Below are 57,671 nucleotides of genomic sequence, written 5' to 3' on the forward strand. Positions count from 1 at the left end.
CCGCCGCCGGTACAGCTCCTACAGGGGGCTCGTGGGGAGCACGTTCGAGAACGTCATCGCGAGGGACTTCGGCGCCGAGGGGCCGTGGCAGAAGCTCGGCACCGACGTCACCGAGTTCAAGGTGGCCGGCGCCAAGGCCTACTGGGCCCCGGTGCTCGACTTCTGCACGAAGGAGATCGTGGCGAGCGACATATCGACCTCGCCGGACCTCGCCCAGCAGCACAGGATGCTCGACCGGCTCCTCGAGGCCCTGCCCGGCGGGGCGGCGCCGACCATGCACTCGGACATGGGCTGGCAGTACCAGCACGAGTCCTACGCCTCCAGGCTGGAGGGGGCGGGCATCACCCAGAGCATGTCGCGCAAGGGGAACTGCATCGACAACGCCGCCACCGAGCAGCTCTTCGGCCACGTGAAAGACGAGTTCTACCGCGGCAGGGAGTGGGGCAGCTTCGAGGACTTCAAGCGCGACCTGGAGGAGTACATAGCCCATTGGAACACGCGGCGCAGGCAGGTAAAATTGAAGGGCCTGACGCCGGAGGAGTTCCGGAACCGGGCCCTTGCGGCGTAGTCGCTATTTATTCAGTCCAAGTTTCGGGGCGCAGTTCACAGGCACCTTTGTGGTGGTTTTTCGCTCCGCCGCACCTCCCGCCCAACAAAAAAGGAAACAACCATGAAAGCACTCGTCATCAACGGCCCCAACCTCAACATGCTCGGCATTCGCGAGCCGGGCATCTATGGCAGCGACAACTACGGCCGCCTGGTCCAGATCTGCCAGGAAGCGGGCGCCGCACAGGGCTTCGACGAGGTCGAGGTCTTCCAGTCTAACCACGAGGGCAGCATCGTCGACAAGATCCAGGAGGCCTACGGCAAGGTCGACGGCATCGTCATCAACCCGGCCGCCTACACGCATACGAGCGTGGCCATCCTGGACGCGCTCAAAGCCGTCGCCATCCCTGCCGTCGAGGTTCACATCAGTGCCGTCGAGACGCGCGAGGACTTCCGCCAGGTGAGCTACGCCCGCCTAGCCTGCTTCGCCACCATCACCGGCGAGGGCCTGCAGGGATATGCCCACGCACTGGAGCTGCTGAGGGAGCGTCTCGAAGAGTAGCCTAGCGATCAAATCCATCAGCGCCGATTCACACGCCAATAAAACCAATGCCGGCAGTAGCACCTCGCTGCTGCCGGCAATTTATTACTGGCATATAATCGTTGCAGTCACACAACGTCTGGAGACCCACATGCTGAGCATTCACCTGGGGGATTACCCCGGTTCCATCTACGATACCGAGACCTATTTTAGGAACTCGTACCTGGATTCCTGGTTCGAGGACCCTCTGGCAGCGCAGATGATTAAAGGTGTTGACGGTTCAGAACTCATCGGCCCCCACAACATCATCAGCAAACAGCTCGGTTCGATTACGCCCCTCGAGCTTTCCGGCGGCGTTAAGACGCTTCTGCTGGTGCACAATCTCCCAAACATGGTGTTCAATGCATCCACTTGCGGAGATAACTGCGCCCGGTGGCTGCTAAAAATTGGCAAAGAGCAGGATGTGCTGGTAACCCTTTACCACATCATGAAGTTCCCCTGGAAGCGTTTTGAGATTCGCATCAATAACGATGGCCGCATCGTCAGAAACATGCAGGAGTTTGTCGGCGCCACGAATGACTTTTTGGATGTTGATGAGTAATGAAGGGAACGCATACCGTTGTCGTAGAGCGTGCAAAGGTCAAATACACACTCACGTTTAAGCGCAATATTTCCTTTATACGCGGCAACAGCGGCACGGGCAAAACGACGCTCATCTCGATGATTCGCGACTACAACGACCGAGGACCGGAAAGCGGCGTTGCACTCAGCTGCGACGTACCTTGCGAAACGCTTTCCAGCAGACGCTGGGAGCGCGAGCTGTCGATCATCGAAGATTCAATCGTCTTTCTAGATGAGGGCAACGAGTTTATCTACTCAAAGGACTTCGCCAAAGCCGTAAACGGCTCGTCCAACTATTTTGTTCTGATATCTCGTCGTGATGCCAACGAGCTCCCCTACAGCGTTGATGAAATCCTAAAGCTAGTCAACACGACGAGTAAAACAATCAATGGCCGCAAGAGCGACAGGCGCTTCTACTCGGTAACCAAGCCGCTATATGACCACACGGCAAGCATGCTGTATCAGGATCTAAATGTTGGATTCGAGGTACCCGACGCCGTAGTTGTCGAAGATAGCAAATCTGGCTATCAATTCTACGACGCTCTTTGCAACCGGCTCGGGATCCCCTGCTATACCGCCACCGGCGTAGCAAATCTAAAGCGGACAATTCACGAATGCCCCGAGCAAAACGTTCTTGCCATTGGAGACGGCGCAGCGTTTGGTCCCTACATCGAAAAGGTGCTCGGACAGCGCGTTTACAAGAACGTTCGCTTGTTCCTCCCGGAATCATTCGAGTGGACACTCCTGCGCTCCGGGCTCATACCCAGCAGTGACATTCCCAAGATCCTCAAGGATCCCTCAAGCTATATCGAAAGTCGCGATTATTTAAGCTGGGAACGATTCTTTACGGATGTGCTGATCAAGTACTCGGCAGACACTCGCTATGCCTACAGAAAGGCGCTGCTCAACGAGCAGTACCTAAAGCCACAGGCGATGGATGCAGTTGCAAACGTCTTGCCCGAGTGCCTGAAGGCAGACTAGACAGACTAGATATAGTGGGGAGGGCCAAGTTGGTCCTCCCCGTTTTTGTTACGCCTTCTTGATCACGTACGCCAACCCTATGTCGCACCCGCAGCGCACAATCGACGCAAAGAGCCATGGTACTGGCAGCGTTAAAAGCAACGGCATCGTCTGCCAAGGGATAAACCAGTCAACCGCATGAAAGGCAAAGACGGCAAGGCTTGCCTGTCCGCAGAACGCTCGCACCACCGCTTCGGCCTAAACGTATACCCGGCAAGAATAAAGAACACCGGCATGTGAAAAAGCCCAGACCACCAAGCGGTCCGGGCTTAATAAACGATGGTGCTCCATGGCGGATTCGAACCGTCGACCTTGGGATTAGAAGTCCCCTGCTCTATCCAACTGAGCTAATGGAGCAAATAACCGCACGCCCAGCCAAACAATTCGGCCAAGCGCAAGTAATTATAACCTAGTTGAACTGCTCGCGGTACGCCTTGCAGACCTCATCGACCGGGCCGTCCATGCGAAGGTCACCCTTCTCAATCCAAACGGCACGCTGGCAGATACGCTCAACCTGCTCCATGGAGTGCGAAACGAACAGAACCGTCACGTCACCGCTCTGGATAAAGTGCTGGATGCGGTCCTCGCACTTCTGCTGGAAAAACACGTCACCGACGGACAGCGTCTCGTCAACGATCAGAATATCGGGCTCGGTAATCGTCGCGATTGCAAAGGCGATACGCGCCACCATGCCTGAAGAGAAGTTCTTAAGCGGCATATCGACAAAATTCTGCAGCTCAGCGAACTCAATAATGCCGTCAAAATTGGCGTCGATGAACTCCTTGGTATAGCCGAGCAGCGCGCCGTTCAAATAAATGTTCTCGCGGGCGGTCAGCTCGGGGTCAAAACCGGCGCCAAGCTCAATCAGAGGCGCGATGTTGCCGTGCACCTTAACGCTGCCCTCGCTGGGCTCGAGCACACCGGCGATAATCTTGAGCATCGTGGATTTGCCAGAGCCGTTGGTACCGACCAGGCCCACGACCTCGCCGCGATGAATATCGAACGAGATGTGCTTAAGTGCCCTAAACTCCTCAAAGAACAGCTCGTGCTTGGCAAGCTTGATGAAGTACTCCTTGAGGTTGGTCAGCGACTCGGACGCCATGTTAAAGATCATGGTGACGTCGTCGACCTCGACAGCCAGAGGCTGCTCGCTGTAATCAACAACAGATTCAGTCATCACAGCACTCCTTAGATGTAGAGGATAAATTTGCGCTCGGACTTATGGAACACGGTGTAGCCAATAACAAGCGCAAGGACCGCCCAAGCGACACACATACCAAACGTCATAAGCGAGGGCGTAGTCTGGAACAGGAAGATATCGCGCATAAACTGCAGGTAGTTGTACATGGGGTTCGCATACATCAAGATACGCACGAGATGCGGCATTTGCGCAATATAGTCAGTCGTCCAGAAGATGGGCGTAATGTAAGTCCACGCCGTAATGATGACGCTCCACAGATGCATAACGTCGCGGAAAAAGACCGTAAGGGCAGAGAGCATCATGCCCAGGCCCATGCAGAAGCACATAAGCAGCAGCAGGCAAACCGGCAGCAGAATCAGGTGCCAAGAAGGCATAACGCGGAACCACAGCATAACGATGGCGACGGCAACCAGCGAGAAGGCAAAGTTGACTAGCGAGAAGAGCACCTTCTGCACCGGGAAGACCCAGCGGTGCACCTTAACTTTCTTGAGCAAAGGGGCAGCACCCACGATCGACGTCAGGGCCTGGTTCGTAGACTCGGACATGACGGCAAAGGTAATGTTACCCACGATCAAGTACAGCGGGTACATCTCGGGTGTCATTGAGCCATTGCGGCCCTGGCCAAAAATCGTCGAGAACACGATGGCCATGACGATCATCATCAGCAGCGGATTGAGCACCGACCATGCGACGCCCAGAACACTGCGGCGATACTTGATTTTAAAATCCTTGGTAACCAGCTGGCGAAGGATAAACGCATCCTTCTCAAATTCATTCTTAGCAAACGTCGCAGGCAGACTGCGAGTTTCTTGTTGCTTTGTCTGATCCGACACGGATGCAACTCCCTTACTCGTAATCGTTGACAAACGTACAGTATAGACCCGACAGCAAAGTAAATGATTCGCGCAGCAAAACTGGAGAACTATCCCACATCTTAGGATGTCAGGCGCAAACGGCTATACTTTCAAGGATTGAATGTATAAGGAGCATTGAGTGAATTCTGAATCCATCGCCGTCATCATCCCCTGCTACAACGAAGCGCTCACGATTGGTAAGGTCATCGACGACTTTCACCGCGAGCTTCCGCAGGCGACGGTCTATGTCTATGACAATAACTCGTCGGACGATACCTCACGCATCGCCACCGAGCACGGCGCCACGGTGCGTTTTGAGCCGCGTCAGGGAAAGGGCAACGTGTGCCGTCAGATGTTTCGCGACATCGATGCCGATTGTTACCTGATGGTCGACGGCGACGACACCTACCCTGCCGAAGCGGCCAAAGCCCTCTGCGAGCCCATCCTCAACGGCACGGCCGACATGACCGTGGGCGACCGTCTTTCCAACGGCACCTATGCCGAGGAGAACAAACGTGCCTTCCACGGCTTTGGCAACAACCTGGTACGTGCCATGATCAAGTGGATCTATGGCTACAGCTTCGATGACGTCATGACCGGCTACCGCGCCATGAGCCGCCCGTTCGTTAAAACCTTCCCAGTGCTTTCCGAGGGCTTTCAGATCGAAACCGAGCTCTCGATCCACGCCGTCGACCACCGCTGGCGCATCAAAGATGTGCCCATCGAGTACCGCGACCGTCCCGAGGGTTCCGAGTCCAAACTCAACACAGTGAGCGACGGCATTAAAGTCGTTGCGATGATCGGCACGCTGTTCAAGGACTACCGCCCGCTGAAGTTCTTCAGCCTCGTTGCGCTTCTGTTCGCGGTATTCGGCCTCGCCCTGGGCATGCCCATCGTTGTCGAATATTTCCAGACCGGCCTCGTCCCGCGCTTCCCCACCGCTATGCTCGCCGCCTCGTTTATGTTCCTGTGCGGCCTGAGCCTTGCGACCGGCTTCATCCTAGATTCTGTAGCAAAGGTCGAAAAAAAGCAGTGGGAGGTCAACGTGTACAGCAAATACGCCTACGACGACCAGCCCGGCCACCCTACTTCCAAGCCAAGCGAGAGGTAGATCTTCCGCAAAATACTATTGGCACCACTGCGCAGATAGCCACCAACAAGAAAAGCCGCCGTTAAAGAACGGCGGCTTTTACTCTCGAAAAGTTAATAGCGGCTAGAGCGTCTTGATGTACTCCCCCAGCTCTTCCTCCCAGTCGGGCATGTGGAAGCCGGCAGCCTCGAGCCTGGACAGGTCGAGCGCGGAGTGGACCGGGCGCGGGGCGACGGGGCCCTCGGCGCTCGCGTAGTAGTCGGCGGTCGATACCGGCACGACCCTGTCCCCGTTGCCGTTGGCGGCCTCGAAGACGGCGCGGGCGATATCGGCCCAGCTCTTCACGGCGCCGGAGCCGGTGCAGTCGTAGGTGCCGTAGGGGGCGCGGCTCCCCAGCACGTGGAAGATGGCCCCGGCCATGTCGCGCGTGAAGGTCAGGCGGCCCAGCTGGTCGTCAACGACCGTGACCTGCCCGAGCCCGTCATCGGGGTCGGCGACACGGTCGGACAGGCCCTTCATGGTCTTGACGAAGTTGCGGCCCTCGCCGATGACCCAGCTGGAGCGCATGATGTAGTGGCGCGGGCACCCGGCCACGGCGATGTCGCCGGCGGCCTTGGTCTGGCCGTAGACGGACAGCGGGCTGAGGGGCTCGTCCTCGTCATGCACCTCGGCGGTGCCGTCGAAGACGTAGTCGGAGGAGACGTGCACGAGCGTGATGCCGTGCACGGCGCAGGTGCGGGCGAGCAGGGCCGGCCCGGTCGCGTTGGCCTTCCAGGCGGTCACGCGGCCCTCGGGGGTCTCCGCTTTATCCACGGCCGTGTAGGCGCCGCAGTTGATCACGGTGCCGTAGAGCGACCAGTCGTACTGCGCGTAGGCGTCCGGGTCGGACATGTCGAAGGTGTCGATGTCGCAGAAGTCGAAGTCCTTCGCCACGCCGCGCTCCTCGGCGAGCGCGCGCACCGCGCGGCCCAGCTGGCCGTTGCAGCCGGTGACGAGGGTGCGCTTCGGCGCCATGGGGACGACGTCCTTCAGCATCGGGTGGTTGAGGTCGGCCTCGGAGACGGTGGCCTGATCCAGCGGGATCGGCCACTGGATGGCGAGCTCCGGGTCGGCGAGGTTCACGAAGGTGTAGGTCTTCTTCAATTCAAGGGACCAGTGGGCGTCCACCAGGTAGGTGTAGGCGGTGCCGTCCTCCAGGGCCTGGAAGGAGTTGCCCACGCCGCGCGGGACGTAGATGGCCTTGGACGGGTCGAGCGTGCAGGTGAACACCTTCCCGTAGGTCTCGCTGCCCTCGCGCAGGTCGACCCAGGCGCCGAAGACCGAGCCGCGCGCCACGGAGATGAACTTGTCCCAGGGCTCCGCGTGGATTCCGCGCGTGACGCCGCGGCTGTCGTTGTAGGAGATGTTGTTCTGGACGACGCGGAGGTCGGGGATCCCGAGCGCGCACATCTTGGCGCGCTGCCAGTTCTCCTTGAACCAGCCGCGCGAGTCGCCGTGGACGGCGAGGTCGACGACCTTGAGGCCCTCGATGCCGGTCTCGGCGACGGAGAGGTCCTTCTCGAATGCGATGTCTGCCATGTGGGAAAAGCTCCTATCGAAGAGGTTGTATAACCGGGGGCGCCCGCGCGGGGACGCAGGATCATCCCCATGCCCTGCGGCCCCGCGCGGGCGCCCCGCGGTGCGGTTCGCCGAGGTTCGGCCTACTGCCCCTGCGCGCGGTAGCGCGCCTCGGTGGCCTCCTTGGCCGGGCGCCACCAGGCCTCGTTCTCCACGTACCAGTCGATCGTCTGCTTCAGGCCCTCGGCGAAGTCGGTGTGGGCCGGCCTCCAGCCGAGCTCGCGCTGCAGCTTCGTGCTGTCGATGGCGTAGCGGCGGTCGTGGCCGGGGCGGTCGGCGACCCAGTCGAAGTCCTCGGGGTCCTTCCCCATGGCCTCCAGGATCATGCGCAGCACGGTGATGTTGTTCTTCTCGCCGTCGGCGCCGATGAGGTAGGTCTCCCCCATGCGGCCCTTGGTGAGGACGTCCCAGACGGCCGAGGAGTGGTCCTCGGTGTGGATCCAGTCGCGGACGTTCTCGCCCTTCCCGTAGAGCTTGGGGCGCACGTCGTCGATGATGTTCGTGATCTGCCTGGGGATGAACTTCTCCACGTGCTGGTAGGGGCCGTAGTTGTTGGAGCAGTTGGAGATCGTGGTGCGCAGGCCGTAGGTGCGGGTCCAGGCGCGGACCAGCATGTCAGAGGACGCCTTGGTGCTCGAGTACGGGCTGCTCGGGTGGTACGGCGTCTCCTCGGTAAACTTGGCCGGGTCGTCGAGCGCCAGGTCGCCGTAGACCTCGTCGGTGGAGACGTGGTGGTAGCGGATGCCGTGCTTGCGGACGGCCTCAAGAAGGCGGAAGGTTCCCTCGACGTTCGTGCGCAGGAAGGGATCGGGGTCTGCGATGGAGTTGTCGTTGTGGCTCTCGGCGGCGTAGTGCACGATGGCGTCGTGGCCGGGGACCAGCTCATCGAGCAGGGCGGCGTCGCAGATGTCGCCCACGACGAGCTCCACGCGGTCCGACGGCAGCCCCGCGATGTTCTCGGGGTTGCCGGCGTAGGTCAGCTTGTCCAGGACGGTCACGTGCACCCCGGGGTGGTTGTTGACCACGTAGTGCACGAAGTTGCTGCCGATGAAGCCGCAGCCGCCCGTGACGATGATGTTCTTAGGTTCAAAAATCTCAGACATGAAAATCCAATCTGAAGCATGTACAGCTTCTTTAGTATGCCGCAGGAAGTGATGCCGCGACACTATTCAACAAAACTATCGGACATTTCGGCACGCGATAAGAGCCATAACCTTCGCAGAATTACTTCCCCTACAAAACGCCTCCGGAATGCAGTCTTTGTCGTACCGGAAGACCGAATTCCCAGTTTTATCGCGTAAGTACTTATAGAAGAAGTCCTCCCAGCTTTTAAACTTCTCACTGTCTGCAAACGCTTCCGGCTCTTGCAGAACTGCTTTGGCATCTAGCCCTGAAATTACGCCGGAGCTCAGCAGAAGCCATTCGAACGACTCGGGAAGACAAACCGTAACAGTATCGCGGTGAATGTCTTGCAGCTTAAGGACGCGGTCCGCATAGCACCCAAATGCCGCCCCGTCCGCGACAACAAACACGCGATCGTCGAGATGCTGATCCAACCAGCCCAAAATCGCGCTGTTCGTCATGGCCGAAGTACAGGTAAGCTCACTGTCAGCAAAATGCCGTTTAAAGAACTGGAAACCAGACTTACTGTCCTCGCATAGAAGGATAGAAAAGTCCTGTTTTGGCGCCGACCGGGAAATAGCATAACGATGATTCCCGCGATCTTGATAAACAGGGACGAAAGAATGGTATTTTCCGCTCGTCTTAATCTTGTAAATCTCATCCACGCTATACGGAAGATTGGGGAAATCAGCCCTTGAGATCAGCACGAAATAATTCGAGGAATACAGCACATGATGGGCAAACTCATCAGAATGGATCTCTTTTAAGCCCTCATCGACAAATACAATCGAGTCATGAACGGACGAAAGCTGGTTTCGCCAATCATAATCGGTCAGGGCGACACAGGGACAATCGCATTGCAAGGAAACGCCCGACTGCTCGCCCGTTCGCATGTAGTCTGCGACCATGTCAAACAGCGTCGTCTTACCCGTGCCGCTATCGCCACGCACAATAGTGATGTTCCGCTTGATGGTAAATGTGTACTTGGTTCCCCTACGGCGGGAAATCTTAACAAGATGCGAACCGTTCATAAGCAGCACCTACAGATACGGAATCGACTCGTGAATCAATTCGGCCATGTTATGAACGATTCGGCCGCTGTTCACGACTTTGATTTTAAAATCCTCGCGGCCAAAGTCCATCACATGATAGAGATTCACAACGAGCTTGCGGTCTTTCGCCATGTCGAGAATCCACTTGGCACAGTTGTCACCACAGGTAGAAGCGTTAAAAATATGCTTACGATCAAATCTCATAAGCAGCAGCGTTTTCACGCCACCAGAAAGCTGGAGTGGGGAGATGGATCCAAGCACAGGGCTTTCGATGACGTTTTCGGAGACAACAACCGATCGATCGACATCTTTAATTATCGAGACTGCATAGGGATCCGTAATCCAAGAAGACCGGTAAGAGTTTTTGAAATATGTCGCTGTGTTGTAAATCGCTTCTGGCATATCGCCAAAGTAGACGCTTAACACATCCACTCCCAATCATATTGTCTTTATGGTCAACGTAATCATAACGAAAGGGGCCACCAGATAAACGGTGACCCCTGAAAGAAAACAAGCTTGCGCTAGTACTCGCGCGGGCTGTTGACGATCTCGCCGGCGGCGACCTTCTTCAGGTGCTGCCCGTAGACCGACTTGCCGTAGGCCTTCGCGGCCTCCTCCAGCTCTGCGGTCGTGATCCAGCCGTTCTCCCAGGCGATCTCCTCGGGTACCGAGACCGGCAGGTCCTGGGAGTGCCCGACGGCGCGGACGAACTCGGCGGCCTCGTGCAGGCTCTCCATGGTGCCGGTGTCCAGCCACGCGTAGCCACGGCCCAGCGTCACCACGGACAGCGTCCCCTCCTCCAGGTACATCTGGTTGAGCGTGGTGATCTCGAGCTCGCCTCGGGCCGAGGGCTCGACCCTGTGCGCCTTGGCGGCCACGTCGCCCGGGTAGAAGTACAGGCCGGTGACGGCGTAGCTCGACTTGGGCTCGGCGGGCTTCTCCTCGATGGAGACGGCCCTCCCCTCGCGGTCGAACTCCACGACGCCGAAGCGCTCGGGGTCGTCCACGTGGTAGCCGAAGACCGTGGCGCGGCCCGACTCTGCGTTCTGCACGGCGCGCGTCAGGTGGCGCGACAGGCCGTTGCCGTAGAAGATGTTGTCGCCCAGCACGAGCGCGCACGGCTCGCCGGCGATGAACTCCTCGCCGATGGTGAACGCCTGCGCCAGGCCGTCCGGCGAGGGCTGCTCGGCGTAGGACAGGTTCACGCCGTAGCGCGAGCCGTCCCCGAGCAGGCGCTCGAAGTTGGGCAGGTCGGTCGGGGTGGAGATGACCAGGATGTCCCGGATGCCCGCCAGCATGAGGGTGGACAGCGGGTAGTAGATCATGGGCTTGTCGTAGACCGGCAGCAGCTGCTTGGAGGTCACGAGCGTGAGCGGGTACAGGCGCGTGCCGGACCCGCCGGCGAGGATGATGCCTTTCATAAAAATCCTCTCGATTGACAATCGTTGAGCAAAAGCCGCTGATTACAGATGCATAGTTAATTAAATTATACGCACCGGCAGCAACCTCCCCGTCTTCTTATTTAAATCGGACAGCAGAAACACGCAACTCTTTCTGCATTTCTAGCGAGGCAACAAATGAAAAAGTACAATGGGCAGTGTCCAACAAACGAAAGGCAGACAATGCGAGTCGAAACAACCGGAGTATGCAGAGGAAACTGGAAAATCTACCAGCAGCTTAAGATTGAAGGCATCCATAAAGGCTCCAGCGTAACAGCCCAGGCGGCTACAGACGATAACCGCCGCTCACCTTTATCCCTCCTAAAATTCCGGGACAATAGTTGTGACTCGAACTCATACGTCCTTGTACTCCCCGATCCCGATGCTCGCACCATCAAAATTGAGTTTAGCGAAATCGGCCAAGACGGTCGCACCCTGAGCAGCGACTCCCTTTCGCTCAATTGCAAGAACATCAAATGGGAGTCGCGCCTTAACTACAAAATTAAACCTGACATGTGCAGCAAACTCCGAAACTACGATGACGTTTCAGAGTTTGACATGGCAACGATTGATTTCTGGCAGTGCATCGAAGATTCAAGCGACTATATCCTTAGGTGCACGGTGAGAACTCCTTATCGTAGCGACTCGCAAATCAAACTTCGTTGTTTCGATCGAACCCTTAATGAAGTTAATTTGAGCATCGTCAATTTCGGTTCGAATGTAACAAGCGTTGGATTTACGTCTGAGAAAAAGCAACTTGAAACGCAGCTCTCGGTTCGTATGCCAAAGGCGTTCGATCGTTATTATTTTGTTATTGACGATCAAAATCACCCATCATTCAGTGCATTCGACTGCTTAACGCCCGATAAATTAGGCATGCTTCTTGAGGAGACCAACTTTCTCTTTACCCATGCGCAGTTTGACCCTGAATACCCCGAATGGTTCACGGAACATAAGGCAACCATCGGCGCTCTGGAGAAACAGAGAAAAATCGCCTTCAACAGCGCTCCGAAGTTCAGCATCATTGTCCCTCTTTACAACACGCCCATTTCGTTCTTTAACGATATGGCCGAATCCGTAAAAACCCAGTCTTATGCAAACTGGGAGCTCATCCTAGTTAATGCAAGTCCTGACAATCAGGAACTAAAGGCTCGCGTTGAGCAGGAGACGGCCCACGACAACAGAATTAAATCAATTAACCTTACCGAGAATAAGGGCATTTCCGAAAATACAAACGCCGGCGTTGCCATCGCTACGGGTGATTTCGTTAGTTTCTTTGACCATGACGATATTCTTGAACCGGACCTGTTGTTCTCATATGCCGAGGCAATTGAAAACAATGATGCCGTCGATCTTCTTTATTGCGACGAAGACAAACTCATGCCCGATGGAAAGCTAGCGCAGCCGTTCTTTAAGCCGGATTTCAATATCGATCTGCTCAGAAACAATAACTATATCTGCCATATGCTTACCATCCGTAAGTCGCTGCTTGATGTTCTAGAACCGAACACGAAAGAGTTCGATGGAGCACAGGATCATAATCTGACTCTCCGCGCCGTGGAAAAGGCAAGGAAAGTTCATCATGTTGCAAAGGTTCTATATCACTGGCGCCTAAGCGGGACCTCCACCGCAGCAAATGCCGATAGCAAGCCGTATGCCACTATCGCAGGTATCAAAGCGGTCCAGAGTCATTTGGACAGGCTTGGGCTCAATGCGAAGGTCGAACAAGCGCGTCGTCCCTTTACATATAAAGTAACCTACGCTGTGCCAGATTCCCATCCACTCGTGTCAATTATCATCCCGACTAAAGACCACGCCGACATTCTGGACAACTGCATTAAGTCAATTGTTGAGAAATCAACGTACAACAATTACGAGCTTGTCATAATCGAAAACAACAGCACAGAAAAGGCGACGTTCGATTACTACGATAAGTTGCAAGCAAAATATCCAGATATCGTTCGTCTTGTAACTTGGGAGCACGAATTCAATTTCTCCAAGCTCATGAACTTTGGCGTTGCTCACGCCAAAGGTAACTATCTCTTGCTGTTGAATAACGATACTGAGGTAATTACGCCCAATTGGATTGAGATAATGCTTGGCATCTGCGCACGTGAGGATGTTGGCGCAGTTGGTGCAAAACTCTACTATCCCGACAACACCATTCAGCATGCGGGCTTATGTGTCACTGGTGGCGTGGCGGGGCATCTTTGCCAAAGCATGCCAAAGGATAACTGGGGCTACTTTGCACTCAACGATGCACAACAAGACTTCAGCGCCGTCACTGCAGCTTGCATAATGACCAAGCGTAGCGAATATGAGAAAGTCGGAGGTTTCAGTGAAGAGCTTCAAGTTGCATTTAATGATGTTGACTTTTGCTTAAAGCTACGCGAGATCAACGACCTGATCGTATACACACCTGAAGTCGAGCTCTATCACTACGAGTCGATTTCTAGAGGCGTTGAAAACAATACGGAGAAGCAGATCCGCTTCCACAAAGAGGTCGCGTACATGAATTATCGATGGGCTAAGTATTACGTCGAAGGCGATCCTTATATGAATCCAAACTTCACCGTCGGGGAACCCGCGAATCGTTATTATCATTTATAAGAAGTTTGCATTTCTTTTCATATTCAATCTAGGCAAATTAGCATGTGTCTAGGCTAGATAGGGGAATCGAGGATTAACCCTCGATTCCCCTATTGTGATAAGTTGTCCTTCACTCGACAGTCAGAGAGTATCTTATTCCAAAGGCGTATTTAAAACCCAGCCCCACTGAGGCGTAGCGGTAGTGTGGTAGTAGTTCAGCCACCAGGCCAGTGATGTCGTCCTGATGTAGCCGATGTTATCCATAACCATACCGTTACCGACGTAAATAGCAATGTGTCCCCAGCGAGCCCCCGCATTTGTATGCGTATGAGTAGGGACCGCAACTATCATTCCAACCTTAAGCTGCGATATATCTCGACTGTGACACCAATTCCAAAACATGTCGCATGCGTCACCGTTGGGATAAGACCCTAGCACGGGATAAAAAACCTCGCTAACCCACTCCGAGCACAACCCCACTCCAGGAGAAGGAACGTTGTAGCAGCGACCAACAATTTGAGACTGAGAGGAAGTGTGGGCAGAACGTTCGGGCTCTACCCAAGCACCAGCTGCATTAAAGAAATACTCGCCATTATCGATACTGTTCCAGCCGGTTGCCATTTGACCTGACGACATAAGGTAATACCATAGCCTGTCAGCATCGCGGAACCAGCCTGTATTCATAACGCCAGATTCGTTGTCGAGGTGATACCACCTCTCGCCAATTAATTGCCAACCGTGCTGCAGCACCCCGTCTGAATCTGTGTAAAACCACGTCTGAGCAGCGGAAGACCAATACCAGCCTAATATAGGCTTTCCTTCAGCGTCGTTGAGCTTAATCGCGCCCACGCTGTCCTTGACACCCGTTAACACAATTGCTCCACTGCCGCACGCATAATATGCGCTTCCATCTTGCGAGAAAATCCAGGCGTTGCACTCTAATGCACCACCGCTATCGGGATCCAAATAATAAATAGAGCCATTCACAGTTTGAAAACCTAGGAGCATGGCACCATTATTGTTAGGATCAAGCCAATACCAGTTAGAGCCATAGTAAAACCATCCAGCGCGAATCGCTCCAGTGGCATTGGCACAATACCATGTCCCATCGTCAACAAACCAACCAGTGCTCATGGATCCAGATTGAGAAAAATGATACAACGCACCGTTAACAAGTTTAAAGCCCGTAGCCATTAATCCAGAAGGTTCAAGCCAATACCAAGTATTGTCAAGGAACAGCCAGCCAGTCTGCATAGCGCCCGAAAGGTCCAAATAGTACCAGTTATGATTGACTAAAACCCAGCCGGTCTTCATTAAACCTGATGTTTCGTCAAGGTAGAACCAATGACTACCGCTGGCAGCCCATCCCTTCAAATGCGCACAGGACCCAGAGAATAAGTGCCATCCATCACTCAGATATCTCCAGCCAGTAGCTGCGTAGCCTTCGGAATCAAAATAATATTCCGCTCCCCCAATAGTCAGAAAAAAGTTTGACGGCCAGCCACCGTCCTCATATCTCCACCACCATTTACCATTTTGGTAGGCCCAAGAACCAGGAAGAGCGATGCTATTATCGGAGGAACGAACAATTCGAAATGACAACTGGGCTGAAATACCGGAGTAATCCCCTAGCCCATTCACACTTATAGCGGCACAGCCAGGGGCAACATTATTTGAATACAAGACTTCGTAATTGATACCGTTTACTAGCACAGACCCATCGACGGCAAAAACAGAAACCTCAGGAGTAATCGCGGCGCCGGTATATTCATATGTCGAAAAATCAATAGACGCTTTTAAATTAACGGAATCCGAAGTCAAGCGGTCGCCGCCCAGTGTCCCAAATGCCTCCTGGCCCGCTTGAACCAAAGATCCATCAGCGCCTTCAACTGCATAATCATAAGATAATGAAAATGCGGTCGTAGGCCATATAAGAGGGGTGAAACAAATTGATACAAGACAAATCGCGCTGAATAAACTCAAATGCCGATTTCTCATCATTTCACTCTTCCTATGTAATCAGATAAACCTTTGAATATCCAGGCACAATCGACCTAGAGCCACAGTTCCCAAAATAAACAGCATGCCCAAAAAATCGTTTAACATGTCGCATCAGATAAAACGACACATCACTCATCAGCATATGGATTGTATATCTATTAGGCAATTATGGAGCAGCAGACGAGAGTGATCAATGTTAGACAAACGACTTTTTAGTCAAAGATAAGTGTGAATTAATCGTCCTTCTTCCGATATCGACAGTCAGGCAACAAGCCATCACCAGCGATGGAATCACCATCACTAACAGTATTCCAAGTTGATTTCCCAGATTGGTAAAGGTAAACAGACGCTTCCAGAGCCAGCTTTGAGCAAGTGAATTGTCGGAAATCAGATATACGGCAAAAGCGGATCCCGCAAGCCAATTGACACGGGCAGAATTAAATTAATATTTCAGACACAATTTAAATACTGATAGAAATACTGCAAACGAGAGACCCATTGAAAGAATGCTAGCTGATGAATAAACATACCCGTTAAATAGATTCACAGCAAAGTCGTGAATTATTCCTTGCGAATGATACGGAAGGTACAGCAAGAGAAGTCCTGATATAAAACATGCAGTCCCAACAAGCGCCAACTTATTCCAGCTAGTGGTATTAAAATTTACTGTTATCGTAAATAACAGACACCAATTGCGAGAACGATGAGATCGATGAGCATTCCTTCGGCTGGAAACGAAACGAACGGCAAATATCGAAATAATCCAAATGCAAACGATAATGATACTGAAAGGAATTTGTGCTCGCTTCTACTACAGGCTCGAAGCCCCTCCAATATATAGGGGAGCAGCAAAATAAGGCCGGCATCAGAAGTGTTAAACCACCATCCATACCCCGTGGCAATTGGAAAGACCGTATTGATAAAGAAAGAGGCCGAAAGGGGCAAACTGCCCGTAAAAATAGAAATAATCCCTAAAGTTATACTGTAAAAAACAACCTCATTATTAAGAATTATTAGCTTCTTGACCGCATCTTTAATGCTAAAAGAAGCTCTGTCGGCTATAAACCAAACGGCGATAAACACGAAGCAGCCAACTGCAACTTTTCCAATAGGGAGAAACACTCCCTTAAAAATTAAACGGGTTAAAGGACGAGCAAAAACCGATATATCATCTGCATTATGTATTACAAAATGATGCGCAAATACACACCACATTGAGATTAACCAAAAAAGCTCGACAATGGAATTACGTTCTTTTGCCATGGAGTTCTCCGGCTGGCTTAAGTTGACTCTATGCATCGATACAAGCCAATTGGCGTACAGTAGTGGTGAATTATAACGGCTGAGACGATTTAACAATCGGACCAAGGACCTCGTCACCGCTGTCCATCCAGATGACGATTTACAGCGAAACACCCCAGTCAAATTATGCTTCGGAAAGAATATTGCTCAGGCAGTTCGATAATGAAAGGACTTTTGACTCAAGAGCGAGCCCCCACCACCGGGACCACTCGAGCATAACGGTCCCTGGGCTCCGGCACTAGATTGACAACCACCCTGGGAGACTTAATGAGGAATAGCCGAAGGAACTGAATCAAACCATCGTATTGAGCTCATTCATGATTAGACCATTTCTCAAGTTCCTTTTCGAGTAGGGCAATCCTATGAGTAAGGTTTTTAATCGCCAAAACATGACGACTCACGGCAACGCTAAGAGACAGAGAGATTGCAAGCAACAGCACGATTGCACCCAAAAAAAGGAAATTGGCTGGGTTGACAAACCCAATAGCTGTTGAGCAACTATAAATAATTTGAGGACATATATCACAAATCAAGGCCGCCATACACATCAAAATCCACAACAGAGAGTACTTAAGAAGCATCTTTCCGTTGGACACGAGCCGCAAAACATAGACGAGAAAGCCGCCGAAAAAGAGGGCCGCACCAATCCTCAAAATTAGATTCATTATTTATCTCCCCTATGAACCCAGCACACAAGAACAATGGCTAACGTGACCTTGATCATGTAGTAGACGGAAGAGAAGCCCCCGATGGACGAACGTCCGCCTTGGCGTTCATTCATCTTTACAGGCGCCTCCATAACGGGAAGACCAAGCTTCATAGCCAAAGCAATCGACTCTGGCTCCGGGTAGTCATCAGGATAACTCTTGCAGAACAGGTCGATAGCATCTTTATTGCATGCCCTAAAACCAGAAGTGGGATCGGTGACCACCTTACCCGTAAGCAGCTCGAGCAAAAATGAAAGCCACCTGATTCCAACGCGACGCATAAAAGTTGACTGAAAACCATCAGTCTCAACCAGAAATCGAGAGCCTATCGCCAGGCTCGCCCCACCCTCAATCAGCTTTACAAGCTCAGGAACATAAGAAGGATCATGCTGGCCATCGCCGTCAACCTGAATGTCAATATCATAGCCAAATCTCTGAGCATACTTATGGCCCGCTTGGACCGCTCCACCGATACCAAGGTTCTGTGGCAGGTCCAATATGTTGACACCATGCTCTCGACAAAGCTCAAGCGTTCCATCTTGTGACCCGTCGTTGATTACAACATAGTCATATCCCGCAGCTTTTATAGACGCAACGGTATCGAGAATGCACTCCTGTTCGTTATAGGCAGGGATTATTACGAGAACACGCGGATATCCTTTTGAACATGTTGTTGCAGCAAGAGACAATCGAGATTCATCCATTCCAAAAAAGTTGGCTCTTAGCGACGCTTGAAGAAATTGCGACTCTTACAGCCCAACGCACAGTTTAACTCAAACTTAAGTTTACAGTATCCTGACTAGCCATCGCGAAGTTACATCTCAAGCTTAGATATTTAGCTTGCTTAACTGGGGCCCACACGGAGTCCCCACCCATCATAGCAGGGTAAGGGCCCCGTGCACCTCTGTCTCAAATGCGGAACGCATGTCCTGAGTCCTCAACGCCGTCCCATTCGAACCAATCTAATCCAACTATTATCCCCTCTTACTATAGCCATGACTTATAGCGCTAGTTTAGAAAAATCGGATATACAAAAGCTCGAAAAACACAAAATACAGCAGCCCAAATGGAATCCCGAGCATAAAGGCTGTACATTTAGTCTTCTCTTCCTCATCGCAGTAAATAGGAAACCTGAGCAAAAGACAGGCGAAAGGTATTAACAAAGGTATGAGGTATCGCGCCTGAACACCCGCAACTGTCTGGCTTCCAACTCCTGTAAAGGCGATGTATAGAGCCAAAGCAACTAAATAGCAAGTAGCAAGAACCAGGAATAGAGTCCAAACAATCCCGAAACGGCTAAACTTAAATTTAGTAACTTTTTCATTATCAATAATGCATATAGCCTCAAACAACACGATGGGAAGATATGAAAGCCATGGGAACAGATTGGACACGTCCCCAAGATAAGCCATATTCGTTGATATTGAATTGAGAAACGCCGGGGTCAGCATCGATCCAAAAACGAAATTCGAGATTACAACTATAGTTCCAACTGGATTTGCAAGCACTCCCGTCGTTTGACCAGCCGTAGAGACTTCGGAGCCACCACGTGCATCAGAAATGTTATTTACGACAGAAGAGAAATATGGCGTCAAGAAAGATAAAATCATTATGGCGCAAACGAATAGTGCAGCTCCAATCAAGATACGTCTTTGCTTGCTCGAAGTATATTTATCTGCAGGAATTAAAAGCGCAAGTCCGAATAAGGGAAAATAAATCGCTTTAGCTGCAAATCCGATTGCAAAAGATAATAGAAATCCGAAGAATGTTTTTGCAGAAATATCCTCTTCAGAAACAAGCATCTTCAACAAAAGAGCTGTTCCTAGCAAACTGAACGATATCACACAGGGATCATACGAGTAACTGGCTGCCATTAACACGGCAGACGGGAACAACGCAATACAAGTGAAAAGACATTTTCTGCAAGGGGCTATACGAATTGCGATTCCGCAGATAACTGCATACGCAAGTAAATTAAATAATTTTCCCAATGCAAATTTGATAGAAAATGGGAGATGAAGCAAGCGACCCAAACAAAGGCCGATAGATGAAGGAATATAGGCAATTTTAGAAAGAGCCAGACTATCAAAACAATTAACACGTTCGATACCTTCAGCTATATTATTTTTATCGGCCTCTCTGACTAATTGCTCAACAGAGCCACGGTTAAACTCTCTTGTTTCATCTATTGGGTACTTACCCAAAGATGCATCCAAACTAAAGCCGTCCCCCCTATAAAACTGTTCGACTATCATTCGGTCAGAATTTGTTATTTCAGCATTTGTGAGGTAGGAAACACTATTTGCATTTCCATAGTGGACCTCATCATCCCATGTCAGAAAATTTGTAACGGGGAAGCAAATAATTACGGATAGACCGACCGAGACAATGCATGCGAAAGCGAACAGTTCGGGCTTCAGATAAGAAGTGCCCCCATTAATAGCAATCAACCCGATCAAAACAGTAATGGGCAAAGCAGACGCGAACAACACCGTCTTTGACTTATCGAGCGGAATGCCAATAAAAGCGATTAAAACAGCAAAGCCAACAGAAACCGTCAAAAAAAAGAAACACTTCTTAGTATCAGTTTTCTTAACCGAGGCTACAAAGCTCTTCACCAGGCCATAGCAAAGCTCAATGCCTTGAAACGCTAAAACTAAATGAAAGCATATAACAAGACTTGCGATATTCCATGCGTCAAGATCGAAGGGGCCAAACGTCTTCGCACCAGTCAATATGATTAAAACTAGCAGAAAGCTGCTGAGAATGCTGGACGCGACGAGGACGGTTATCTGACGAATAGCGTCACCACCCGACTGTGATTTCGGTTGCAAATATAAGCACGCAACAGCAACGACATCGCAAAAGAGTTCAAGAATGAATAGATTTAAATTCTTATAGTGCAATGATGTCGCAACAGCTAATAAAAGAAGTCCCAGCCCAAAGATGGCAAGCGCGTACTCGCTTTTCTTAATTGCAGGATTATTCAAAACGTGCATCTCCAACTAAAGACAAAATCGAATAGGGTAAGTCGACAATAACAAATTCGTATCTCAAATCCAACTTCACTCAAAAGCTAAGCAAAAGCCAGCCAAGTATCACTTAGTAAATACAAAACGCCTTCTCGACATCCATAGCAGTGGCATCCCAGTTATATCGATTTTCAACAAGCGCCCTAGAGTTTCGAGACTGAAGAGAAAGCAGCTTTCGATCATCAAAAAGCCTGCATAATGCCGAAACCACCTCATCAGATGCCATGGACCGAATTATTGTGCCGTAGCTATCATCTAAGATAAGCTCGCGTGCCCCGCCCACGTCTGTTACCACTGCAGGCGTTCCGCAGGCTGAAGCTTCAAGAAGTACCGTTGAAAAGCCTTCGGAACGAGTTGGAAGACAAAGCACATCTGCTTGCTGAAGTAAGGAGGAAATATCCTCTGTGTTACATCTCCCAAGCCAAAACAAGTTAGACGAACAAGCTTCCTTGACCTCATTAGCCAGCGGACCATCCCCTGCAAGAACAAAACAAATATCACGCTTGGTAATATCTTTTGTGCGAGCCGCCTCAATAATTGAATAAATTCCCTTTTCAGGAATAAGCCGCCCGACAAAAGCTACAACCAAAGATGACTGAGGGATACCTAATTCAGATCGGAAATCTCTCCCCGAAGAAATACTCCTATAGAATGAGGCATTGATTGAGTTTGAAATTACGCCTTTTGCAGTGATATTAAAGTGCTGAAGCCATTCAACACTTTTAGAAGAAATCCCATAGAAATCAGGTTCAAACGACTTTACGCGATCAGTAATCCAATCTTCATATCGGCGAACAAAATAATCAAGAAATGGCTGATTGAAAGAGAGATACGCTGAGCCGTGGTCGAGAACAACAGCCTTAGCACTATGATCCGCAGCAAACTTCAGCCCTTCGAGCGAGAGAGGGAAAAGTCTCGTGTTTATCAGAACACCATTCCACTCATAATCATCAAGGGTTTGCAGGAGTCGGTAATAATCACTGGTTTTTTTGGGAAGAGGAAGTCTTCCATCAAGTAACGGAATGCAAGGAAGACGAATTACCTCCAGGCCGTTTTCGACTGAATGACCGACTCCCACGCGCATCGAATCATTAGTAACGATAACCACCCTATCGCCGCGTGCAGTCAAGGCGTGAGCGAGACCATCGACAAAATTACCAATTCCACTAAGTTGCGGGTGATAATGGTGAGTGAAAATACAAATAGAGGAGCTCATCACATAACCTCATCTGATATAGATGTCATATCCTTAATTCTGTGCCGTCCAGACTTCCCCATCTCCAAAGTCGAGCAAGAGCGGAAGATGGGTATGTCGATTATCCGGTGACGGTATTTTTTTCCAATCGCCATACATCGTTGTAAGATATTTATCCGTCATACGAGGAACAGGGAATTCACTGCCTTCGAAAACCGCACTGCTCAGAGGGAAAATCTCTGAAATAGGCACTGGCGCCATATTCGGCCAGCTTAACGTCAGACAGTAATCAGAGACCTCACCCGTATTTGAGTCGGCAATACAGGAATCGAACAAATCCTGGTAAGAGCATGCGCCTCGAGAAACCAGTTGTTCCACCACGTGCATAGCAGAACAACCAATTTGCTCGAGTTGACCAAGGAACCCTTTATGAGGGACAACAATGGAAGAAGAATGATATAAATAGGCTCTTTTCTGTGCAATTGATGCAATTCGGACTTGCTTTGCACGAAGGCGTTTATCTGTATAGAGCTGGTCATATGGAAAGATGTCGACAAAAATGCCCATCGAACTGGAAGCCTCTCGAGCCTCTTGATTCTCGAAGCGAGTTCCATCGCGATACACCTTAGCAAACATCGCAGCATAGCCAGTAGTATTCCGCGATGTATGGAGCGAATATCCTTCCGGTAACCCACCCTCGGCTAAAGAGCAAAAGCGGTCATAATCTGAACGCATCATTCCGATATCTATATCATCATCCCAAGGGATAAACCCCCTATGACGCATTGCTCCTAAACATGTTCCACCGTCAAGCCACCACCTGATGCCGTGCTTAGAGCAGAATGCGGCGACAACCTGAAGGATATCCAATTCAGTGTTTTGAAGCTTTAATAGCGCGTGAGCTTTAGACATCATCGGCCTATCTCTTTTCCCCGAACCATTGTTGCGTCTGTTTCCCCAAAACAGAAGACTGATAAATAAGGCAAATGGCATTGGATATAAGCGCCGATACAGTAGGGCCATTTAAGCCAAACAGCATTTGCGCAGGAGCCATAACAGCGACAGCACTAATTAAGGACAGCATGCTGCCAACAAATACCCCTCGGTAATTATCAAGAGAAACCAACAAATCGTTGACAAACCAAGCGATGCCAGTCAAAAAGGCACAAGCCAACATAGGCTGAAGGAGATCGGTATGTTTAGCTATTCCAGCGCCATAAAACAGTGACAGCAATAATTTACCGAAAAAGAAAAGGGCAACTGAAGATATGACACCGACAAAAAAGATGCCAGCAAGTATTTTACCTATGAGCGAAAAAAAGGACTTTTCTCTAGAATGGTAACGCTCTACTAGATAACCTAATAAAGGATTATAAATATAGGTCGCACCCATTTGGATAATTGCCACAGGTGCAGCAACTGATGCATAAATACCCAGAGCAGAATCTCCGAATGAATAAGATAAATACTGCCTGGGAATATTCGGCGCCGCAGAAGCAGCAATGCCGCCCAGAACGATGGGCAAACAGCTACATAGGAAGGCTCTGACCTTCGCTCGGCTAATTCCAAGCTTGATTGCAGAAATCCGATTTGATCTTGGATAATCGTAAATAACTCCGATGCCTATTGTCACTACCGTCATAAGCAACAGTGCACCTTCGAGGCTATTAAAAAATCCAAAGACAAGAATGAATGAAAGGAGAGAGCCGATGCCCTGCATTATGAGGGATTTCCCAATATAGTCCATCCTATGACCAACCTGATCATTAGCATGCATGACATCAATGACTAAGCCAGCGGTTTTATAGAGAGCATACAGAAGAATAGCGGGCACCGTACCAATACGACACGTTGCAATGGAATAGACGGCTAACATTGCAAACGCTATAAAAGTAGTAAAGAAACGAAAAGTCAGGTATTCACCAGCAGAGTTTTTCCTTTCAACATCTGCAATTTGCACCGTGTACATCCTGTATTGGGCTAATTGAGAAAACATGTTGAAAATAGACATAGCCAGCGAATAAATGCCTGCAGCACTATATCCATCAGACAGCCGAACGACCAAAATGGTGATAAGCCACTGACAGCCTAAATTAGTCAACGAACCGACGGTATTCCAGAACATATTATGTTTAATCGAAAGAGTCTTCTCTGTGGCCTTCACAAATATAAGCGCCCTTCTAAACCTGTCGAAATGAGGATACGGAGCTATCTCGCAGCTTTAAGTTCTTTTAAAATCAAAATAAACAGCCAATTCGGCACAAGACGTATAATGATATCTGCTATAGCGATAGACGGGCAAGCTCGTCGGTATTTAAGTAAACCAATTATGGAGCGCCGCTCCCTTGCTTCAGCGAACCTCAATATTTCCTTTAGATGCGGTGAATCGGGAAATCTATCGGCAAATCGCCTAGCAGTATCAACCCTGTTTTTAACTCTTGTCGAATACCAATCATCTTTTGAAGAAACACCTGCAAGGAATCCAGTTTCGTTACCACCATGTCGACGATACTTAACCAAAGGAGTCATAGTAAAGCTGCACTTCCCCAGTTCACTGCAACCCAATGTCAACCACAAGTCATGTGCAGTCGATTCCGGAAAGGGAATCATCGACTTCGCCGCACTCGCATCTAACATGAGAGCCATACCAATGCCGTAACATACGCTTGCGGCCTGTACAGTAATATCCTCTCCAGAGCACCAATTTACTTCCGGCGAATTAGGATGAGCTTTCCTATAACTCTTTACCAGAATATTTCCGTTTTCGTCAATTACCGATCTATCACAAACATCTAGAATTGAGCCTTCTTCTAGCATATGGTTGAGCGAAACTTCAACTCTATTAGGCTCCCAAATATCATCCTGATCGCAAAGTACTACGTAATCCCCTTCCGCCAAGGAGAGCAGCGCCTCGAATGATTTGACATAACCGAGATTATTATCACCGTGATAATACCGATAGGCGTTTTTCGTTATATGCGCTTGGATAAACCGCTCTAATGAATCCGATTCAGGGCAGTCATTTCTAACTAGAAGCGTAAGCGGAAACGTTTGTTTATCTATCGAATCAAGTTGTTCCGCGAAAAACTTAAGATCGGGTTTATAAGCTGAGAGAAGTACGCATACGCCAATATCATTTCCCATTTCTATTTCCAAAAATCCTCCCAAATTCATTGCTAAAGATTATCAAAGCACCCTCAGTTAAAAGAAACTCTTTTAAAAATAGAGTATTTATCCCTGTCTCTTAAAACGAGTGCCTAATATCAATAAGTAACAACTTTTGTTCCATAAGGAATATTATCGTAAATCCATTTTGCGTTCTGAATCTCAAGGCGAACACATCCCGCAGAGGATGGAACACCCATCGTGGGATCCATCACGCGATTGCTGTTAACGTAGTAGGGCGAAGAATGGAACAGATAATCACCATAGAACTGCGTGTAGTAATAGCAAGTATATCCATGCCCAAAGGAATATCCCTTTCCGTAGACTTGATACTCCCCTATCACCGTAGGTGTGCTAGCTTTTCCCGTCGAACATACATATCGACGGTTTAAGGACCAGTTATTCCAGGATCCAGTGTAAATACTCGTAATGCAACGCGACGTATCGACAAGTATCAGCCAATTTGTATTGCTTGAATAACTTTGAGCTTTAGCATCCATATAGTCTGACACCCACGCGCCGTTTGCCATAAAGTAATTCCAGGACCCGTCCACAACGCGCCAGCCAGTAGCCAAAGCGCCGCTAGCGTCAAGCCAATACCAGGTGCCGCCCAGATTGAGCCATCCCGTCTGCATGAAACCAGACGAATTCAGGTAATACCAAGATCCGTTAACGGCAACCCAACCGGTTTTCATAGCATAAGTGGACGGATCTAAATAGAACCAGGAGCCATCCTTGTACAGCCAGCCAGATCGTGCATAGCCAGCGGTCTCATCAAAGAAGTACCATTTTCCGTTAACGTTCTTCCATCCAGCGCAGGGGGAGCCATCGGTTGGATCAGCATAGAACTTACAGCCTCCAAGCATCACAAACCCGTGAGCTTCGATCAATTCGCCATCGCCGTTTGATGTAAACAGTTTTCCATTAAGCAATGCTCCACACAATGAGCAATCAGAACCTGCAAAAGCCTTAGATGGCTCATCCTGAACCGAGTCCTGGACATCAACCCATTCACGACAAGCAACAGCGCCTGAAGCTTTTGCATAATAGCTTTTCCCATTTACAGAAAAATGACCAAGCAGCATTTTACCGTCGGCGGCAGGATCGAGATAATAGTATTGACTACCGTCCTTCAGCCATCCAGCCTTTATAATGCCCGACGCATGAGAAGGCTCAGCGTAATACCAGTCTCCATCGCTCATAAACCAGCCGAGTGACAACGCTCCCGTTGAAGAAAAATGATACTGATTGGATCCGATGACAAAAAAGCCGGTAGCCATTCTATTGTCATTTGCGACATCGAGCCAATACCAAACGCCATTCACCAAACGCCAGCCCGATGCAAGTGCGCCGGAACCGTCAGCGTAATACCAGTCCGTCCCATCAAACGCCCAACCAACAGCCATTGCGCCGGAATCCGATAAATAGTAACGAGACGAACCGACAGAAACGATTCCTCTAGACATAACACCATCATTGGCGGGATCAAGCCAATACCAGTTATTGCCAGTTTGAAGCCAGCCGGTTAAGACTTCACCATTGCTACCCCAATACCATAAACCGTTATCAAGGCACCATCCATTAATCAGTCCATAGGTTCCAAGAAGATAAGGGTGCCCATCAATAACACGTCGACCAGTAGCCATAGAACAGCTGTTAAGGGAGTCAAACCAGTACCATTGGTCTCCAATAAACTGCCAGCCACTTGCCAAAGCGCCTGACGGACCCGCGTAATACCACTTATTTTCAGTAAAAATCCAGCCGCAGCTCATTGCGCCGTCACGAGCGGGGTCCAAGTAGTACAGCGAGTCGTCAATATTCTGAATTCCGGTCAAACGACAGCCATCTAGATAGTAATACCAGGACAAACCGTTCCATTGCCATCCAGATAGTTGTTCTGTAGTCGACGGGTCATGGCTTTCGACAACCTGTAGGCTCGAATCTTCCGTTGTTTTGCCGGCACAATCGCTGGAGTCTTGAGAGCAACCGCCACCGACCAATGCTCCCGGCCCACCTGTCGAGTCGCGCTCTACGACACCGTTATCCGCCCCCTCTTCCACGGCATAAGCAGTGCAAGAAAATGCGGGGGCTATAACTGAGAGTAAGGCGGAAAATAGCATCAAGCCAATTACTCGCCAGCAAATTCGATGATCAATCCGAGCATTCATTTCAGGCCCCCAACCGGTACCGACTGTCTTGCAGGGAATCTATTAAATAAACGGACGAGCTGCGCCGATTACATTTCCCCTTGCACTAATAGGATGAATTCCGACACCTTGATGAGGCCAGGAATCAATCATCAAGCCGCCGCCAAGTGCAATTGCAATATGACCGCGGTAATAAATCACATCGCCGCGTTGAATCGAGCTCGTGCTCACGGGCATAAAGATATTGCTTCGATACCAATTCATGGAATTATAGGTTTGGCTTGGATCCCAGCGATGGTTATAAGGGTTGTAAACACCCATATCCATGCCAGTAGCATAAAGGCACTGCAAGACAAAACCAGAGCAATCAACAGCTCCACCGGGAGCGGTAGACCAAGGCTCAATATATTGCGTACCAATATACTCATAGGCGCGCTGGATAAAGGCGTTCACGCAATCTTCCCGCGTTGCTTCGACAGAAATGCGAGAAGGGGTCACATAGGTAAAGTATCCGGTGCAATAGCCAGGCAGCCGAACAGTCCAAGAACTGACCTGAGGATACTGGGATGGATTTTGCCAGCCAACTTTGTCGCACTGTCCATCGCTCCAGAAAACTCGACGAACGCCATCGATGGTTCTTGCGCCCGTTGCCATAGCGCCGCTGCCGTCTAGCCAATACCACTTACCCGAATCTTTAAGCCAGCCAACATGCATGCTTCCATTGGACTCAAGGTAATACCATGTTCCATTCAGGCATTTCCAACCAGTTGCCATTTTTCCGTCAGCGTTTAGGTAATACCATGCACCGCCAGTAAAAACCCATCCGGTCTTCATCACGCCAGAATCAGCATCAAGCCAATACCAATCGCCGTCAATCTGCAGCCATCCACGATGAATGACGCCCGTTCCGGGCTCTGCGTAAAACCTTAGATTTGCGACGTTAACCCAGCCGGACGCAACCTGCCAACCATCAGCTCCGGCGGTTTTAAGGATAGTGCCGTTTTCGCGAATCACATCCTTGCAAAGATATCCATTATCATCAGCGTATCTTTGAACGCCGTCATTAACGGTAACCCAGCTGGAAACCATAAGCCTACCGCTCTGGTTTGCAAAAAAATCGTTGCCGCCCACCTCAAATAAGCCCGTTTTCATGAGATGGCTAACAGGGTCCAGGTAATACCAGCTCGTGCCCTCTTTATACCAGCCAGAAATAAGTGCACCAGATTGAGAGGCTAGATACCAGCCGTCCTCGACCTGAGCCCAACCAACAGCCATAGCCCCGTTAGGCTTTAAATAATAAGCTGCATTGCCAATGTCTAAATACCCAACGGACATCTTACCATCGGAGGCTGGGTCGAGATAATACCAAGCGCCGTTAACGAGTTTCCAGCCAGTGGCCGCAATACCGTTAGAGCAGTAATACCAATCTGCTCCGTCTTTGTACCATCCATTTGCGAGGCCATAGTCACCAAAAATGTAGGTTCTTCCATCAATCTTTTGACGACCCTTAAACATGATGAACGTCTGTGGGTCAAAATAATAGCGAACCCCACCTATCGTTTGCCATGACGAAGCAAGGGCACCCGATGAATAAGCCCAGTACCAATTCCCGTCAACGAGAATCCAGCCGGTTTTCATAGCACCAGTGGCATCTAAATAGTATTTCCCGCTCCCGGGGTCGACAAAACCAACCTGCATTATATGGGTGGCAGGATCCAGGTAATACCATGTGCCGTCTTGATAAAACCAACCAGCAGCTAAATCGCCTCCAGCATTGGCATAAAACCAATTTCCATCTGAGTTACGTAGCCAGCAGTTCTGATATAGCGCGCCGAAAGGCGTTGCGGCATTGCCGTCATTCGCATAAAACGAAACAGTCGATCCGCCAGCATCGGTCACATTGAAATAACCTGTCTGCATTGCACCATCATTGGCTGGATCAAGCCAATACCAATAGCCCCCGCTTTGCAGCCAGCCAGTTTGGTGTTTACCGTTTTTTCCGTAATACCAAACTCCAGACGACTCGTCTCGTTGCCAGCCATCTTTTATGACGGAAGAATTATCAGGTTGCAAATCATCGGAAACCACAGAAGAAAAATCCGCTTTTGACTCAATACTCTGAGCCTCAACGGAATCCTGTGCAAACGCGACATTCGCACTCAGGGGCAAGCAGCAAGCAGTGACTAATGACGCAGCAGCACAAACAAACGTGGCCTTCTTTTCGAATCGATACATAAGCGACCCTCCCAGATATCTCATTTATTTATTTTAATCCACATTCCAGGATTGATTTTCGTTACTGTCTGTTCAGTCTATGTAGATAAATATATTAAATTGAACAAAACGTTCAATCACTCTATTCTTTCCCTAAGCAATGAACATCTTAATTGGAGGCCTGCAGTGGAACTGACCAAGCGTAACTTTACTGTTCTGTACGAATACCTAAAGAACCCATATGCCAGCCAGCGAGAAGTTGCCGAGCGCACTGGCCTCTCACTTGGATCGGTAAACGCAGCAAATAAAGAGCTTACGAATGAGGGCCTTCTCGAATCGGACAGCCTAACCGACAGCGGTTACGAAGCACTTCACCCCTATAAGGTTGAAAACGCAGTGATATTGGCTGCGGGGCTTTCGAGCCGCTTTGCTCCCATTTCGTATGAAAAGCCCAAAGGCCTTTTAAAGGTACGTGGTGAGATTCTCATCGAACGTCAGATTAGGCAGCTGCAAGACGCAGGTATCAGCAATATCACCGTCGTTGTCGGCTATAAAAAAGAATATTTCTTCTATCTTGAAAGCAAGTTCGGCGTTTCGATTGTCGTCAACAACGAATACGCATCCAAAAATAACCACGCATCGCTTATGTGCGTAAGGGAGCGACTTGGCAACACCTACATTTGCTCAAGCGATGATTACCTTCTAAACAATCCGTTTGAAGCATATGTTTGGAAAGCATTTTATTCTGCTCAATATGCTGAAGGCGTCACCAAAGAATGGTGCATTCAAACGGGAGCAATGGATAGAATCACCAATGTTACGATTGGCGGGTCCGATGCATGGTACATGCTCGGGCATGTCTACTTTGATAAAGCCTTCTCGCTTGCGTTTAAGCAGATTCTTGAAACGGAATATAACAAGCCCGAAACAACGGACAAACTTTGGGAAGATCTGTATATCGAGCACATCAAGGAGCTCGATATGGTGATCAAGAAGTATCCTGAGGGCGAGATCAACGAATTCGATTCTCTTGATGAGCTGCGTGCCTTTGATCCGCATTTTATCGAAAACGTTGACTCCGATATTTTCGATAACATCGAGCAAGTGCTCGGCTGCTCCAAATCAGAGATTCACGACGTTTATCCCCTTAAACAAGGTCTTACGAACCTATCGTGCCACTTTAGAACCAATGATGGAGAGTACGTTTACCGCCATCCGGGAGTCGGAACCGAACTGCTTATTAACAGAAATGGAGAAGTAGCCGCACTTAAAAAGGCCAAGGAACTCGGCCTTGACGATACGTTCATCCATGAGGACCCAAAGCGCGGTTGGAAAATTTCGAAGTTTGTACCCAACGCAAAGCAGCCTAATCCACACGATGCTGCCCAAATGAATCGAATGATGCAGATGTGTCGTTCGCTTCACGAGAGCGGTGCAAACGTCGAAACCGAATTTGACTTCTACCTCGAAGCGAAGCGCTACGAATCACTTCTTCTGGAAAAAGGTCCCATCGACATTCCAGGCTACAGGGAAATGGCCGCCGAAATCGATGAATTGGAGCGCTTTGTTCAGGCCGACAATGCGCCAAAATGCCTTTGTCACAATGACTTCTTCTACCTCAATTTTCTTATCGATGAAAACGACAAGTACTATCTCATTGACTGGGAATATGCTGGCATGAGCGATTACGCGAACGATTTTGGAACTTGCAGTGTCTGCTGTGAGCTTTCCGAAGATGAAGTCGACCGCGCGCTTGATGCATATTTTGGGCGCAGGGCAACAAACAACGAAATTGCGCATAACTATGCGCACATTGCCCTTGCAGGATGGTGCTGGTACCTCTGGTCTCTTCTGAAAGAAGCCGAAGGCGACTTCGTGGGCGAATGGCTCTATATCTACTTCAATTACGGTGCCAAATACCTTAAAAAGGCACTGGAGATCTATCGGAAAGGTGAGTAACGATGCAATTCGGCTTTTTTAGCGGTCTTCTTTGGGGCCTTGATACAGTAATTCTTGGAATCGGCTTGGCGCTTGCGCCCTATATTGGATCGGCGGAAGCGCTTGCATGCGCCTCCATTGCGGGATCCTTTCTCCATGATGCCTTCTGTGCAATCTGGCTCTTTGGCTACATGGGAGTCCGAGGCAGACTGAAAGACACGCTCGCTGCACTTAAAACTCGTTCGGGCAAGGTCGTCATCGCCGGCGCTCTACTCGGTGGACCTATCGGAATGACCGGCTACGTATTGGCAATTAATAACATCGGAGCTGCCTACACGGCAATCATCTCCGCCTTCTATCCCGCAGTCGGAGCATTCCTTTCCTTCGTGCTGCTGAAGGAGAAAATGGGCAAAGGCCAGATTCTTTCCCTTCTCGTTGCTCTTTGCGGCGTAATGACGATGGGCTATCTATCGGCCGGGTCGAGTGAGATTGCAAATGCCCCCCTCGGCTTACTCGGGGCGGTGCTTGCCGTTATTGGATGGGGATCCGAAGCGGTGCTGTGCGCATGGGGAATGAAAGATGATGCCGTTGATGACGAAACGGCTTTGCAAATCCGCGAAACTACAAGTGCACTTGTTTATGGAGTGCTCGTACTCCCCCTCTTCGGAGCATGGCATTTCACGCTGGGCGCTATCCCAAGCATGCCCACATTGATTATTGCACTCGCCGGACTCGCAGGAACTGCATCCTATCTGTTCTATTACAAGGGCATTGCGGCAATCGGAGCAGCGCGTGCGATGGCTCTGAATATCTCCTATTCGGCATGGTCAGTGGTCTTTGGCCTGATCTTGCTTGGAACAATTCCCGACATGGCATCCGTAATCTGCTGCGTTGTAATTGTATGCGGAACAGTTTTGGCAGCCAGTAACTGGGACGAACTATTTGGACGTAAGAAGACGGCGTAGCTAGATTAACAAAGTAGCAAAAGGGGAGAGCTCGTCGAGCTCTCCCCTTTTAGCATCATGGCTATTCAATTACCACGGCCTGGCTATCCATCTGTTGCCACGTGCCGAAGAACACTTGGGCATTTCGCGTAACATTGCCGTTAATCGAATCCGAAAGATAGACAATTCCCTGCTCGTCATCATAGCCTTTAAGGACTACGGCATGATTACCGCCCCACAGACCATAGGAATGCCCGTTATACCAACGCGCAGCATAACGGCCTCCTGGCCAACTTCCCCATTCGGTATTCCACATCTCAACAGGTTGACCACAGGTCAGCCTGTTCTTAATGGAAGAAATTGACGAGAAAGAAACGTCTTTTGCCTGCTTGCCACTTCCAGCAGCACGCAGAAAGTTATTACCAGCAATAGTAATCGCAGGTGCGACGCATCCCATGAGACCCCCGCTGCTACGCCTTGGATTGCCATCAAAAGCGGTAACAAAATTGCCATTGCTTCCCTTGGGCAAATAGTAATCCGCAATAATCGTCTTACCTAAACCGAAACCATAGTAGTTAAGCAAGTTTGTAAGGGCAACCGACTCACAGCCAGTAGGAAGTTCCGGGTACTGCGAATAGCACGGGACATCGACCCAAGCGCCAACCATTGCGCCGGATGAACTGAACTTGTAGTCAGTAGAGCCGATCCAATACCAACCGTTACTCAACATTACTCCCCCACGTGCGACATCAAGGTAATACCATGTGCCCCCAAGGGAAAGCCATCCCGTTTTCATCGCGCCAGAAGCGGAATCCAGCCAGTACCAGTTGCTGCCATCGTTAAGCCAGCCGGTCGCCATTCGACCATCCGGGTTAAAGTAATACCAAGACCCAGCAATTTGCTGCCACCCAGTCAGAATTACTCCACTAGCAGAACAATAATATCGAGCACCCTGACTCTCAATCCAACCAGTTCTGGCATTACCGTCGTCGTCAATCAGCTGGATTCCCGAATCGGTCATGATGCCTTTAAGGTCAATTGCGCCGCTGGATGACGAATGATACATCCAAGACCCATCACCGTTTGACCAGCAATTAGCCATCATCTTGCCGGTACTATTAAATATGTATTCACATGATCCGATAGTTTGAACGCCCGTGGCCATGGCGTGCGTCGAGGGATCGAGCCAGTACCACGCACCGTTTAGGTTGAGCCAGCCGGAGGCGAGGGCGCCGGAGCCAGTCGCGTAGTACCAGGTCCCGCCGTCGAGGACCCATCCGGTCGCCATCGCGCCGGAGGCGCTGAACCAGTACGCTGAGCCGTTGCACGCGTGGAGGCCCGTCACCATGGCGCCGCCCGCGTCGGGGTCGAGCCAGTACCAGGAACCGCCGGTGTAAAGCCAGCCGGTCGAGGCGATACCGTCAGCGAACCAGTACCAGGAGCCGTCGACGAGGCCCCAGCCGTTAAGGGGGCCGCAGCTGCCGAAGTAGCGGCGGACGCCCTGCGCGTCCGTCTGGTAGCCCGTCAGCATGGCACCCGTCCGGGCGTCGAAGCAGTAGGGCACGCCGCCGACGGATACGGGGCCGCGCGCCAGCGCGCCGGAGCCAGTCGCGTAGTACCAGGTCCCGCCGTCGAGGACCCACCCGGTCGACATCGCGCCGGACGAATTAAACCAGTACAGGGAGCCGTTGCACTCGTGAAGGCCGGTAGCCATGGCATGGGTGGAGGGATCAAGCCAGTACCAGGCGCTGCCGACGTAGGCCCAACCGGAGGCGAGGGCGCCGGAGCCCGTCGTGTAGTACCAGGTACCGCCGTCGAGGACCCACCCGGTCGCCATCGCGCCGGAGGCGTCAAACCAGTACGCGGAGCCATTGCACTCATGGAGCCCAATGGCCATGGCATGCGTCGAGGGGTCGAGCCAATACCAGGCCCCATTGGTATAGAGCCAGCCAGAATGCAACGAGACCGGATTGACTGAATCCACATAGAACCAGTTGCCGTCAAACGAATTCCAACCCAGATTCCATTTAACGGATTCTTGAGCAGGACCATCATCAATTGAATCGGAAGGAGAAAGAGTCGAGGGGACGGATTGCCGCTCAAAATCAGTAGGGATGGAGGAGCTTATGGGTTCTGCGTTCGCGATATCAACCACACCGGGTCCAGCGAGCAGTAGAGTTGAAAGAATGATTAGGATTAATGTTATTTGCTTTTTCCTTGCCATGTGCAGCCCCCAGTAGTTACCGATTTTTATATAAACATAGTCTACAAATGGATAGCTAAGAGCAATATGTAATTAGAAAAAAGCAATTAAGGAAGAGTTGCTAGCCGAGCCAAGCGCCATTACTAGCAAAAGAGTATTTCACCCCATCGATTTCTTGAACACCCGTAGTCATAGCGTGCGTCGAGGGGTCAAGCCAGTACCAGGCGCCGCCGACGTAGGCCCAGCCGGAGGTGAGGGCGCCGGAGCTCGTCGCGTAGTACCATGTGCCGCCGTCGAGGACCCATCCGGTCGCCATCGAGCCGGAGCCGTTGAACCAGTACATGGAGCCGTTGCACCCATGGAGCCCGGTGGCCATGGCGTGCGTCGATGGATCGAGCCAGTACCACGCACCGTTTAGGCTGAGCCAGCCGGAGGCGAGGGCGCCGGAGCTCGTCGCGTAGTACCATGTGCCGCCGTCGAGGACCCATCCGGTCGCCATCGCGCCGGAGGCGCTGAACCAGTACATGGAGCCGTTGCACCCATGGAGGCCCGTCACCATGGCGCCGCCCGCGTCGGGGTCGAGCCAGTACCAGGAACCGCCGGTGTAAAGCCAGCCGGTCGAGGCGATACCGTCAGCGAACCAGTACCAGGAGCCGTCGACGAGGCCCCAGCCGTTAAGGGGGCCGCAGCTGCCGAAGTAGCGGCGGACGCCCTGCGCGTCCGTCTGGTAGCCCGTCAGCATGGCACCCGTCCGGGCGTCGAAGCAGTAGGGCACGCCGCCGACGGATACGGGGCCGCGCGCCAGCGCGCCGGAGCCAGTCGCGTAGTACCAGGTCCCGCCGTCGAGGACCCACCCGGTCGACATCGCGCCGGACGAATTAAACCAGTACAGGGAGCCGTTGCACTCGTGAAGGCCGGTAGCCATGGCACCGCCCACGTCGGGCTCGAGCCAGTACCAGGTGCCACCCTGGCACAACCATCCGGTATACGCTTTGCCGTCAGAGGTTGCGTAATACCAAGTGCCCTCTTTTAACTGCCAGTAATAAAGAGAGACATCAACATACGCGTAATTCATATCAACGTTTCCGCTAATACCAGAAACTTTTCCGCGGCTTGTATACTGCCAAAAGCTGTAACTGCCGGTATAGTGACATTGGGAGTTGTATTGAGCAATCCAATGATCCCAAGAACCGCTCTTAAATACAGGGTCGGTCAATATATTGTTAAACCAATTTAGGTTTGCATAAATGCCTGGCTTATATCCAGCACTAGAAATCTTATTACAGAATATCTGAGCTCTAGATGCAATTCCGGATTGACGGCCATCTGCAATAATTGTCTTGTCCTCAAGATCGTAATACACCGGTAGCCTAGGATTGCGCCCCGATAGGCAGTCAATCACCATGGACGCCTCATCGGCTGCCTGTTGATTATCAAAAGCATATGAATAGATATAGACGCCGTAAGGAATTCCGAGTCGCTCGCACTCAGAAATATTTCGATTAAATTGATAGTCAACTCGACCGCCCCAAGATGGAGCGCCAAATCCAACACGCAGTATAGCGAAATCGATACCAGAAGCCTTAACAGCATTCCAGTCAATACGTCCTTGATGCTCACTGACATCGATGCCCTGCGCCGTAGCCCCATCGGGAAGAATGTCCATGGACAATAAGGCTATTCCATCTTCTTCGGAAGAAGCATCCTCTGCGACCAATTGTCCATCCTCATAACGCCAGGAATTCTCAACTAGGGACCGCGCAGCTTCCGCGTTCGAGGGAAAAACAAACACAGAAATGGGCGCAAGGACCATCAGCACCAACAATGCCGAAAATAACTTAAGATGTAAGCTCATGTAAACCTCGTCATTCGTTCTTGTTTGCGTCTAGCTTACAGCATGGCTGTGAAAGATTTGCGAACATCCAACTGGACAAGGCGCCATCTAGGACGACAAATAACTGCACGCAATACCACAATGTAAACAAGAACTTCCCAGCAAGGTGAAACCAAGGACTCCTGGTCCCTACTCTTTGCCCAAAGAATGCCGACATCAGTTAGCTTTCAAACTAGATGTCAAAAAGGCAGGGGGCCCAGAGAGTCCCCTACAACTCGGAATTCTAACGAATCAATATTACTTTCGATGGACCCAAAGCAGTCAAACCAGAAATACGGTTTCCATAACCGTCACTATGCCAAAACAAGTTTTCGCTCGGCGAATTGCCCCAGAAAAAACCGATATGACTATCGTCCGCATATGGATTGTAAGGATTGAAAAATACAATATCCCCCTTACGAGCCAAACCACTACGCAACAACTCATCAATAGAGTTGAAATAAGTCACGTTCGCGCATGTATCGATAGCGTAGCCATACCAACGATACGCGTTAACGCAGCCGCCCCTTCCGGGACCCCCACTCCAAGGCGAATGGCTCTGCTCAGCGGCAATGGGAGCTAAATTACCGCCCGCCTTCATATATGCATGCGATACAAATCCGCCGCAGTTCATACCGGTATACCCGTCCCAACGAGGATCACCCTTTGGATACATGCATGATTCTTGGCTAAGATGCGTATCATAGCGTGTTCCACGGTAATAGCCGTCGTTTTCGTGGCTCATAAGCCAATTGACCAGGCTGGACCTATTGACCCCCAAAACAGAACCAGACGTATTCAACCATGCACCGCTTGCATTGAAGTAGTAGTCAACGCCATCGATTTTCAGCCACCCGTTAGCAAACATGGCACCCGAAGGCTGGAGCCAGTACCACGTACCGCCGTCATTAAGCCATCCAGTTTTCATCTTGAATGTGGAAGGGTCCATCCAATACCACGCACCGTTGACATATTGCCAACCAGACTTAAGGACACCATTGGAAGATGCGTAGTACCAAGTATTACCGTTTTCATCAGAAGCGTCATTCGACATAATCCAACCAGATGCCACATTAACGACACCGTTTGCGTCCGCATAGAAAACTGCGTCTCCAATATGAATTGTACCTGGCAATGAAGACAAGTCGGCACGATCAGCGATTACGGGAGATCCATCAGATGAAGCAGGCAACGGCTCGCTCAGCGCTCCAGACGAATTCGCCCATGACATACCGTCGCTCAAGTTAATCCAGCACGAAGATGCCATCGCACCGGAATCATAAGAATAATAGCGCGTGTCGCCTACCGTATATTCACCAGTACGCATTGCGCCGGATACATCATCAAGGTAATACCAGGCGCTTCCGGACTTTATCCATCGCCCTCGTTGAATAGCTCCGTTTGATGCGGCGTAATACCAGGTATCATCAGCAAGTGCCCAGCCTGTTGCCATGGCACCTGAACTCGTAAGGAAATAGGAGGTTGTACCCACTCGCACAAAGCCCGTGAGCATAATATGGCTTCCTGGATCCAGGTAATACCAAGAATTCCCTAGAAGCAACCAACCTCCATGCAGCAAGCCGTTGGAGTCAGCGTAATACCAGTTGTTGTCAATAAGCGCCCACTGGGAGGAGAGCATGGCCCCCGATCCGTTAAAGATATAAGGGGTTCCATTGCATGCATTCAGCCCGGTGGCCATAGAACCGTCCGCAGGATCAAGCCAATACCAACGGCCCCCATCCGAGAGCCAGCCCTTTACCAGGGCGCCAGAGCCGGAGAAATAATGCCAAACGGAAGCATCAAGATGCCATCCGATAAGCATTGCGCCAGAAGAGGAGAATCCATACGTGGCTCCCCCGATCTGCAGCATCGAGTCGTGGACCATCTTGCCTTCATCATCCAGCCAATACCAGTTGTTGCCGTCTGAAACCCAGCCTTTTAACATGGCGCCAGAACCGGAGAAATAACGCCAAGCAGAAGTGGAGCCCGTAGAATCTAGGTACCAGCCGACACGCATTGCACCCGAAGAGGAGAATCCATAAGTCGCACCCCCGACTTGAACCAACCCATCCTGAGCCATTCGACCTTCGTCGTCGAACCAATACCAGCTACCGTTTATATGTCTCCAAGAAGAAACAGCGACTGTTCCGTCAGACAAGCCCCAACGCCAAAAACCAGCCCCCTCTTCGGGCGATATCCATCCTTGATGCCAAACAATTTGATTCGAAACCTCAGAAGAGACCTCATTATCCACCTGAGAGTTCTGCTCAACGGCGAAGGCCGATTCGCGCTGAGCATCAACACCTGACTCGACAGAAGCAATGGCAACGTTAGATGCGGGACCTTCGTCAATGTTATTCGAATCAAGGGCGTATAACATCGAAGGCGAACCCAAAAGGAGCCCAAAAGAAATGAGGCCCGAAAAAGCCAGCACTCCGAATGACCATTTCTTCATAGCAGCACAGCATCCAATCACGCAGCGGCCCCGTCGCTTCAGGGCAACGGGGCCTCAATCAAAACTAGCTCAGTAATGTGCTAGCCAATTTGCTGGCAGTTTTTGCACTCTCGTGAAGCGCCACGCCTCTGGGCCTCCTGGATAGAGATCTGCGAATAGCCCTTTGCGTCCTTGCCAACGGTACGGCATTTATGCGTATGGTAAACATGGCTACCGCTCTTGTACCAAACTAAACCGTAGCCCGGAATCCACTTGCCGTCCTCGCCGACATAGTAGGAGCCAACCTAGGCATTCGTAGCCATGGCACCGGAAGACCGGAGGTAGTAGTCGCCGACCCAGGCGTCGTGGGCCATAGCGCCGGAACCGCTAAAGTAGTACCAGGTGCCGCCGACCTGACGCCAGCCGGTGGCCATCGCGCCGGAATCGTCGAACCAGTACCAAACTCCACCAACGTTAGCCCAAGAGTTAGAGGCCATAGCGCCCGAACCTCCGAGCCAATACCACGTGCCGCCATTGCTGAGCCAGCCGGTTGCCATGGCGCCCGAACCGCTCGCATAGTACCAAGAGCCGCCTGCCAAGAACCACCCAGTGGCCATTGTACCGGAGTCGCCGAACCAGTACCAGGAGCCGCCGAGGCTGCGCCAGCTGTTAGCGACCATGGCGCCCGAGCCGTCGAGGTAGTACCACGTACCGCCGATGTTGAGCCAGCCAGTGGCCATCGCACCGGAAGCGTTGGCGTAGTACCACGTCCCCGAAACGTTGATCCAGCCGGTCAGCATGACACCATACTCGTCGAAATAATACCAAGTTCCACCGATATTATGCCAACCGGTCAGCAGTTCGCCACTGGAGGTCGCATAGAACCACTTTCCATAGATGGAGTCATAGAGCCAGCCGCTATGCTGCATGCGGCCATCGGCGTTGGCACCAGGGGTGTTCAGGAAGTAGTTCTTGCCGTCAATCTGAACTCGGCCGTATGCCATATCATGGCTTTCGGGGTAGAAGTAATACTTGTCCCCACCGATAGACTGCCAGCCCGACACCGCGATCCCGTCAGCGCCAAAATAGTACCAGACAGCTTCGTATTCGTTATGCCACTGGTTCGTGACCATGGCGCCAGTTTCGGGATCGAAATAGCGAAGGTTGCCGTCCTCGCACCGAACGAGTCCAGTCTTCGGACGACCGTCGGAACACCATTCCGTAATCGGTCCACCGCCTCCGCCACCGCCAGCAATATCAGCAAATGAGGGCGCCGGGGCAACCGTCATGCAGGCAGCGGCAAATGCAACAACTCCCAGCACTGTTAGTCCGTGCCATCTTTCTCGAAGGTTTTTCATACGACATCCTTTTTCCGAGATTTAAGGCTCTCTTAAGTTATTTTTAAACTATCAATTCAGTATTTCAACGGGAAATCGATAAAAGGTGTCTTTGTGACTGCAATTTAAATATGAGTCGCCACACCTCAACCGTTACGCTAAATAGCTTCTAAGGCAAACTTAGCGCATGAACGAACTGATTAAACGAGTGAACTGATTAATAAAGCAACAAAATACAAACCTTGGTCATCAATCACATCTACCGCGGGCCGATAACGCCCGCCTAATGTGCTGCGATATAATCAATCTCACTAAATGCCAAATCAGCGAGCCGAAGGAGCTAACGTGCTAACAATTCACTATGGTGATATGGAAAACGTTATCTACAACACGTCGGTTTACTTCGATAACGTCTATTCGCCCCAGTGGTTTCAAGACTCCTTTGCCCAAAGAGTCATTAAATCCATCGATAAAGGCACCGTGGTAGGCCCCAATGCAATCGATACCAAGATTCTAGGCGTCATTCCTCCCGAGAAACTATCCAGCGGCACCAAAACACTACTGCTTATGTACTTTATGCCGCAGAATATATATAACGCCTCAAATTGCGGTGATAATTGCGCCTACTGGATTCTGAGGATCGCCGCGCAAAAGGATCTAACAATCAATCTCTACCATTTAATGGATTTCGGAAACGGCAAATTCACGGCTGCCATTGCGAACACAGGCGATGTCGTTCACACGATGTTTGACCTTGTCCCCATAGCTGGAAAATGCCTAAGGGAGAACTCCTGATGCGCGGATCATACAAGGTAACTATTCAAAATAACCGGGTTCAGTTTAAACTGACCATCAATCGAAATCTGACCATCATCCAAGGCAACAGTGCTACAGGCAAGACAACTTTGCTTGAAATGGTGGCAGCTCACGAAGATCTTGGGGCACAAAGCGGCGTAACAGTAAGTTGCAAAGTGCCCTGTAAAACAATATCTGGAAAATATTGGCGCAGAGATCTCCAAGAAATTTCCAGCAGTATTGTTTTTATTGATGAGGGCAATACTTTTGTTCGATCAAGAGAATTTGCCCATGAAGCAAAACGTAGCTCAAACTACTACGTAATCGTCGCCAGAGAGTCACTGCGTCAACTGCCCTATAGCGTTGATGAAATCTACGGTCTTAAGAACACCAACCGAACCACAACGAAGTATCCCGTTTACTCTCGTGTCTACACCTCTACATATCGTATTTACGGTGATACTGATTTTAGAGGCGAGAGGCCCGAGCTTGTCATCGTCGAGGACACAAATTCGGGCTACGAATTCTTCAGTTTGCTATGCAAAAAGAGCAGCATTAAGTGCATCAGCGCGGGAGGAAAATCAAACATTTGCAACTGCATTATGGACGCACCGGAAAACGACATCCTCGTGATTGCCGACGGCGCCGCCTTTGGACCAGAAATTGCGGAAGCAGCTGCTCTATTGCGCCGAAAGAACATCAAGCTATTCCTACCGGAATCGTTTGAATGGCTCGTGTTGAAGTCGGGATTATTCAACAGCAAACACATTAAGGACATGCTGCTTAACCCCGCTGAACATATCGAAAGCTCAAAGTTCTTTAGCTGGGAGAAGTTCTTTACTGCAGAACTCATCGAATGCTCACGAGACACACGTTTTCGATATGACAAGAGCTGCTTGAACGAGGAGTACTTGAACCCCACCGCTCTTGCGGCTCTTGAAGATACTTTGCCGGAACTTGGCATTACTTCGCACTAAAACGAGAAGTACTCACTGTCGGAGGATAGGTTTGGTCCGAGCCACGGGTCGCCATCGAGGAAGAACTCAGGCCAGCGCTGAATGAACAGCGCTTGCTCGCGCTTCCAGCGGCGCAGTTTTTCCTCGTTGGCCTCTTCCCTGCCGCGCGAGGTGAACTCGTAGTGGTATAGCTCGGCATAGGGCGTATAGATCGTGCGGTAGCCCGCCTCCCACACGCGCAGGCAAAAGTCTGCGTCGTTAAAACCGACGGCGAATTCCTCGTTATAGCCTCCGACCTGCTCAAATTCGCCGCGTCGGACCATCTGGCAGGCACCCGTTACGGCGCTAAAGTTGCCCGGGCGCACGGCACGGGCAAGATAGCCCTCGCGCTTTGCCGAGAAGTCCTGGTTGGCGTGGGCAAGTGCACCACGCACGCCAACCAAAATGCCGGCATGCTGCACCAGATGATCGGCAAAGTAGAGTTTGGCGCCCACCACGCCCGCATCGGGACGCTGCAGATACCCCATCATCTCTTCTATAAAGTCGGGACTTATGACCTCGGTATCGTTATTAAGCAGCAACAGATAATCGCCCTTAGCGTGCTCAACGCCAAAGTTAATGATCTGGGAGTAATTGAACTCGCCCGGCCAGAACACAACGCGCGCGATACCCTTGCCTTTGGATGCTGCAGCCACGCGCTCTGGCAGGGTTTCGTAATACGCAAACGTCTCCGGGTCTTCGCTGTTGTTCTCCACCAAGACGATCTCGTAGTTGGCATACGTGGCTTTCTGGGCGATCGACATCACACAGGCATCGAGCGTCTCAACGTGGTCCTTAGTGGGGATCACAATGCTCACCAGCGGCGCAGGCTCCGGCAGCGCATAGCGCATGCGGTAGACAAACGGCGTCTCGGTCTCCTCGACCGTTCCGTGAACGCCCAGCGAGTCAAAGTGGCGCTGCAGAGCCAGGCGCCCGGCCTCGATGGCATACGGTTTGCTGTCGGCGGTTCCGTCGGCGGTCGACCCCGGATGCACGCGCCAGTGATACAACATGTGCGCAATATGCTCAAAGCGCGCACCCGCTGCAAGGCAGCGAAGCGTCAGGTCATAATCCTGGGCGCCCGCGACGTCTTCCGGCGATATGCCAATGCAATCGATGAGCGCCTTCTCCACCATCAGGAAATGCGTCACGCAGTTATGGCTATAGAGCAGGTCGACGTTAAGCTTGGTCTTAAAGACCGGCTGGCCCCACTCCCCTGCTTTCTGGAACATGTCCTCGTCGCAGAACAGGACCTGGGGACGCTCGCCCTCGGCCGCCTTATTCAGCGCGGAAACATACTGGAATAACGCGTCCGGTTCCAGAATGTCATCATGGTCCAAGAACGCGATGTAGTCGCCCATCGCTTGCTCAATACCTGCGTTGGTGTTGACCACAATGCCGCCGTTGCCGGGCAGCCCAATGCGACGAACGCGCTCGTCGTTGGCACTTGCCGCAAGATTGGCCACCGCATCCCATTCGGGCGAGGCGTCCATAAGCAGCAATTCCCAGTTGTCATAGCTCTGGGCTAGCACCGAGTCCAGCAGCTCGCGCAGGTAGACCCGATCGGTCTTGTAGCACGGCACCACAATGCTCACGAGCGGCCTATAGGCAAAGGCCGCCGAAGCGACACGCTGGCACGCCAGATCGCCCGGCTTTGCGCGATGCTGCTCAAACCAACGTCGATAAGCTGCGTCGTCAGCGCGTGCATCCTTCATGCGGTTCCAGCTGTCGTCGACCATGCCGTTGTACAGGCGACCATCCATGGCGCAAAACCAGCTCTGGATCTGCTCCGTGGGATCGCTCACAATCGCGACAAAATCTCGTATATCCTGAGGCATCTCAACGCTCAGATACGTTTTATTGACGCGACATCCGTTTTGCTGGAGAACATCGACCTGTGACTCAAACATATGCACGGTGGCATCAATCGCATTCATGTGCGTATCGAAGATCTGGAGCTCGGGGGCGCACTGGGGATCTCCCGCCCACTTGGCCTCATAGCGCCAGACGGCGCCCTCATCTGCCGGTAAATAACGAACGGCATCGATCTCGTAGCGACCGCAGCACTCGCCGCGCTGCGCATCGCGAACGAGCGCGCACATCGCAGGCTTTGCTTTGTAGTTAATCTTGGATTCCAATTTGGCCACGCGGCTATCGAGGCGAATAGAGCCCAACCTTTGGCCACCGGATGCAAAAACGACATCCATCGACGAGCCATCCAAAAACGGAAGCACCAAAACGGCGAGCTCGCGCTCGTAATCGGAAACGAAAGGGCAAAGCGCCAGCACACGGCCATGATCGACCGGGAGCACCAGCGACGGCACACAAGAACCGCTTGTCGTCGCATGGGCAAACGCTTGAGAACCCTCCCGCTCAATAAGCGCGGCGACATCCTGACCGGCAAAACGAAGCAGCACAAATAGACGGCCCTGACTGCGGCAAAGTGCCAAACGCTTGATACTCATCTACACTTCTCGCTTTCCCAAGGCGTTCGCTGCCATGCGTTTGCAAGCACCCAGGCGCCCAAACCTCAAGACGTCGTAATCGAACATGAGCTTTTTGCACGCACGGGCATTGGGGGCCTTGCTGGTAAGCGCCGCACGCACCATAGCAGCAACAGAAGAAGCGCATTGTGCGAGCGCAGCATCGTTGCCCACGGCAGAACCGGCAAGCGCTGCGGCAACGGCAGCAAACACCTTGCCGCAGCCCGTACCCAGAAGCCTGAGCGCATCGTACAGCACAAGATCGCAGAGGAAATATGCCAGGTCATCGGCATGTTGGACATCAAGACCGTCGCGCTGCCAGTCAGCCAGCACCGCGGAGTAAATCTTCACGTGCTCCAGCAGACGTGTCTCGTCGTCGTAGCGCATGGTGTCCATGAGCGAACCCTTGCGCGCCACGCGGTAGTCATACAGCTTGTTCGAGATAAGCGCGGTCTTGCGCGAACGACCGTACACGGCAAAATCGAAGACCTGGTCCTCACCATACTTAACGGTTTCGTCGAACACGATCCCGTTGCCCAGCAAAAACTCACGCTTGCAGGCGGTGCGCCATGCAAAGGGGCGAGATGCTTCCTTAAACAGCAGATCGGAGCTATAGCCTTCAAACGACACATCGCGCGGGCTCAGCACATAGTTAAGCCACGGATACCCCGCCTCCAGCGGATACGGGTTCGCGCCAAAGGTCAAAACGTCGCAGTCCTCGCGCTCAAAGGCATCGACGATCACGCGGCATGCATCGGGCGTAAAGCGGTCGTCGGAATCCAAGAACGCGACGATAGGCGCCGTGGACGCAGCGATGCCGGCATTACGTGCACTCGACAGGCCACCGTTCTCCTTATCGACCAGGGTAAAGCGCGCGTCCTTTTCGCAATAGGCAGCCGCAATATCGCGCGAGCCATCCGGCGAGCCATCGTTGACCAGCACGCCCTCCCAATCGGGCATGTCCTGCGCAAGCAGGGAGTCCAGGCACCAGGTCAGGCACTCCTCCACCTTATAGATGGGAACGACAACGGAAATCTTGGGGTTAGCCATAGTCACTCGCTCCTACTGTGCGACCGGAACGTCATCAGGGTGTGGGTTGTCGCCGTAGGTGCGCTGATACGTCAGCACGCGCCAGACCAGCGGCAGGCCGCCAATCTTAAAGTAATGCTTAAACGTATTGAGCTTACCCGGCTTCTTAAAGTCAAAGCGCGAATCGATATAGGCGCGGGGCGACTTGACCATCAGGCGCAAGTCGGTCTCGCCACGCGGGTCGAACAGCGACAGATCAAAGCGACCAGCATCCCAATCGGCCTTGAGCTCGGGCGAGGCCTTCTGCCAAAACTGCTCGCGCAGCTCATCGACCAAACGCTCGTCATTCCAACGATACGTATCGACCTTCATGCGCATTAAAATCCCCTGGAGCTGAGCCTTGAGCTCGGGGCGCTCATCCAAAAAGCGCTGCATCTCGGCATATTCGTCGCATACGCAAAACACCTTGTTGGGCGAATTAACGGAGCTCTTCTCGTTATCCTGGCGATAGCACAAAATGGGGTCCGCAATAAACGCGGCACGCTCGGCGCAAGCCCAAACCTTAAAGTTAAAGCCTGCGTCCTGATACGAGGCGCCCGGCGTGGGGAGAAAGCGAACCTGATTGTCGTTGAGGAACTCGCGTCGATAGATAGCCGACCAAATGGAAGGTTTGCGGTAGAAAATTCCCGGGCGATCGACGGGGCGATACGCGGCGCCCGTCATATGCTCGTCGATAATCCCAAACAGCTCATGGCGTTCGCTGGGCGTGGACCAATACAGGTAAAAGTCGCCCTTCACCACATCGGCATGCTCAGCATCGGCCTTGGCGACCAGCTTTTGGAGCGAATCCTCAAACATAAAGTCGTCGGACTCAAGGATGCCCACGTACTCACCGCGCGCCATCTCCAGGCCGCGGTTCATCGAGTCGCCGTAGCCGCTGTTGGCTTTGTCGATCATCTTGACACGGGAGTCGCGCTCCATGTACTCGCGGATAATCGCCGGCGAGCTGTCGGTCGACCCGTCGTTAATGCAGATGATCTCGATGTCCTTGAGCGTCTGAGTCACGGCAGAATCGAGGCACTCGCGCAGGTAGCGTTCGACATTGCAAATGGGAACAAGCAGCGAAACTTTAGGGGTATCAGAGTTCTGCAAGAGAACCTCCTGTTGAATAGCGTGTAACAGGGTTATTTTAGCAGCCGGGTTGCGGCGGGCGGCAGCGCTTGGAATTATATAAAGCGCTCCAGGCAGGCTTTGAGACCGCGAGTCGAAAGATAGAACAGCGTGGCATCTGCCATCGAAACGCCCGGGGTCGCCGCAACGAGCTTGTGGGCAACACGGCGAACGGCGCCCTTAGCAGGCATATCCGCCCACTCCGTTCCCAAAAACGTCGTGAGGTCCATGTTGACGCGAGCCGCCACGCGATGGAAGTCATCGGAATCCAAGCGCGCCAAATCAAACACGATAAGGTCCAGGAACCAGGTGATCAGCTCGCCGGGACACAGGTCCATAAGACCGTAGCCCGCCCAGTCCTCCAAGACCTCCTCGAGCATTCTCATATGGGCATCGAGCTTTTTGGCGCGAGCCTCGACACTGTTGAACTCGTGCGTCGCCGATTCGCTCTCCATCACGTAGTGGTAGAACTTGTCCGGCATGACGACGGTCTTGTGGGCAAGCGCATAAGCCGCAAATTGGAAGACGACGTCCTCGCCCAAAGCCAGACCGGGGGCGAAGCGAATGCCTTCGCGATTGAGCAGCTCGCGCGAAAAAGCCGCACGGCAGGCATAGGGCTGCGCATTCGAATGGAACAGCAGTTGGGGATCACGGGCGCCGAAGGTGCCAGCTTTGGGGCTCATGAGTTGCTGGACACGTTTGGGGGCAGCATCGGCAGGTTCACAGACGCCGCCAAAAACGGCGGCCTCGGCATCCGCAGACTCCATGGCATGCAGCACGCGCTCGACCGTCTGGGCATCGATGTAATCGTCGGCGTCCACAAAAAAGACGGTCTCGCCCTCGGCGACATCGATACCGGCATTTCGAGCACACGAGACACCCGCATTTTCCTGGTCAATCACCAGTACGCGATCGTCAGCCTGCGCGATCTGGCGCAACACGTTCAACGAATCATCAGTCGACCCGTCGTTGACGCAGACAACCTGAATCGAGCGCTCGGACTGGGCCAACAGCGAATCAACGCATCGCTGAATGGAGCGCGCAGAGTTGTAAACGGGGACGACAATGGTAGCTTTAGGACACGAGGCCTCTCCCATGCCGACCTACCCCCTCAGCGATTCGATGAGGAAGGCGGCGACCACACCTGGGCCTCCAACCGAGGCGTAATACTTAGCACGCCCCAAGGCACCATCCGTCGCAAAACTCGGATGCTCGTCAACCCAGCCCTCAGGATCTTTGAGGATAGCAGCGAGATTTGCGCGCTTCCACGGCTTGAGGTCGTCAAGCGAAAACTCCCCGGCGTCCAAGGCAGCTTGGAACTCCTTGGCCATCTGAACCAGGAACTCCTTATAGAACTTGGGCGCCAGGCGCACGTAGTTCCACATGTACGAATCGTACTTAATGAGCTGATTGAACTTAAGCATGCGCGCGACGTCATCACTTGCGTGGTCGCGGGCATAATCCTCTCGAATCCAACGCTCAATCTCGGCATACTCGGTATTGACGCAAAAGACCTTAGCCGAAGAATTGACCGAGGAATTCTCGTTGTCCTGGCGATACGACAACACGGCATCATGCAGGTAAACAGCCTTATCGGCACACGCGATAACCTTAAAGGCGAATGACGTGTCCTGAAAGGATGCCCCTGGAGTCGGCAAGAACTTGATGCCGTTGCGTTCAAGAAAATCGCGACGGTACACGGCCGACCAAATCGACGGCTTTTGCTTAAAGAACTGCGTCGTGTCGCTCGGGTGCACCGGCTTGTCGCAGTCCTTGGCCTTAAACGTCTCGTGCAGCGAACGGCGCTCCTCGGGCTTGGACCAGTAGAAATCAAAGTTCGCCTTCGTAAAGTCGGCATTATTGCTATCGGCGGCCGAGACAAGCTTTTCGAGTGCGTCGGGCGCCATAAAGTCATCGGACTCCAAGATGCCAACGTACTTGCCACGCGCCATCTCCAGGCCGTGGTTCATCGAGTCGCCGTAGCCGCTGTTGGCCTTGTCGATCATCTTGACGCGCCCATCGCGCTCCATATACTCGCGGATAATCGCCGGCGAGTTGTCGGTCGACCCGTCGTTAATGCAGATGATCTCAATATCCTTGAGCGTCTGCGCCAGGGCGGAATCGAGGCACTCGCGCAGGTAGCGCTGAACATTGTAAATGGGAATAAGCAGCGACAGAACAGGGCTGCCAGAGGCGTTAGTAGACAAATGTGCTCCTTAGGAAATACCTGTCGTTTCATGGTATCAAAGGGTCAGCGCGCCAGCGGGCGTTTATATAATCTATGGAGCCTCTTGCGGGCAAAGCAGCCCCACGTCATGCGGCGGGCCCATGGCAGGTTCCTGCGTTTTATTCAAAGCTTGCCGCTAAGGTGCGCCGAGCCTTTACAATAGGACAGTCCCAAGGACGTATTCGATAGCTTCCGTGCAGCGCTCGCCCGCCGCGCGTGAAAGGATATATTGCCCCATGCCTTCAACCCTCCCCGCCCCCATCGATAAGCTCGCCATCGTCGTCGTTACGTACAAGCGCCAGGAACTCCTGGCCAACTTGTTCGACTCTATGACCGAGCTCACGGCCGCGCCCTGGCGCATCGTGATTGTCGATAACGAGAATTCACGCGAGACCGAGGCCATGTGCACCGCATTCAACGAGCGCCTGGCCAACCTGTGGGGCATCGACACCGAGCAGCCTGACGCGCAGGGCGGCACCGACCGTGTCATCTACGCCCCGCAGCTCGAAAACGGCGGCGGTGCGGGCGGCTTCTCCGCCGGCACTAAATGCGCCTACGACCTGGGCGCCCAGTGGTTCTGGGTGATGGACGACGACGTGCTCGTCATCCCCGAAGGCATCGAGCGTCTTGCCAAGTGGACCGACCGCTACGATGTCATCCAGGGTTCGCGCCTAGACTTTGACGGCGGCGCCTTCTTTTGGCAATACCAACTCATCCTTTCGCTCGGCATTCCCAACCCAGCCGCCAAGTGGGACTTGGGTCCAGAGGGTTATCGCGCCATGAACCAGCTGTGCTTTGAGGGCGGCATGTTCTCGCGCCGCGTGGTCGACAAGATTGGCCTGCCCGACGCGCGCTTCTTTATCTACGGCGACGATGCCTGCTACGGCTACGTAGCCAGCCAGCACTTCCCCGCCGCCGTGGTCGCCGACGTGGTGCTCAAGCGCGCCCGCGCCGTCTCCAACTGGGATATCGCCGGCAAGCGCCAGCTCAACTCCACGAGCGACACCAACCGCTACTACATCATGCGCAACCGCGGTTATCTGGCCCGCTACATGCAGATCTATGGCGACTATCACCCCATGCTGTTCCGTCTGGGCAACGCCGCGACCTTCTGCAAGGAGTTCATTCGCCTGGCCGCCGTTGACAAGTGCTTTAAGACCGGTATTCCGGCGCTGCGCCGTGGCATGAAGGACGCCCGCAAGATCGTCAAGGATCCTAACTGGAAGCCCATGCCGCCTATGAAGAACACCGAGTAACGGAAGCCGGAAACACCTCGGCGCTTAAAGCCGCTGGCACACCGCCGTCACGCGCCGCCCATCAAAACCGAACCCCCAGCGCATGCGACCCACGCCGGGGCGCGGCACACGGATATCGTCGATGCCGTCGCGCTCTATGTCGAGTAGCGACTGCACGGCCAGCAATTCCAACCCCAGCGCATCCACATCGGGGTCATACATCATATTGATCGTTATAAGCGGGCGCTCGTCCAGCATGCCAATCGTGTCTGCTACGTCGAGCACAGTGCCCGTAGGGAAAACCTGGATGTCCCAGCGACTCGCGCCACACTTTCGCCTCGAAGCAGGATTGGCATAGCCCGGCAATCCAAAGCAGAGTCCTTGCAAGAGTAGGTGATATGGCAGCGGTGTATCTGGGTCGGTCGCACCGATTCCCGCATCTCCCAAGATGCGGCTTAGCGCCCGCCCCACGGTATCCTCGTTCCCATGGCACAGCCCGTCGCGAAACGCATCGACGTCTCGAATGTCTTCTGCAGCGCACTCAAACCACTCAATAATCACTAGACGCAAGGCCTGGCGAAGCTCGTTATTGGGCAATCGCAAAGCACGGAGACAATCGCCATGCTCTGGCTCCTCAGTCATATCCGTCGTGAGAAAACCGGACAGATACAGCGCTGTCCACATGCCATCGTCAGACGAGGCCTCTAGCCCCACAGCGCCCAAGCAAAGCGGGACCTCAGCACACCCATGGGCCTCGAGCAAATCAAATAAGACCGAAAGGCGGTCGAGATTCCACCCGGCAACTACCCTACTCAGGCAATCCGCATACGCATACAGATCGGCGCGCACAGGCGCCGTGCAGCCTCGGCCCAGAAAACCGATCACACGCGCTGGACTCGAGCAATAGGCCCTACCAAACCGATACCCCTCGAGCCATTCACGCGCATCATCCAGGTATTCCCCGCACCCAGCATGATTCAACAGAGCCTGGACCTCGGCATCCGAAAAGCCGAAACAACGGTCACACCAGGTCGAAAGCGGCGTCGTCAGACAATACGAGCAGCCATGCAAAGAAAGCGCCGCTTCGGCAGGACCGGGACACTCCCCCATCAGACACGTCAGCCGCAACGAATCGCGCGCAGCGACAATGGCGTCGAACAGCACGCGATCGAATAGCCCTGCCGGATCAGCACCGGAAGCGCCCCTCGCGCTTGCACGGCCCAACCATGCCGCATCGTACCCATCAACGAGCAATACAACCTGCTCATCGCAGGCCATCTCCAGCAGCTCAATGAGCACGCCAAGCACCGAGGCGACCTCATCCTCGCTCGCCGCGCCACGCGCAACGCGTTCGATGTGACGTACCTTGTCTCGAGCTAAATCCGGAGCCTCCAAAAGCGCCAGCAGGCGAGCGCACTCGTCCGAAAGAGCATCGCGCACGACGTCGGCAACATCGGTGCCACGCCTCGCAGCGCCAGAAAAGTCCAGCGATATCACCGGATAGCAAGCGTACTCATCCCGATAGCGCCCGCCGTCCGCATCCCAAATCTGAGCATCGCCAAACAAAAGCTGACCAGCGCGACCGACCGCTGGACGCTCCAGAAAAGCCCTGAGCATCGACAAGTTCATGCTCTTGCCAAAACCCTCGGGTCGACAGCACACCACAACGGACGCGTCGCAGTTCAACACATCGGCAATAAACATGGTCTTGTCGACCAGCGTGCAGCAACCAAGAGCCTCCGCATAGTCGCGCACGCCAATGGGCAAAGCCGCATCGTCGGCACGGCCGATCAAACGCACGCCAAAGCCGGCAGCACAACCATTATTTGCCTGTTCAGACACCAAAACGTTCCCCCTAAATCGCAACACGATGCCAATTGTAATGACCGCATCGCATGTACCGATATCGCCGCGCAAACATATCGGGCAACGGTAGCAACAAGAGGTGTGAGGGGGCACAACTAATCGTTGCACAACAAAACGGGGCCCGACGCATTCGCACCGGACCCCGTCCCGATTCTTTAGTTATCTGGCAACCGAGAGGCTACTCCTCCGAGCCGTCCTCCCCAGAAGCCTTCTTCTGCTGATCGAGCTTATGCTTACCACTTACGATAGACGTAGCGCCCAGTGTGGCCAAGCTCGCGCTGGCAAGGCTCGCCATCACAATCAGATCGCCCGTCTTGGGCATGTTGCCGCCCGAGGACTTGGTAGCTGTAGTCGTCGTGGTCGTGGTAGTCACCGTTTTGGAGTCATTTTGCTCCTGATTCTGGTTGTCAGCACCGCTCTTGTCGTCGTCTTCGGACTGTTTCTTTTCGTCCTCGGTCTTTTTCTTTTCGCCCTCGGTTTTGCTCTTGTCCTTCTCCTCAGATTCAGACTTCTTATCCTCGTCCTTCTCATCAGAGCTAGGACCCTTATCGGATTCATTCTTCTCGGAAGCCTTGTCCTTGGAGTCGCCCTTTGCGGCTTCGGTCTTTTCCGTGGAAACCTGATCAGAGTTGTCCTTGTTCTGGGTCGAGCCGTTATTGACGCCAGCCATCAGCGAAGAGCCCAGCGTAGAACCAAGCTGCACGGAGAAAGAAGGCTTCTTGTCCGGCGAAGCAACGGGAGCGTCCGGCGCCTTATTCGAGTCGCCCTTGGAAGCATCGGAATCAGAGGTTGTGTCAGAGCCGGAGCCGTTGTTAGAGCCGGTGTCAACGGACGAATCGCTCGAGCCGGTAGATGAGTTAGAGGTGTCAGCGTCGGTCGAACCAGAAGCGTCGCTGTCCGTATTGCCGGCAGAGCTTGAAGGCGAATCGCCCGCAGCAGAGCCGTTCGAATTGGAGCCGTTCGAGGTAGAGCCGTCGTTGGTAGTGCCACCAGCAGAGCCATTACCGTCAGCATCGGTCGAAGGCGCATCCATCCTGTCATCGTTGGCATCGTCACTCGAGTCGTCATTCGAATCAGGTGTCGGAGAGGGCGCCGGTGTGGGCTCGGGCTGCACGGGCGTCGCGGCGGCAGCCTCGTCCTCAGCGATATAAACCAAGCAGTCCTTTAGCTCGTTGCGGTAGCGGTTCTTCCAGCCCTCATGATACTGGGGCTGACTTGAAAACTTGGTGGCAACATTGTTGACCACGCTATTGGAGAGCGCCGTCACAAATTCGCGGTCGGACATATCGTTGGAAAGATTCGCCCAGCGGAAAAAGTCCCTGCAGCCACCAGTGCCGCACATGTTGGTAATGCTCCACACCATGCCCTTGACGCAATCGGCGCGGCCCGAAATATCAATACCCAGGCCGCTCTTGAGCCACGCCTCGGTCACCGCATAGTACGAGTTGTACGCATAGGCATCTTGAAGTGCTGAGAACTCAACAGGATCGGTGTTGTACGCACCTTGGAAGGCATCCTGAGCGATATGGCCCAACTCGGTGAGCTGGCCGTTCTCGTACATGGCATTGCTCGTGTTGGAAATCTCGCTGCCGCGATCAATCGCATCCTTGAGCATGCTGTATTTTTCGGGGCTGTAGTTGTAGACCTGCTTCATAAACGGAATGAGCGACCAACGACGGTCGAACTGGTAATAGCCCAGCGCGTTGTAGCCGTCACCATACGAAAAGCCCTGGTTATAGTTGCCGTGGCTCTCATATTTGGTGAAGTACTTCATCTCGGGAGTCACGTTGACAAACGAAACGCCCTGGACCGACCTCAGCACGCCCGAGAAGGACTGTTGGGTGTAAAGGCCCTTATCGATATCGGTGGCATCCGAGGCAACGCCCGGCGTGGGCTCCTCGGCAGCGGCGGGTGCCGGCGCGGAAACGGCGCCAAACGAAAGCGCCAGCGTCAGACCCGCGACAATCGCGGAATGCTTGGGCTGCATAAGATCCTCCCTGCATTGGTGTAGTTAAAGTTCAGTTTGCAAAGATAAAAATAAGTATTGCAGCTCGCCCGTTGTTACACAACAACCCCTCGGTAAACGGCAACAACCCTCCGCGAAATCTTAAGGAATTGCGCTCAACCTACAGCTTAATGTCAAAGTTGATCTCGGGGACGGCGGCCAAGTCGGCCAACGTCACGCCGTCGACGTACTTTTCGATCACGTCGTCCAGACCGCGCCAGAACTTGACGGTCGAGCACAGATCGCTGCGGGCGCAACTGTTGTCGATGCCGTCGCACGCCACCGGAGCCGTGCTGCCCTCGACGGCGCGCAGGATGTCGCCAGCACGCACCTCGGCCGGGTCCTTGGCCATCATGTAGCCGCCGCCCTTGCCGCGCACGCTCTTAAGCAGGCCCGCCTTCATAAGCGGACGAACCAGCTGCTCCAGATACTTTTGCGAGATATGCTCGCGGTCGGCAACCTCGCGCAGGGCAATCTTGCCCTCGGCGTCGCCCAGCGCCGCGATATAGATCATCAGTCGGAGGGCATAGCGGCCCTTAGAAGAAATGAGCATACCTACCCTCCCATCGCATCTGGGACAATATAACCAGCTTTGTTTGTCCCAAATCTTAAGTAAATGAGACAAACACAACAGGTTATTTTGTCCCAGAATTTGAAAAGTCGAGTGGATTAGTCGGGTTTTCCCTTGACTAACGCCGAACCCATAGTAACTTTATTCCGAGAAGATTCCTAGGGTTTAGTACACCTATGAGTACACCATATACAGAGAGGGACAGCATGAGCGCAAATCCGCTGCTTTCCATCGAAGGTCTGACCGCCTCCGTGGACGAGAAGACCATCCTCCACAACGTCAACCTCAACGTCGCCGCCGGCGAGACCCACGTTCTGATGGGACCCAACGGCGCCGGCAAGTCCACCCTCGGCCACCTGGTCATGGGCGACCCCGTCTACACGGTCAACGACGGCCGTATCGTCTTTGACGGCCAGGACATCACCGAGCTCACCACCGACAAGCGCTCGCGCGCCGGCCTGTTCCTGAGCTTCCAGGCACCGGTCGAGATCCCCGGCGTGCCGCTGTCGAGCTTTTTGCGTGCCAGCATCGCCGGCCGCCCTGGCCTAGAGATGAAGGGCAAGGAGTTCCGCCGTCGCGTCAAGGAGCTCGCGGCCGAGCTCAACATGGATACCGCCTATCTCAACCGCGAGCTGGGCGTGGGCTTCTCGGGCGGCGAGAAGAAGAAGGTCGAAATGCTCCAGCTTTTGCTGCTGCAGCCCAAGCTCGCCATCCTGGACGAGACCGACTCTGGTCTGGACGTCGACGCGCTTTCCACCGTCAGCCACGGCATGGACGCCTACCGCAAGAGCTGCGACGGCTCCATGCTCATCATCACGCACAACACGCGCATCCTGGAGCACCTGGATGTCGACCGCGTCCACGTTATGGTCAAGGGCCACATCGTACGCGAGGACGACGCCTCGCTGATCCCCTGGATCGACAAGAACGGCTTTGAGACCTTCGAGCGCGAGGCCGCCGAGCAGCGTGCCCAAGCTCAGGCCGCCGCTGCCGAGCAGCAGGCGTAAAGGGGCGACGCAATGACCAAGAACCGCACCGAGGTCGCGGACATCGACCGCAGCCTCTACGACTTCACCTATGGCGAGGAGGGATTCGAGCGCCTCGACGCCGGCATCACGCCCGACATCGTGCGCGAGATCAGCGCCAAGAAGGACGAGCCGCAGTGGATGCTCGACCTGCGCCTCAAGTCCCTCGAGATCTTCAACCGCTTCCCGGATCCGACGTGGGGTCCCTCCATCGAGGGCCTGGACATGGACAACATCGTCACCTACGTCAAGCCCAACACCGACCAAAAGCACGACTGGGAGTCGGTGCCCGACGACATCAAGAATACCTTTGAGCGCCTGGGCATCCCCGAGGCCGAGCGTAGCTACCTGGCAGGCGTCGGCGCGCAGTACGACTCCGAGCTGGTCTACCACAACATGCAGGACACAGCGTCTAAGATGGGCATCGTCTATTCCGGCATCGAGGAGGCCCTACACGACCCGCAGTGGGAGCCGCTCATCCACGAGAAGTTCATGACGCTCATCCCGCCCACCGACCACAAGTTTGCGGCCCTGCACGGTGCCGTGTGGTCGGGCGGCTCGTTTGTCTACGTGCCCAAGGGCACCAAACTCGACTTCCCGCTGCAGAGCTACTTCCGCCTTAACGCCAAGGGCGCCGGCCAGTTTGAGCACACGCTCATCATCGTCGAGGACGATGCCGACCTGCACTTTATCGAGGGTTGCTCCGCGCCCAAGTACAACGTGGCCAACCTCCACGCCGGCGCCGTCGAGCTCTTTGTGGGCAAGCGCGCACACCTGCGCTACTCGACCATCGAGAACTGGTCCAAGAACATGTACAACCTCAACACCAAGCGTGCGCGCGTGGACGAGGACGGCGACATCGAGTGGATCAGCGGCTCCTTCGGCAGCCACGTGGGCTACCTCTACCCCATGAGCGTGCTCAACGGACGCCGCGCCCGCTCGAGCTTTACCGGCATTACCTTTGCCGGCGCCGGCCAGAACCTGGATACCGGCTGCAAGGTCGTGCTCAACGCGCCCGAGACTTCGGCAACCGTCGAGACCAAGGGCATCTCCAAGAGCGGCGGCATCCAGACCTTCCGCAGCTCCATCGTGGCCACGCCCAAGGCCGAGGGTTCCAAGGCAACCGTGAGCTGCCAGTCGCTGATGCTCGACGACCAAAGCCGCTCCGACACTATTCCGGCCATGGACATCCGCGCCAAGAACGTCGACATCGGCCACGAGGCCACCATCGGCCGCATCGGCGACGATAAGGTGTTCTACCTGATGAGCCGCGGTATCTCGGAGGAAGAAGCCCGTACCATGATCGTCAACGGCTTTGCCAACCCGGTCTCCAAGGAGCTGCCGCTGGAGTACGCCGTCGAGATGAACAACCTGATCAAGCTCGAGATGGAAGGAGCGATCGGATAATGAAACAGACCACGAACACCGCTGCTACCACGCTCGAGCAGGTTAATGCGATGCCTGCGGCGACTTGGGGTTGGCTCAAGATGAACCAGACCAAGCTTGAGCTTTCGGACGAGCTTGCCGCCGCTCCCACCGAGACCGTTAAGGTTGAGGGCTTGGACGAGCAGTTTGCTGGCGTGGCAGACGCGTTCGACGCCGCCATGGACGCCATGGCCGAGCGCTTCCCCGAGCGCCGCGCCTCCGCGCCCGGCGATGCCGCCGACCGCGCCCGCATCACGCCCGAGACCGAGCTCGACGTGCCCGCCACCTCCGTCTACCAGGCCGGTGCCATTAAGCTGGAGGAGGAGCTCTCCCCCGCTGAGGCCTTCGAGACTGGCATGGGCGAGGCTGCCTACACCTACCTGGCCGACCACGCCACCAAGCGCGTCGTCATCGATGTGCCCGCATACAAGCACGCCACGGTTACCGCGCGCGTGAATGGCGTCGACACTGCCGCGGCCATCGCCGCCATCGATGTCGTCGCCCGTCCGCAGGCAACGCTCGACCTGCAGATCGCCCTGGACTCCCCCGTTGCCGGCGAGGGCGTCGTGGGATCCGTGCTGCGCGTGTGCGCCCACGAGTACGCCACCGTCAACGTGGCCTGCACGCAGACGCTCGACGATAGCTGGATCGCACTCGACGA

Annotated in this window: 44 protein-coding genes, 1 tRNA gene and 1 pseudogene (1 of these 46 running past the window's edge); 14 read left to right on the top strand and 32 right to left on the bottom strand. The window is 53.0% G+C overall.

Features of this window, described 5'->3' with window-relative positions:
• The 4 genes from AB5Z54_RS05335 to AB5Z54_RS05350 form a co-directional block, all read left to right on the top strand.
• The coding region (locus AB5Z54_RS05335) for an IS3 family transposase (protein ID WP_368160669.1) at window positions 1-568 on the top strand (568 nt) is incomplete at its 5' end.
• A gap of 102 nt (window positions 569-670) precedes the next feature.
• Window positions 671-1,108, top strand: a complete 438-nt coding sequence (aroQ, locus tag AB5Z54_RS05340; protein ID WP_368151047.1) for a type II 3-dehydroquinate dehydratase — start codon at window positions 671-673, stop codon at window positions 1,106-1,108.
• 130 nt (window positions 1,109-1,238) lie between these two features.
• Entirely contained in the window at window positions 1,239-1,688 is a 450-nt protein-coding gene (locus tag AB5Z54_RS05345) for a DUF4869 domain-containing protein (protein WP_368151049.1), read from the top strand.
• Window positions 1,688-2,689, top strand: a complete 1,002-nt coding sequence (locus tag AB5Z54_RS05350) for a DEAD/DEAH box helicase family protein (RefSeq protein ID WP_368138297.1) — start codon at window positions 1,688-1,690, stop codon at window positions 2,687-2,689. Before AB5Z54_RS05345 ends, AB5Z54_RS05350 begins: the two co-directional genes overlap by 1 nt.
• Window positions 2,690-3,008: 319 nt before the next feature.
• Here AB5Z54_RS05350 and AB5Z54_RS05355 read toward each other — a convergent pair.
• From AB5Z54_RS05355 to AB5Z54_RS05365, 3 genes are all read right to left on the bottom strand, one after another.
• A tRNA-Arg gene (locus AB5Z54_RS05355) sits at window positions 3,009-3,085 on the bottom strand.
• A 52-nt stretch (window positions 3,086-3,137) separates the two neighbouring features.
• Window positions 3,138-3,905 carry an ABC transporter ATP-binding protein gene (locus tag AB5Z54_RS05360; RefSeq protein ID WP_022094777.1) on the bottom strand — a complete coding sequence of 256 codons (768 nt, stop codon included), beginning with the start codon at window positions 3,903-3,905 and terminating at the stop codon, window positions 3,138-3,140.
• 11 nt (window positions 3,906-3,916) lie between these two features.
• A complete protein-coding gene (locus tag AB5Z54_RS05365) occupies window positions 3,917-4,762 on the bottom strand; it encodes an ABC transporter permease (RefSeq protein WP_368160671.1) in 846 nt (281 codons plus the stop codon).
• A 160-nt stretch (window positions 4,763-4,922) separates the two neighbouring features.
• Here AB5Z54_RS05365 and AB5Z54_RS05370 point away from each other — a divergent pair, with 160 nt between their 5' ends.
• Complete coding sequence (locus AB5Z54_RS05370) at window positions 4,923-5,894, top strand: glycosyltransferase family 2 protein (protein ID WP_368160673.1); 972 nt, start codon at window positions 4,923-4,925, stop codon at window positions 5,892-5,894.
• Between the two features lie 102 nt (window positions 5,895-5,996).
• Here the strand turns inward: AB5Z54_RS05370 and AB5Z54_RS05375 are convergent, their stop codons facing one another.
• The 5 genes from AB5Z54_RS05375 to rfbA form a co-directional block, all read right to left on the bottom strand.
• Window positions 5,997-7,451, bottom strand: coding sequence for a sugar nucleotide-binding protein (locus AB5Z54_RS05375; RefSeq protein ID WP_368160675.1), 1,455 nt, complete (start codon window positions 7,449-7,451; stop codon window positions 5,997-5,999).
• Window positions 7,452-7,573: 122 nt separating this feature from the next.
• Complete coding sequence (gene rfbB / locus AB5Z54_RS05380; RefSeq protein ID WP_368160676.1) at window positions 7,574-8,593, bottom strand: dTDP-glucose 4,6-dehydratase; 1,020 nt, start codon at window positions 8,591-8,593, stop codon at window positions 7,574-7,576.
• Between the two features lie 75 nt (window positions 8,594-8,668).
• Window positions 8,669-9,643, bottom strand: a complete 975-nt coding sequence (locus AB5Z54_RS05385) for a hypothetical protein (RefSeq protein ID WP_022094782.1) — start codon at window positions 9,641-9,643, stop codon at window positions 8,669-8,671.
• Between the two features lie 9 nt (window positions 9,644-9,652).
• Window positions 9,653-10,090, bottom strand: coding sequence for a DUF4869 domain-containing protein (locus tag AB5Z54_RS05390; protein WP_035138697.1), 438 nt, complete (start codon window positions 10,088-10,090; stop codon window positions 9,653-9,655).
• Window positions 10,091-10,185: 95 nt separating this feature from the next.
• Entirely contained in the window at window positions 10,186-11,085 is a 900-nt protein-coding gene (gene rfbA, locus AB5Z54_RS05395) for a glucose-1-phosphate thymidylyltransferase RfbA (RefSeq protein ID WP_368160732.1), read from the bottom strand.
• A 156-nt stretch (window positions 11,086-11,241) separates the two neighbouring features.
• Here rfbA and AB5Z54_RS05400 point away from each other — a divergent pair, with 156 nt between their 5' ends.
• A complete protein-coding gene (locus tag AB5Z54_RS05400) occupies window positions 11,242-13,713 on the top strand; it encodes a glycosyltransferase family 2 protein (RefSeq protein ID WP_368160678.1) in 2,472 nt (823 codons plus the stop codon).
• Between the two features lie 132 nt (window positions 13,714-13,845).
• On the opposite strand, the gene AB5Z54_RS05405 is transcribed toward AB5Z54_RS05400, so the two are convergent.
• From AB5Z54_RS05405 to AB5Z54_RS05455, 11 genes are all read right to left on the bottom strand, one after another.
• Window positions 13,846-15,693, bottom strand: coding sequence for an N-acetylmuramoyl-L-alanine amidase family protein (locus AB5Z54_RS05405; protein ID WP_368160680.1), 1,848 nt, complete (start codon window positions 15,691-15,693; stop codon window positions 13,846-13,848).
• A gap of 669 nt (window positions 15,694-16,362) precedes the next feature.
• Window positions 16,363-16,956: a hypothetical protein gene (locus tag AB5Z54_RS05410; RefSeq protein WP_368160681.1), complete on the bottom strand. Its 594-nt coding sequence runs from the start codon at window positions 16,954-16,956 to the stop codon at window positions 16,363-16,365.
• 350 nt (window positions 16,957-17,306) lie between these two features.
• Window positions 17,307-17,660 (bottom strand): DUF2304 domain-containing protein, encoded by a 354-nt coding sequence (locus AB5Z54_RS05415; protein WP_035138621.1) that lies wholly within the window; start codon window positions 17,658-17,660, stop codon window positions 17,307-17,309.
• Window positions 17,660-18,406 carry a glycosyltransferase family 2 protein gene (locus tag AB5Z54_RS05420; protein ID WP_117655885.1) on the bottom strand — a complete coding sequence of 249 codons (747 nt, stop codon included), beginning with the start codon at window positions 18,404-18,406 and terminating at the stop codon, window positions 17,660-17,662. Before AB5Z54_RS05420 ends, AB5Z54_RS05415 begins: the two co-directional genes overlap by 1 nt.
• Window positions 18,407-18,715: 309 nt before the next feature.
• Entirely contained in the window at window positions 18,716-20,692 is a 1,977-nt protein-coding gene (locus tag AB5Z54_RS05425) for a DUF2142 domain-containing protein (protein WP_368160683.1), read from the bottom strand.
• A 112-nt stretch (window positions 20,693-20,804) separates the two neighbouring features.
• Window positions 20,805-21,950, bottom strand: coding sequence for a glycosyltransferase family 4 protein (locus AB5Z54_RS05430; RefSeq protein ID WP_368160685.1), 1,146 nt, complete (start codon window positions 21,948-21,950; stop codon window positions 20,805-20,807).
• Between the two features lie 33 nt (window positions 21,951-21,983).
• Window positions 21,984-22,844 (bottom strand): LicD family protein, encoded by an 861-nt coding sequence (locus AB5Z54_RS05435; protein WP_368160686.1) that lies wholly within the window; start codon window positions 22,842-22,844, stop codon window positions 21,984-21,986.
• Between the two features lie 4 nt (window positions 22,845-22,848).
• Window positions 22,849-24,093, bottom strand: coding sequence for an MATE family efflux transporter (locus AB5Z54_RS05440; RefSeq protein WP_147326478.1), 1,245 nt, complete (start codon window positions 24,091-24,093; stop codon window positions 22,849-22,851).
• A 44-nt stretch (window positions 24,094-24,137) separates the two neighbouring features.
• On the bottom strand, window positions 24,138-25,085 hold the full coding sequence (locus AB5Z54_RS05445; protein ID WP_368160688.1) for a glycosyltransferase: 948 nt from the start codon (window positions 25,083-25,085) through the stop codon (window positions 24,138-24,140).
• 107 nt (window positions 25,086-25,192) lie between these two features.
• Window positions 25,193-27,262, bottom strand: coding sequence for a L,D-transpeptidase family protein (locus AB5Z54_RS05450; protein ID WP_368160690.1), 2,070 nt, complete (start codon window positions 27,260-27,262; stop codon window positions 25,193-25,195).
• A 42-nt stretch (window positions 27,263-27,304) separates the two neighbouring features.
• Entirely contained in the window at window positions 27,305-29,476 is a 2,172-nt protein-coding gene (locus AB5Z54_RS05455) for an NlpC/P60 family protein (RefSeq protein WP_368160692.1), read from the bottom strand.
• 165 nt (window positions 29,477-29,641) lie between these two features.
• Between AB5Z54_RS05455 and AB5Z54_RS05460 the strand changes: the two genes are divergently transcribed.
• Both AB5Z54_RS05460 and AB5Z54_RS05465 read left to right on the top strand, forming a co-directional pair.
• Complete coding sequence (locus AB5Z54_RS05460; RefSeq protein ID WP_368160693.1) at window positions 29,642-31,414, top strand: phosphotransferase; 1,773 nt, start codon at window positions 29,642-29,644, stop codon at window positions 31,412-31,414.
• Window positions 31,415-31,416: 2 nt separating this feature from the next.
• Window positions 31,417-32,358 (top strand): DMT family transporter, encoded by a 942-nt coding sequence (locus AB5Z54_RS05465; protein WP_117798349.1) that lies wholly within the window; start codon window positions 31,417-31,419, stop codon window positions 32,356-32,358.
• Between the two features lie 61 nt (window positions 32,359-32,419).
• Here AB5Z54_RS05465 and AB5Z54_RS05470 read toward each other — a convergent pair whose 3' ends face one another.
• From AB5Z54_RS05470 to AB5Z54_RS05490, 5 genes and pseudogenes are all read right to left on the bottom strand, one after another.
• Complete coding sequence (locus AB5Z54_RS05470; RefSeq protein WP_161155573.1) at window positions 32,420-34,561, bottom strand: C39 family peptidase; 2,142 nt, start codon at window positions 34,559-34,561, stop codon at window positions 32,420-32,422.
• Window positions 34,562-34,661: 100 nt separating this feature from the next.
• A complete protein-coding gene (locus tag AB5Z54_RS05475; protein ID WP_368160734.1) occupies window positions 34,662-35,615 on the bottom strand; it encodes a PspC-like choline-binding domain-containing protein in 954 nt (317 codons plus the stop codon).
• A gap of 27 nt (window positions 35,616-35,642) precedes the next feature.
• Window positions 35,643-36,395, bottom strand: a pseudogene (locus tag AB5Z54_RS05480) (glycoside hydrolase family 25 protein); the annotation flags it as partial.
• A 262-nt stretch (window positions 36,396-36,657) separates the two neighbouring features.
• Complete coding sequence (locus AB5Z54_RS05485; protein ID WP_368160696.1) at window positions 36,658-38,868, bottom strand: N-acetylmuramoyl-L-alanine amidase family protein; 2,211 nt, start codon at window positions 38,866-38,868, stop codon at window positions 36,658-36,660.
• A 284-nt stretch (window positions 38,869-39,152) separates the two neighbouring features.
• Entirely contained in the window at window positions 39,153-40,169 is a 1,017-nt protein-coding gene (locus tag AB5Z54_RS05490) for a hypothetical protein (protein WP_368160697.1), read from the bottom strand.
• Between the two features lie 360 nt (window positions 40,170-40,529).
• Between AB5Z54_RS05490 and AB5Z54_RS05495 the strand changes: the two genes are divergently transcribed.
• Window positions 40,530-40,979: a DUF4869 domain-containing protein gene (locus AB5Z54_RS05495; protein WP_035138642.1), complete on the top strand. Its 450-nt coding sequence runs from the start codon at window positions 40,530-40,532 to the stop codon at window positions 40,977-40,979.
• Window positions 40,979-41,956 (top strand): translation initiation factor 2, encoded by a 978-nt coding sequence (locus tag AB5Z54_RS05500; RefSeq protein WP_161194746.1) that lies wholly within the window; start codon window positions 40,979-40,981, stop codon window positions 41,954-41,956. Before AB5Z54_RS05495 ends, AB5Z54_RS05500 begins: the two co-directional genes overlap by 1 nt.
• On the opposite strand, the gene AB5Z54_RS05505 is transcribed toward AB5Z54_RS05500, so the two are convergent.
• The 5 genes from AB5Z54_RS05505 to AB5Z54_RS05525 all read right to left on the bottom strand — a co-directional run bounded on the left by AB5Z54_RS05505 (window position 41,953) and on the right by AB5Z54_RS05525 (window position 48,863).
• Window positions 41,953-44,439 carry a glycosyltransferase family 2 protein gene (locus AB5Z54_RS05505; protein ID WP_368160699.1) on the bottom strand — a complete coding sequence of 829 codons (2,487 nt, stop codon included), beginning with the start codon at window positions 44,437-44,439 and terminating at the stop codon, window positions 41,953-41,955. The genes AB5Z54_RS05500 and AB5Z54_RS05505 overlap by 4 nt on opposite strands.
• The gene (locus tag AB5Z54_RS05510; RefSeq protein WP_195520331.1) at window positions 44,440-45,507 is read right to left on the bottom strand and encodes a glycosyltransferase family 2 protein; all 1,068 of its coding nucleotides are present in this window, start codon (window positions 45,505-45,507) and stop codon (window positions 44,440-44,442) included. It abuts the gene before it with no gap.
• A gap of 12 nt (window positions 45,508-45,519) precedes the next feature.
• Window positions 45,520-46,638 carry a glycosyltransferase family 2 protein gene (locus AB5Z54_RS05515; RefSeq protein ID WP_368160701.1) on the bottom strand — a complete coding sequence of 373 codons (1,119 nt, stop codon included), beginning with the start codon at window positions 46,636-46,638 and terminating at the stop codon, window positions 45,520-45,522.
• 74 nt (window positions 46,639-46,712) lie between these two features.
• Window positions 46,713-47,753: a glycosyltransferase family 2 protein gene (locus tag AB5Z54_RS05520; protein ID WP_349091533.1), complete on the bottom strand. Its 1,041-nt coding sequence runs from the start codon at window positions 47,751-47,753 to the stop codon at window positions 46,713-46,715.
• 6 nt (window positions 47,754-47,759) lie between these two features.
• The gene (locus AB5Z54_RS05525) at window positions 47,760-48,863 is read right to left on the bottom strand and encodes a glycosyltransferase (protein WP_368160703.1); all 1,104 of its coding nucleotides are present in this window, start codon (window positions 48,861-48,863) and stop codon (window positions 47,760-47,762) included.
• 256 nt (window positions 48,864-49,119) lie between these two features.
• Here AB5Z54_RS05525 and AB5Z54_RS05530 point away from each other — a divergent pair, with 256 nt between their 5' ends.
• On the top strand, window positions 49,120-50,139 hold the full coding sequence (locus AB5Z54_RS05530; RefSeq protein ID WP_368160705.1) for a glycosyltransferase: 1,020 nt from the start codon (window positions 49,120-49,122) through the stop codon (window positions 50,137-50,139).
• Between the two features lie 24 nt (window positions 50,140-50,163).
• Here AB5Z54_RS05530 and AB5Z54_RS05535 read toward each other — a convergent pair whose 3' ends face one another.
• The 3 genes from AB5Z54_RS05535 to AB5Z54_RS05545 all read right to left on the bottom strand — a co-directional run bounded on the left by AB5Z54_RS05535 (window position 50,164) and on the right by AB5Z54_RS05545 (window position 54,542).
• The gene (locus AB5Z54_RS05535; RefSeq protein WP_368160707.1) at window positions 50,164-51,960 is read right to left on the bottom strand and encodes an AAA family ATPase; all 1,797 of its coding nucleotides are present in this window, start codon (window positions 51,958-51,960) and stop codon (window positions 50,164-50,166) included.
• A gap of 202 nt (window positions 51,961-52,162) precedes the next feature.
• Complete coding sequence (locus AB5Z54_RS05540) at window positions 52,163-53,971, bottom strand: VgrG-related protein (protein ID WP_368160709.1); 1,809 nt, start codon at window positions 53,969-53,971, stop codon at window positions 52,163-52,165.
• A gap of 139 nt (window positions 53,972-54,110) precedes the next feature.
• Window positions 54,111-54,542 (bottom strand): RrF2 family transcriptional regulator, encoded by a 432-nt coding sequence (locus AB5Z54_RS05545; protein ID WP_117770222.1) that lies wholly within the window; start codon window positions 54,540-54,542, stop codon window positions 54,111-54,113.
• 224 nt (window positions 54,543-54,766) lie between these two features.
• Here AB5Z54_RS05545 and sufC point away from each other — a divergent pair, with 224 nt between their 5' ends.
• The 3 genes in view from sufC to AB5Z54_RS05560 are tightly spaced (at most 12 nt apart) and all read left to right on the top strand, a layout consistent with a single transcriptional unit that may run on beyond the window.
• The gene (sufC, locus tag AB5Z54_RS05550) at window positions 54,767-55,567 is read left to right on the top strand and encodes a Fe-S cluster assembly ATPase SufC (protein WP_368160711.1); all 801 of its coding nucleotides are present in this window, start codon (window positions 54,767-54,769) and stop codon (window positions 55,565-55,567) included.
• Window positions 55,568-55,579: 12 nt separating this feature from the next.
• The gene (gene sufB / locus AB5Z54_RS05555; protein WP_022094821.1) at window positions 55,580-56,992 is read left to right on the top strand and encodes a Fe-S cluster assembly protein SufB; all 1,413 of its coding nucleotides are present in this window, start codon (window positions 55,580-55,582) and stop codon (window positions 56,990-56,992) included.
• Window positions 56,992-57,671, top strand: partial view of a SufB/SufD family protein gene (locus AB5Z54_RS05560; protein ID WP_368160713.1) — the 5' portion only. The gene runs 592 nt beyond the window's last position; only the first 680 of its 1,272 coding nucleotides appear in the window; the start codon lies at window positions 56,992-56,994; its stop codon lies off the right edge, out of view. The genes sufB and AB5Z54_RS05560 overlap by 1 nt, the downstream gene beginning before the upstream one ends.

Origin of the sequence: Collinsella aerofaciens, assembly GCF_040910185.1 — a bacterium.
GTDB lineage: Bacteria > Actinomycetota > Coriobacteriia > Coriobacteriales > Coriobacteriaceae > Collinsella > Collinsella aerofaciens_BF.

Excerpts from the sequence above, each read along its gene's own strand:
- aroQ (WP_368151047.1), top strand. The coding sequence starts at position 671 with ATGAAAGCACTCGTCATCAACGGCCCCAACCTCAACATGCTCGGCATT.
- AB5Z54_RS05345 (WP_368151049.1), top strand. The coding sequence starts at position 1,239 with ATGCTGAGCATTCACCTGGGGGATTACCCCGGTTCCATCTACGATACC.
- AB5Z54_RS05350 (WP_368138297.1), top strand. The coding sequence starts at position 1,688 with ATGAAGGGAACGCATACCGTTGTCGTAGAGCGTGCAAAGGTCAAATAC.
- AB5Z54_RS05360 (WP_022094777.1), bottom strand. The coding sequence starts at position 3,905 with ATGACTGAATCTGTTGTTGATTACAGCGAGCAGCCTCTGGCTGTCGAG.
- AB5Z54_RS05375 (WP_368160675.1), bottom strand. The coding sequence starts at position 7,451 with ATGGCAGACATCGCATTCGAGAAGGACCTCTCCGTCGCCGAGACCGGC.
- rfbB (WP_368160676.1), bottom strand. The coding sequence starts at position 8,593 with ATGTCTGAGATTTTTGAACCTAAGAACATCATCGTCACGGGCGGCTGC.
- AB5Z54_RS05385 (WP_022094782.1), bottom strand. The coding sequence starts at position 9,643 with ATGAACGGTTCGCATCTTGTTAAGATTTCCCGCCGTAGGGGAACCAAG.
- rfbA (WP_368160732.1), bottom strand. The coding sequence starts at position 11,085 with ATGAAAGGCATCATCCTCGCCGGCGGGTCCGGCACGCGCCTGTACCCG.
- AB5Z54_RS05400 (WP_368160678.1), top strand. The coding sequence starts at position 11,242 with ATGAAAAAGTACAATGGGCAGTGTCCAACAAACGAAAGGCAGACAATG.
- AB5Z54_RS05405 (WP_368160680.1), bottom strand. The coding sequence starts at position 15,693 with ATGATGAGAAATCGGCATTTGAGTTTATTCAGCGCGATTTGTCTTGTA.
- AB5Z54_RS05410 (WP_368160681.1), bottom strand. The coding sequence starts at position 16,956 with ATGGCAAAAGAACGTAATTCCATTGTCGAGCTTTTTTGGTTAATCTCA.
- AB5Z54_RS05415 (WP_035138621.1), bottom strand. The coding sequence starts at position 17,660 with ATGAATCTAATTTTGAGGATTGGTGCGGCCCTCTTTTTCGGCGGCTTT.
- AB5Z54_RS05420 (WP_117655885.1), bottom strand. The coding sequence starts at position 18,406 with ATGGATGAATCTCGATTGTCTCTTGCTGCAACAACATGTTCAAAAGGA.
- AB5Z54_RS05430 (WP_368160685.1), bottom strand. The coding sequence starts at position 21,950 with ATGAGCTCCTCTATTTGTATTTTCACTCACCATTATCACCCGCAACTT.
- AB5Z54_RS05435 (WP_368160686.1), bottom strand. The coding sequence starts at position 22,844 with ATGATGTCTAAAGCTCACGCGCTATTAAAGCTTCAAAACACTGAATTG.
- AB5Z54_RS05450 (WP_368160690.1), bottom strand. The coding sequence starts at position 27,262 with ATGAATGCTCGGATTGATCATCGAATTTGCTGGCGAGTAATTGGCTTG.
- AB5Z54_RS05455 (WP_368160692.1), bottom strand. The coding sequence starts at position 29,476 with ATGTATCGATTCGAAAAGAAGGCCACGTTTGTTTGTGCTGCTGCGTCA.
- AB5Z54_RS05465 (WP_117798349.1), top strand. The coding sequence starts at position 31,417 with ATGCAATTCGGCTTTTTTAGCGGTCTTCTTTGGGGCCTTGATACAGTA.
- AB5Z54_RS05470 (WP_161155573.1), bottom strand. The coding sequence starts at position 34,561 with ATGGCAAGGAAAAAGCAAATAACATTAATCCTAATCATTCTTTCAACT.
- AB5Z54_RS05475 (WP_368160734.1), bottom strand. The coding sequence starts at position 35,615 with ATGAATTACGCGTATGTTGATGTCTCTCTTTATTACTGGCAGTTAAAA.
- AB5Z54_RS05485 (WP_368160696.1), bottom strand. The coding sequence starts at position 38,868 with ATGAAGAAATGGTCATTCGGAGTGCTGGCTTTTTCGGGCCTCATTTCT.
- AB5Z54_RS05500 (WP_161194746.1), top strand. The coding sequence starts at position 40,979 with ATGCGCGGATCATACAAGGTAACTATTCAAAATAACCGGGTTCAGTTT.
- AB5Z54_RS05505 (WP_368160699.1), bottom strand. The coding sequence starts at position 44,439 with ATGAGTATCAAGCGTTTGGCACTTTGCCGCAGTCAGGGCCGTCTATTT.
- AB5Z54_RS05510 (WP_195520331.1), bottom strand. The coding sequence starts at position 45,507 with ATGGCTAACCCCAAGATTTCCGTTGTCGTTCCCATCTATAAGGTGGAG.
- AB5Z54_RS05520 (WP_349091533.1), bottom strand. The coding sequence starts at position 47,753 with ATGGGAGAGGCCTCGTGTCCTAAAGCTACCATTGTCGTCCCCGTTTAC.
- AB5Z54_RS05530 (WP_368160705.1), top strand. The coding sequence starts at position 49,120 with ATGCCTTCAACCCTCCCCGCCCCCATCGATAAGCTCGCCATCGTCGTC.
- AB5Z54_RS05540 (WP_368160709.1), bottom strand. The coding sequence starts at position 53,971 with ATGCAGCCCAAGCATTCCGCGATTGTCGCGGGTCTGACGCTGGCGCTT.
- AB5Z54_RS05545 (WP_117770222.1), bottom strand. The coding sequence starts at position 54,542 with ATGCTCATTTCTTCTAAGGGCCGCTATGCCCTCCGACTGATGATCTAT.
- sufC (WP_368160711.1), top strand. The coding sequence starts at position 54,767 with ATGAGCGCAAATCCGCTGCTTTCCATCGAAGGTCTGACCGCCTCCGTG.
- sufB (WP_022094821.1), top strand. The coding sequence starts at position 55,580 with ATGACCAAGAACCGCACCGAGGTCGCGGACATCGACCGCAGCCTCTAC.